Raw genomic sequence first — 56,194 nt, forward strand, 5'->3', positions numbered from 1 at the left:
GCATTGTCCAGAAGGCATTGCGGGCATGGCAGGAATTGCGCATCGTGGCGCCCGTGACAGGCCAGTCGGGGAAGGCATGACCAAGCGGATCCACCTGCATGCAGGCGCGCACCGGACGGGGTCGAGCTCGTTCCAGATGTGCCTATACGACAACCGGGCGGCGCTGGGTCGCCATGGCTATGACCTGGCCTATCCCGGCCGTGATGGCGTGCCGGACGGGCGGCTGCGGCTGCGCTTGCCGGGGCCGCGTCACGGGATCGGCCGGTTGGGGCGGTTTGCCGGATCGGTGCGCGACGCTGTCGCCCGGTTCAGCCCCGATCCCGCCCGCCAACTGGTCCTGTCAGAGGAAAACATCCCCGGACGCATGTTCCATTTCTACCAGGGCCAGTTCTTCCCGGCCGCGGCGAAACGGTTCCGGGCCTTTCGTGCAGGCATCGGCGCCGCCGATCTGCATGTCGTCTACGTGCTCCGGTCTTATGACGAGCTTTACGCGTCGGCCTATCGCAAGCGGGCCGAAGACAATGCCGTTGACCCCTTTGCAGGCCTGGTCCCGCATTTCCTGGCCATGGATCGCGGCTGGCCCGAGCTGGTCGCGGATATGCAGGCCGAGCTGAAACCGGCACAACTGACATTGGTTTCCTATGAAAACAGGGGGAAGAGCATCGACCTCCTGACAAGGTTGCTGCCGGATATGCCGCGCGAAGAGCTGGTGGAACCGCAGGCCGTGCTGAACCTGAGCGCCACCGATGCCGCGCTGGAGGCGTTGCAGGCAGGGTATCGCGCGGGCGAAACCCTGACCCGCACGCAATGGCAGGAGATTGTCAGGAGCCACGCCGACGACCGCGGCTCAAGAGGCTTTGCGCAATTCGATGCAGCCGCCCGGCAGGCCCTGCGTGACCGGTATCACGCCGACCTGGACCGCATCCGCGCCATGCCGGGCCTGCGGCTGGACTAGCGGGTCTTTTCCGCCGCCTTTACCTCGTCCCAGAGCGCATCCATCTCGGCCAGGTCGCTGCCGGACGGTGACCGGCCTCGTTCGGCCAGCCGCGCCTCGACGGCTTCGAACCGGCGGGTGAACTTGGCAATGGTCCGGCGCAGCGCGGCTTCGGGGTCAAGGCCCAGGTGCCGGCCGAGATTGACCATGACAAACAGCAGGTCGCCGAATTCGTCCTCCATCGCGTCGGGCCCCAGCGTGTCCCGCGCTTCGACCAGCTCGGCGGCCTCTTCGGTGATCTTGGCCAGCACGTCCGACGTGTCGGCCCAGTCGAACCCGACACGCGCCGCCCGCTTCTGCAGCTTGAGCGCGCGCAGCAACGCGGGCAGGTTCATCGCCACCCCGTCCAGCGCACCCTGCTGGGCCTTGCCCGCGCGTTCGGCGGCCTTGATCGTCTCCCAGTCGCGGGTCTGCTGTTCGGCCGACTTGTCGCGGCTTTCGTCGCCAAAGACATGGGGATGGCGGGCGACCATCTTGTCGGACACGCCGCGCACGACCGACTGGAATGAGAAATGCCCATCTTCTTCAGCCATTTGCGCGAAATAGACCGTCTGCAGCAGCAAATCGCCCAGCTCGCCTTCCAGCTCGTCCATCGCCCCGCGTTCGACGGCATCGGCCACTTCATAGGCCTCTTCGATCGTGTAGGGCGCGATGGTCGCGTAGGTCTGTTCGATATCCCAGGGGCAGCCGGTTTCCGGGTCGCGCAGGCGGCGCATGATTTCCAGCAGGCGGTCGATCCCGGCGTCACGGTCGTGGATCAGGGCGTCATCGGGCATTGCGGCTCTATCCGGTTCGGTGTCAGATGCGCCCATTCCTAGCGCCGCTCAGGGGAGAGTTACCATGCCTGTCGTCAACCGAATCGCCGATTTTGCCCCCGAGATGACGGCCTGGCGCCAGCATTTGCACCAGATCCCCGAGCTGGGCTTCGATTGCCCCAAGACCGCGGCCTTCATCGCAGACCGCCTGCGCGACTTCGGGGTCGACGAGATTCACGAAGGCATCGCCCAGACCGGTGTCGTGGCCATCATCAATGGCACCGGGGAGGGGCCGACGATCGGGCTGCGGGCCGATTTCGATGCCCTGCCGGTGGTCGAGGCGACGGGGGCGGCATATGCCTCGGGCCACGAGGGGCGGATGCATGCCTGCGGGCATGATGGCCACACGACGATGCTGCTGGGCGCGGCGCGCTACCTGGCCGAGACGCGGAATTTCTCGGGGCGGGTGGCGATGATCTTCCAGCCGGCCGAGGAACATGGCGCCGGGGCCGAGGTCATGGTGCGCGAAGGCATCATGGATCGGTTCGGCATCGCGCAGGTCTATGGGCTGCACAATGCGCCGGGCCTGCCCGAAGGCGCGTTCCACACCACGCCGGGGCCGTTCATGGCCGCGGTCGATACCTTTGACCTCTACCTGCGCGGGGTGGGCGGCCATGGCGCGCTGCCCCATGAAACCAAGGATCCGATCGTCGCCGCGCTGGCCATCGGCCAGGCACTGCAGACCATCGTCAGCCGCAACAACGCGGCGCGCGACGACCTGGTGATCTCGATCACGCAAATCCATGCGGGCAATGTCGACAACGTCATCCCCGACACGGTCTACATGAACGGCACGATCCGCACCTTCGATCCGCGCGTCCAGGACATGGTGCGCCGGCGGATGGAGGCCATCGTCGCGGGCCACGCGGCCAGTTTCGATGTCGAGGCCGAATTCGACTACCAGGTCGGCTATCCGGCAACGGTCAACCACCCGGACCGCACCGAATTTGCGGCCGACGTGGCGCGCGAAGTGTCGGGCGCAGGCAATGTCGAGGCCGAGGCCGGGCGCGAGATGGGCGCCGAGGATTTTGCCTATATGCTGCAGGCGCGGCCGGGGGCCTACCTGTTCATCGGCCAGGGGCCGGGGGCGGGGCTGCATCACCCGGAATACGATTTCAACGATGCGATTGCTCCGGTGGGCGCGTCGTTCTTCGCCCGGCTCGTCGAGCGGGCGCAGCCGGCGGGCTGAGACCCGGCCGGACCATCCCCAAAACCCCGGATTTCCCGACAGCCAGGAAGGCATAAGCAACATGAGCTTGGAAGATGCGAAGCATCAGGTGGATCAGGCCTTTACCCGCGACGACCCGCGTGGCCCCAGTTTCGAGAACACCTTCGGCGGGGCGACGTCCTTCCTGCGGCGGCGCTATTCCAAGGATCTGACCGGGGTGGATATCGCCGTGACCGGCGTGCCCTTTGACCAGGCGGTGACCAACCGGCCGGGCACGCGGCTGGGGCCGCGGGCGATCCGCGAGGCCTCGGCGCTGCAGGCGCCCGACGCGCCCTACGGCTGGGGCTATGACCCGCTGTCCGAGCTGACGATCGTGGATTATGGTGACCTGGCCTTTGACTACGCCAATGTCCCGGCCTTTCCTGACACTCTGACAAATCATGTCAGAACGATTTTGCAGGGCGGCGCGGCGCCGGTCACGCTGGGCGGCGACCATTACATCAGCTTCCCGATCCTGCGGGCGATGCACGAGAAATACGGCCCGCTGTCGCTGGTCCATGTCGATGCCCATTCCGACACCTGGCCCGATGACGACATGTCGCGGATCGATCACGGCACGATGTTCTACAAGGCCGTGAAATGCGGTTTCATCGACCCGGCCACCTCGGTCCAGATCGGCATCCGCACCACCAATCCCGACACGCTGGGCGTGACCACCTTTGACGCCCGTTCGGTGCACGAACGCGGCCCGGCCGAGATCGCCCGGGCCACGCGCGAGATCGTAGGCGACCGGCCGGTCTATCTCAGCTTTGACATCGACGGGCTGGACCCGGCCTTTGCCCCGGGCACCGGAACGCCGGTCTGGGGCGGGCTGAGCTCTGGCCAGGCGTCGATCCTGCTGCGCGACCTGGCGGGCATCAACATCAAGGGCGGCGACGTGGTCGAGGTGTCGCCGCCATTCGACACGACCGGAGCCACGGCCATCGCGGGCGCCCATGTGGCGGTCGAGATCATCTGCCTCCTGGGATGGAACCTGCGCGCATGACAACACCGAACCAACCGATTTCCGGCAATGACCTGGCCCGTTTCTCCGGGCCCAACACCTACATGCGCCTGCCCCAGGCCGGATCGCTCGACGGGCTCGACGTGGCCGTTCTGGGCATTCCGATGGATATCGGCACCTCGTGGCGTTCGGGCACCCGGTTCGGCCCCAAGCAGGTGCGCGCCGAAAGCGCGATGATCCGGCCCTACAACGTGCAGACCGGGGCGGCGCCCTTCGACAGCCTGAACGTGGCCGATATCGGAGACCTGGCGATCAATACCTTCTCGCTGGCCGACAGCCTGCGAATCATCAAGGACAGCTACAGCGTCATTCTGCAAAGCGGGGTGACGCCCATGGCCATCGGCGGCGATCATTCCCTGACGCTGCCCATCCTGCGGGCCGTGGCAGAACGTCACGGGCCAGTGGCGCTGGTCCATGTCGACGCCCATGCCGATGTCAACGACGAGATGTTCGGCGAGCGCGAAACCCATGGCACCGTCTTCCGCCGGGCCTATGAGGAAGGGCTGATAAACCCCCAGAAAACCTACCAGATCGGGCTGCGCGGCACGGGCTATGCGGCGACGGATTTCACCGAGGCCGCGGGCTGGGGCTTTCAGCAGTTCCTGGCGCCCGAGCTGTGGCACCGGTCGCTGTCGCCGCTGGGTGCGGAGATTCGCCGCGATATCGGTGAGGCGCCTGTTTACGTCTCATATGATATCGACAGCCTGGATCCGGCCTATGCGCCGGGCACCGGCACGCCCGAGATCGGGGGGCTGACAACGGCACAGGCGATGGAGCTGATCCGCGCGCTGCGGGGGCTGAACATCGTGGGCTGCGACCTGGTCGAGGTGTCGCCGCCCTATGATACCTCGGGCAATACCGCGCTGACCGGGGCCAACCTGCTGTTCGAATTGCTCTGCGTCCTGCCGGGCGTGACCTACAGGTAAGCGGCCGGCCGCCGGCGCCGGCGGCCACCTGCAAGCAAACGGGAAGGTCATCGGGATCGCCATGGCTCGTTACATCGTGGGACCTGTCGTGCTGGTCGCCTTGCTGGCCATCGTCATGGGCTTTGTGCGCCTGGCGCCCAGCGATCCGGCCGACTGGCACCACATGCCCGAGATCACGCCGGACATGGCCCGGGCCGACAAGCTGCGCGGGGTGCTGCGGCAGGCCGAGACCGGGCCCGACGGGCTGGCCCGGCTGGCCGCGGTGGCGTTGCAGACACCGCGCACGGTGCTGCTGGCCGGCTCGGTGGACGAGGGCATGATGACCTTTGTCACGCGCAGCCGGTTCTGGGGCTTTCCCGATTACACCACCGCCCGCCAGGACGGCGACCGGCTGGTGATCCATGCCCGCCAGCGGTTCGGCCGCTCAGATCTTGGTGTGAACCGCGCCCGGGTCGAGCGCTGGCTGGCCGCGCTCTAGGTTGCGCACGCTCAGGCAGCCGTCCTGGATCTTGCGCCACATCGGCACGTTCAGCGACATCTGGCATTGGGCGGTGAAGGTCATGCCATCGACATGCAGGCAGATCATCTCGCCCAACTCGATGCGCCCGCCGGTCTGGTCGGTGCAATAACAATCGATGGTCTTGCCGCCGGGGCCGGTGACATCGGCGGCGGCGGGCAGCGCGGCAAGCGCGCAGATCACAACGGCGCATGCATTCTTCATGACTTCACGCTACCATGGCCCGGCCCCGCGCCAAAGCCCCGCGTGCGGGGCTTTCTCTCCCCGGCAATGCCCCCCCGCAAAGCCCCAAGCAAAGCCTTGACCAATGCCCGGTGATGGCACAGACAACCGCAATGATCCCCGAAGACCGTCTTGAACAGATCTCGCAGCGTTTCCAGTATCTCGAAGCCGCCATGGCCGCCGGGTCGGGCGATATTGCCGAACTGGCCCGCGAATATTCCGAATTGCGCCCGGTGGTCGAACAGATCGGCCTGTGGCGCGGCGTGCGCGACGACATGGCCGAGGCCGAGGCGCTGCTTGACGATCCCGACATGAAGGCCCTGGCCGAGGAAGAGCTGCCGATCCTGCGGGCGCGCCTTCCAGAGGTGGAAAAGGCCCTGCAGATCGCGCTGTTGCCCAAGGATGCGGCGGATGTGCGCCCGGCCATGCTCGAGATCCGGCCGGGCACGGGCGGCGACGAGGCGGCGCTGTTCGCAGCCGACCTGCTGCGGATGTACCAGCGTTATGCCGATGCCCGGGGCTGGCGGTTCGACATCATCGACGAACAGGCGACCGAGCTGGGCGGGATCAAGGAAGTGACGGCCCATGTGCAGGGCGAGGGCGTCTTTGCCCGGCTGAAATACGAAAGCGGCGTGCACCGGGTGCAGCGGGTGCCGGCCACCGAAAGCGGCGGGCGCATCCATACCTCGGCGGCCACCGTGGCCGTTCTGCCCGAGGCGCAGGAGGTCGACATCGCCATCGCGCCGGGCGACATCCGCATCGACACGATGCGTTCCTCCGGGGCCGGGGGACAGCATGTGAACACCACCGATTCCGCCGTGCGCATCACCCACATGCCCTCGGGCATCGTGGTGACCAGCTCGGAGAAATCCCAGCACCGCAACCGCGAGCTGGCCATGCAGGTCCTGCGGACCCGGCTCTACGACCTCGAACGCCAGCGGCTGGCCAGCCAGCGCTCGGCCGACCGGGCGGCGCAGGTCGGCACGGGCGACCGGTCGGAACGCATCCGCACCTACAATTTCCCGCAGGGCCGCATGACCGACCATCGCATCAACCTGACGCTCTACAAGCTCGACCAGGTGATCGGCGGCGATCTCGACGAGGTGATCGATGCGCTGATCTCGGATGACCAGGCCCGGCGCATGGCGGAGATGGGCGCATGACCACCGCGGCCGAGGCCATGGCATCGGCCACCGCCCGCCTGCGGGCGGCCGGGGTGGCCGACCCGGCGCGCGATGCCCGGGTGCTGCTGGCCCATGCCGCGCGGATCGAGGCGGCGCGCGTGACGCTGATCGCGCCCGAGGACCTGGAACCCGAGATCGCCGAGCGCTACGACCGGCTGATCGCCCTGCGTGCGGTGCGCGTGCCGGTGTCGCACCTGGTGGGCGAACGGGCTTTCTATGGCCGCCAGTTCAAGGTCAGCCGCGACGTGCTCGACCCGCGCCCCGAGACCGAGATCCTGATCGAGGCGGCGCTGGCCGAACCCTTCGGCTCGGTGCTGGATCTCGGCGTGGGCTCGGGCTGCATCCTGGTGACCCTGCTGGCCGAGATGCCCACGGCCCGGGGCATGGGCGTGGACCTCAGCGAAGCGGCCTGTCTGCAGGCCAGCGCCAATGCCGTGCTGCACGGGGTGCAGGAACGGGCGCGGATCGTGGTGTCGGACTGGTTTTCCCATGTGGACACGGGGTTTGACCTGATCGTGTCCAACCCGCCCTACATCGCCCGGTCGGAAATGCCCGGGCTGGCCCCCGAGGTGCGCGACCACGAACCCGACATGGCCCTGACCGATGGCGGCGACGGGCTGGGCGCCTACCGGGCGATCTGCGCGGCGGCGCCCGGGCACCTGGCCGTGGGCGGCCGGCTGCTCTTTGAGATCGGGCCGACCCAGGGCGCGGCGGTGGCCCGGATCTGCGAAGGGGCCGGCTTCGGACAGGTCGAGGTGCTGCCCGATCTGGACGGCCGCGACCGGGTGGTGCGGGCCAGCGGGCTCTGCTGAGCGGGTCCGGCGACCCTTTCCCTGCGGTTAATAGGGCAAATTCATCAGGAAAATCCGCCTTTGTCGCCCACAGGGTCTTGTTTCATGCGCCCGGACATGCTTAGTCAGTACCGTTGCTGCGCTGGACGCTGTTACGCTCCCGCGCAACGCCAAGCCAACAAGTCGTCGACCTGGAACGATCAGAGCGCGCGAGGCGCGAAGCGGGTCGACACACGGTAGAAAAAAGCTGACAGCAAATAGATGAGATCGTCCAAATCACGTTCGCGGTCGAAGTCCAGCCGTAACCGCCCCTCCGGAGGGAACGTTGTCAACCGCGTGTTCGACAGCTCGGGACCGGAAGGCAAGGTGCGCGGGACCCCGCAACAGATCATAGACAAGTACAACCAGCTGGCCCGTGATGCGCAGCTGGCCAATGACCGCGTTGCAACCGAGAATTTCCAGCAGCATGCCGAACATTACCTGCGCATGCTCAGCGAGGCACAGCGAGAGCAGGACCAGCGCCGGGAAGAGCAGGAGCGGCAGAACCGCGAACGCCAGGCCGAACGTGACCGCGAGCGGGCCGAGCGCCAGGAGCGGGAATCCAACGGCCGGTCGACCGATCCGGCAGATGCGCCGCAGCCCGACGTGATCGACGTCATCGCCGACGATGCCGCCGACGAAGGCGACAGCGGCCTGGTGGAAACGCCCGAAAGCGCGCCCAAGAAGACCTCGACCCGGTCGAGCAGCTCTTCGAAGTCCGGCAGCTCGTCCAAGTCGACCAGCTCGCGCAGCACGACCACGCGCAAGAAGACGACGACCAAGAAGGACAAGCCGGCCGAGGATGCCGCGGCAGATGCCGAAGCGGCGCCCAAGAAGACCACGTCGCGCAAGTCCGCCGCGGAGAAATCCGCCGAGGGCACGTCCGACGACGGCGACACGCCACCCAGCCAGGCTGCGGCCGGCTGATCCCGGCGCAGGCGCCCCGCGGGGGCCCTGCGCGGGACAAGAAGGGAGCCAGCGCGCGGGGGTGAACCGCGCGGCGACGGCCCGGGGATATGTCCCTGTTCCCTTCGCAACCATGATCCAGTGATGCACGACACGCGGCTGATGCACGACATCCGGCCAAACCGGCGCGACCGGAGATGCAGGGCTGTCTGCAAGGGCGTCGGCCGCCGCAGGTGGCATTTGCGAGGCTGGCCGGTCTCAGGTGATGGAATGGTGCACAGGGCGCCGTTGCATTGGGCCCAGCCCGGGCCGCAGCCCCCTCCCGCTGATACGCCTACCCTTGTGCCATTTACCCTAGCTTGAGGCTGATGAGTTGCCTTTGGGGGGTAATAACCCCAGGGCACAAGACTTAACCCTAGGCCTCGTGGCTCAACCCTTGGGCCGGTGAGCCAACCCTAAAGCCAATGACCTAACCCTATAGCCGATCACCTAGTCCCAGGGCGCGTGACCTGGCCCATTGCCCGGACCTTTGATCCAGCCCTGACCTGGACCCAGCCCTGTCCAACCAGGATCTGGCCGCTGGTCTATCCCTGGGCCACTGCGCGGGCGAGGGCGCAGAAGCCCTCCAGCGGCACGGTCTCGGCCCGGTCGGTCGGTTTCAGACCGGCGGCGATCAGGCGATCCTCGATATCCGGCGCAACACCCTTGAGCGCGGCGCGCAGCATCTTGCGGCGCTGGTTGAAGGCCGCGGCCACGACGCGCGACAGCACCTGTGCATCGGCGGGATAGCGCGGCGCGGGCAGGGCGGACAGGTGGACCACGGCGCTCGACACCTTGGGCGGCGGGGTGAAGGCTTCGGGCGGCAGCGACAGGACGATGCGCGCCTCGGCCCGCCACTGGGCCAGGATGGCCAGCCGGCCATAGGCCTTGGAGCCGGGGGCCGCGACGATGCGTTCGGCGACTTCCCTCTGGAACATCAGCGTGAGGCTCTGCCAGAAGGGCGGCCATTCGGGGGGCGTCAGCCAGCGGACCAGCAATTCGGTGCCGACATTGTAGGGCAGGTTGGCGGCCACGCGGATCGGCGGCGCCAGGTGTTGCAGCGGGTCGAGTTCCAGCGCATCGCCCTGCAGGATCTCCAGCCGGCCGGGATAGGCCGCGGCGATCTCCTGCAGTGCGGGCAGGCAGCGGCTGTCCTTTTCGACGGCGACCACGCGGCGGGCGCCTTCGGACAGAAGGCCACGGGTCAGCCCGCCGGGGCCGGGGCCGATTTCCAGCACGTCGCAGCCGGCCAGGTCACCGGCCTGGCGGGCGATCTTGGCCGTGAGGTTGAGATCCAGCAGGAAATTCTGGCCCAGCGACTTGCGGGCCGAGAGGCCGTGGCTGGCGATGACTTCGCGCAGGGGCGGAAGGGAATCGATGGCGCTCATGTCCAAGGCTCCGTGCATCTGGCCGGGGGCAGGACCGGGATATTTTCAAAGAGAAAGAAGCAGGAGGTCATGCGTCGGCCAGCTGTCGCGCGAGCTTGAGGGCCTCGACCAGGCTGGTGGGATTGGCGATGCCCTGCCCGGCGATGTCATGGGCGGTGCCGTGGTCGGGCGAGGTGCGGATGAAGGGCAGGCCCAGGGTGACGTTGACGCCGCGGTCGAAATCCAGGGTCTTGATCGGGATCAGGGCCTGGTCGTGATACATGGCGATGGCCACGTCGTACCGGGCGCGGGCGGCGGCGTGGAACAGCGTGTCGGCCGGATGCGGGCCGGTCAGGTCATGGCCCTCGGCGCGCAGGGTGGCCACGAGGTCGGCGATCCAGTCGAGCTCTTCGCGGCCCATGGCACCGCCTTCGCCGGCATGGGGGTTGAGCCCGGCCAGGGCGATGCGCGGAGCGGGCAGGCCGAAGCGGTCGCGCAGGTCGCGGGCGGTGATCTCGATCGTTGCGCGCAGCAGGTCAGGGGTCAGCGCCGCGGGCACGTCGGCCAGGGCGATGTGGATCGTGGTGGGCACGACGCGCAGCGCCGGGCTGGCCAGCATCATGACCACGCGATCGACGCCGGCCCGGGCGGCGAGATATTCGGTATGGCCGGGATGGGCAAAGCCCGCGCCGTCGATCAGCACCTTCTTGTTGATCGGCGCCGTGCAAAGCGCGGCCGCCGCGCCCGAGCGCACAAGGTCGACCGCCCGGTCGAGCACGGCGATCACGCCCGGCGCATTGGCCGGGTCGAGCCGGCCGGGCACGGCCGGGGCGGGGAAGGGATGGGCCAGGACGGGCAGGGCATCGGCCGCCGCCCAGGCCGTGTCGCCCAGCCCGTCGAGCAGGGCCACCGGCGTGCCCGGCGGCAGATGCGCCGGGTCGCCGATCCAGGCAAAGGGCAGATCGCTGCCCAGCTGCTGCCAGGCCTTGACCGCGATTTCCGGCCCGATCCCGGCGGGATCGCCGCAGGACAGGACCAGGGGCGCGGTCGGGGCCGTGCTCATGGGGTGACGATCAGCGCGTTGGCTTCGAGCTGGTCGAGATAGCTGGCTGCGAAGGCTTCGAGCCGCTGGGCGGTCAGCGCATTGGCCACGTCCTCGCGCGAGGCGTCTTCGTTGCCGGCCGAGGTGCGGCCGCAGAGCATCAGCAGCATCAGCGACTGGCCGTTGTTGCGGGTCAGCGCCAGCGAGGTCTCGCCGGGATCGAGCTTGGCCAGTTCGACGGCCACGTCCGAGGGAATCTCGGAAGGCGGCAGCGACTGGCGTTGCAGCGTGCCCGGGGGCTGGTTCTTGGCAATGCCGTAGAGGTCGTCGCAGGTGTCGATGGAATCGATCAGCTTCTGGCCGGTCTCAAGCGTGTCGGCGGTACGCCCGCCGGCCAGGAAGAACATGGCATAGTCGATCGCCGCGTAGCTGGGCGCCTGGCCGACGATCTCGGCCAGGTCGCGCAGCTGGAACAGGGCGATGGCATTGGACAGCTGCAGCGGCGGGGTCACGTCGCCGGGCGACAGGGCCAGGATGGCCGGGCGCAGGGCGGGGGGCAGTTCGTTGAGCGGCACCCAGTCCATCCGGCCGCCCCGGTCGCGGGTATTCGTCGCCGAAACCTGGCGGGCCTCGGCGGAAAAGGCGTCGATGCTCTTGATCTGGGCGATTTCCTCGGCCTTGGCCATGACCGCCTGCTGGTTGGTCGGCGTCAGGGGCATGACGATTTCCGACAGCAGCACGCGCAGGCCGCCGCTGCCGCCCGAGCCGATGGCCCGGTCGATCTCGGCTTCGGAGGGCCGGGCCTGGGCCAGGAAGCGCGCGCGCACGACGTCGCGCCAGACCAGGCCGACCTCGACAAAGGCGCGGAAGCTTTCCTCGGACACGCCGGCGCCCGACAATTCGCCGATGAACTCGTCGGCGCTCATGTCGGCACGGGCGGCAAATTCCTCCATCCCGGCGCGCAGGTCCTCGGGCGAGACGGTCACGCCCATCTCGGCCGCGGCCTGGAATTTCAGCCGGTCCTCGACGAGCTGCTCAAAGGCCAGCTTGTCGGGATCCGAGGGCGCGCCCAGCAGGCGCAGGAATTGCGTGCGCTGGTCCAGCTCATAGCGGCTGACGACATCGCCGTTGATGGTGATGGCAGGGGAAAACAGGCTTTGCGCCTGCAGCGCGGCGGGCGACAGCGTGACGGCGAGCGTTGCGCCAAGGGCCAGCCCGCGCAGGGTCTTGATCACGAGTTCTTGCATGTGGATGCGTATCTTTCTGCTCCGTCCGCGGTTCCGAAGCCGCGTAGCGAGATGGTTAGCCCGACACTTGTCGAAGGATCAACCGTTGTCGACGACGTGTAGTCGCGTTCGACCGACAGGACGACCCTGACACATTCATTGGTATAGCCGAGGCCGATGCCGGCTTCGGTGGGCGTGGTATCGACGATGTCATAGCGCCAATAGGCCGAGGCGGTCCAGTACCGGTTCAGCTCGTAGGCGCCATCGAGGTAGATTTCATGGGCATCCTGGGTCCGGCCCTCGGCGCTGTCGGCGTCGAGCCACAGGTAGGTGCCGGCCAGCTCGCTGCGCCCGGTGGCCCAGGAGCCGATCATCTCGGCCTTCGAGAAATCGAAGCTTTCGTCAAATATCGTCCGGGCGGTCAGCGACAGGTTGTCGCCCCGGATCAGCTGGCCGGCGACCAGGAAATCCGAACTGGTGCCGGACAGGCCCGACGAGGCCGAGAAATCGGTGTTCTCGATGTCGCGCAGGATGTGGCCGAAGCTGGCATAGGCGCCCCATCCCTCGCCGCGCGGCGTGCGTTTCCAGTTCAGCCCATAGGCCAGCACCAGCCCTTCCTCGCGCCGGTCCTCGGCCGAAAAGCGCGACAGGGACAAGAGGTTGCCGGCATCAAACTCGACCAGGTTGCTTTCGTCGCGCGGCACGTCGCCGCCGCTGACATCCGACCAGGCCAGTTGCACCACCGGTTCGATCATGTGCGTGCCGCCGGCCGTCTGCTTGAGCATCGGGTAGGACAGGGCCAGGGCGGTCTGGGGCGTGACCACGGCCACGCTGTCGGGATAGGTGCTGTCCTGGCGGATGCCAAAGAGATCGCCGGCCATGCCCAGGCGGAAATCGGTGCGCAGGCCCGACGACAGGATGAAGCTTTGCAGGTACATCAGCTCGGCCGTGGTGCGAGTCATGTCGCGGCCCAGCATATCCAGGTCGGATTCGCGGGCATGGGAATGGCCGATCAGCGTGGTGCGGAACTCGCCGCCCAGGGCCGCCGGATAGCTGCGCCGCTGGTAGCGCACGTCGAGGATGTTGGTCGGCAGCAGGGCCTGGTCCTCGCTGTCGCGCAGCGAGGTGAAATTGACCGCCGTGGCGCCAAAGAAACTGTCGCGGTCGGTGCGGCTCAGCTCGATCTCGCGGCGCAGGCGGTCGGCGTCCGAGATGTCGTATTCCTTGAGATAGGCATCGTCCGAGGCGGCCGAGATGTCGAATTCCAGCCGGAACCGGTTGCCCAGGTCGAACCGGCCCTCGCCGAAGAGATAGCCGCGCCATTGGTCGGGCACCAGGGTGTCGCGCGATGCCGCGCCCTCGAATTCGATATTGCCGTTCCAGAAGGCCTGGCGATAGCGGAATTCCAGCGTGCGCGTGTTGGTCGACAGGTAGGGCGTCAGTGTGACATCGGCATGATCGCCGATGGGCACGAAATAGGGCAGCTTGAACCCCACGCCCAGGTCCGAGCTCTGCTTGAACTCGGGGATCAGGAAGCCCCGGGCGCGGGCCAGGGTCGGATCGGGCAGGCGCAGGCGGGGCAGGTAGAAGATGGGTACCGACAGCACGCGCAGCTGGGCGTCCTCGAAGTAGAGCTGGCGCTCTTGCTCGTCGTGGATGACCTTGCGCGCGCGGATCGACCACAGCGGCGGGCCGCCGTCGCCGCAGACATGGCACGAGGTCACGGCCGTCTTGAACAGCTGGTTGTAGCGCCCGCCGGCGCGGGTCATCTGGGTCGAGGCCAGCTGGACCTGTTCGTTGAAGACCAGCCGGGCGCCGGTCAGCAGCCCGTCCTGCAACTGGTCGTCCATCTCGGCGGCCGAGGCCAGGACGATCACGCCGCGGGCGTCCTCGATGCGGATCGGGCCGTCGATCGACAGCTGGCCGCTGTCCTGGTCATAGACGATGCGCGAGGCGGTCAGGCGGGTCTGGCCCTGGTAGGCCTCGACATTGCCCTGGGCAACCAGCTTGCGGTCGGGTGTGATGTGGACGTCATCGGCCACCAGGATCGCCGGCCCGTCGACCTGGGTGCGGGTGGTGGCCGGAGGTGTTGCGGTGGCCGTGGATTGGGCCCGGGCGGGATCGGCCTGCCAGGCGGCAAAGGCCAGGGCAAGGGCCAGCGACAGGCGCAACGGCCGGCGCAGTGACTGGCACGGCAGCGGGAACGACAGCGGGGCGGGGCGGCGCATCGGGGCGGCGGCGGGGCGTGTCATCCGTCCTCCGCGTGCAGGATCAGACCGAAGGCCAGCAGCACCGAGGCAACCGGCGCGGCCCAGGCGGCCATGGGCACCGGGATCTGGCCGTTCTCGCCCAGGATCTGCGCGAAATTGCGGATGAAATAAAGACCAAAGCCCAGCAGCACGGCGGTGAGCACGGCCACGCCGGTGCCCCCGAACCGCACGTGGCGCATGGTGAAGGCGGCGCCGATCAGCACCATGGCCACCAGGAAGATCGGCCGGGACAGCTCGGATTGATACCAGACCCGGTGGCGCAGGGTGGAAAAGCCCGCGGCGTCAAGCTGGCGGATCGTGCTCGGCAGGTCCCAGACCGAAATGTTCATCCGCCCGCCGATCGTCTCGCGGATGCGCTCGGGCGTCAGCGTCGAGGGCAGGCGGTATTCGGGCAGGATCTGCGCCGCTGCCTCGGGGTTGGTCTCGGTCGTCAGGTTCCAGATCTTCACGTCTTCCAGGGCCCATTCGTTGTCGTCCAGCGTCGCGGTGGCCGCCTCGATCCGCCGGGCGGGGCCGCCGCCGGGGGCATAGGTCAGAACGGTCACGCCGTAAATCCGCGAGTCCTCGGGCGCGTAGCCGGTGGCATGGATCACCGACTGGCCATCCGCGCCGCCCTGGCGCAGCCACAGGCCCTCGCCCGACAGCGAGGCCGCCGATGTCTCGCCCGCGCGATAGAGTTCGGACACCCTCTGGTACTGGTTCATCGTCGAGGCGACGATCGGGTTCAGCATGGCCACGGCCATCAGCCCCAGCACGAAGGACACGGTGACCGGCGCCAGAAGGGCACGGACGCCCGACCGGCCCGAGGCCCGGGTGACCACCAGCTCGGAGCTGCGCGCCAGGCCCAGGAACAGCGAGACCGTGGCCAGGATGGTGATCAGCGGCAGGATGGTCGACATGGCGGCCGGGACGTTGAGGCTGACCAGGTAGAGGATCTGCGTCAGCCGCACATCGCTGCCCCCGAAACGGCGCACCTGTTCGATCAGCTCGATCAGGAACATCAGCGTCAGGAAGACGACCATGATGATGGCCATCTGCACCAGGAACCGCCGGGCGAAGTAGCGATCCAGGATCATGCCGGCGCCTCGGCGGGCGGGGGGCGTCGTCGCAGGCGGATCGGCCGGCCCGAGATTCTGAGGAACAGCGCGGCCACGATCAGGCCCAGGATGGGCGGCACGTAGAGGATCGGCCAGAGCGCCGGGTTGGCCACCACCGGCGGCGAGACCATGCCGCGCAGGGTTTCCAGCAGGATCAGCAGCATGAAGGCCCCGACCATCTGCCGCCAGAGACCGAAGCGCGAGAACCCGCCCAGCAGCAGCGTGGAAAAGCCCAGCAACGCCACGGCCAGGCAGTTCAGCGGCCGGGTCATGCGCACGTGCAGCTCTTCGGTCAGGGTGCCCAGGTCATGGCCCTCGGTCTCGGCGATCTCCTGGCGCGAGGTGATCAGCTCGAGGGTGGGAATGGCCCGGTGACTGCGCTTGCCAACGCCGCGCGTGGGCATCAGGGCACTGATATCATATGAAAAGTCTTCGAAATAGGTCAGCGACAGCGCCTGTCGCCCGGTTTCCAGCCCCTGGGCCATGCCGTCCACCATGATCAGCCGTGCTCCGCCGTCCTCGCGCACGAGATAGGCGCGCGAGGCGGTATAGAGCATCGCCTGTTCGGGGTCACGCCGGTCGGACAGGAAAACGTCGTTCAGCGCGCCGTCCAGCCCGATTTCGCGGATGTAGAACGTCACCCCGTCGGTCGGATGCAGAAAGGTGCCCTCGGTCAGCAGCCGCGCGGCGATGTTCTGCGAGATCTCGGCCTCGCGGATGTTCAGCCGCCCGACGGAGGCCGGCAGCAGCAGGTTGGTCAGGATGGCCATCATCACCGCGATGACCAGCCCGAAGGCCGCGGCCGGGCGGGCCATCTGCCAGGGGCTGGCCCCGGTGGCCTGCATCACCGTCAGCTCGCTTTCGTTGCTCAGCCGGTTGGTGAAATAGATCACCGCCGCAAAGGTCGCCATCGGCAGCACCATTCGGATCAGCCGGGGCAGGGACAGCGCGGTGAATTCCAGGAAGATCAGCGCCGACTGCCCGTCGCCGATCAGCACGTCGAACAGGATCACAGCCTGGTTCAGCCAGAAGACAGCCACCAGAATCAACGAGAAGAACCCGAAGAACAGCAGGTACTGCGACAGCACGTAACGGTCGAATTTTGACAATGCGTATCCCTGTCTGCAGTCTCGGTGCCAAATCCTAGAGCAATTGGACTGAAGCGAAAACTGCTCTCTGGTCAAGAAGCCGGGCGCAGGCTAGGTCAGTTTTGTGACTTCTTGGAGGACGACATGAGCGCGCTTGCACCGATCCGATTTCTGGCCACCGACATCGACAGCATGGGGGCGGCGACCGGCCGGGTTGCCATCATCGTCACCCCGGAGGGCAAGCTTGATCCCGCCGGTCGTCGGGCCAACAAGCTGACCAGGGGCGCGGTGGCGCGGCTGATCGAAAGCGAGGGTTTTGCCAAGATCGGCTCGGGCAAGACCGTGACGCTGGCCTGGCCCACGGGCATGGCGGCCGAGGCGCTCGACATCCTGGTTCTGACCAAGCGGGTGACCCCGGTCGAAGCGCGGCGCGCGGGTGCGGCCCTGGGCAAGCTGAAAGGTGCGAAATCACTTCAACTCATGGCCGGAAGTCACCCCAAGGCAACGGAAATTGCCCTTGGCATCCAGCTGCGCGATTACAAGTTCGGCGTGCACAAGACGGCCGTAGATGCCGATGCCGCGCCGGCCGGCGCCGATGTGCACGTGGCAAATCCCGACGAGGCCGAAGCCGGCTTTGCCCCGCTGCAGGCGGTGGCCGAGGGCGCGTTCTTTACCCGCGATCTGACCAACGAACCTGCCAATGTCCTGACAACCACCGAATTCGCCAACCGGCTGGACGAGATGCGCGCCATCGGGCTCGAGGTCGAGGTGCTGGAAGAAGATCAGCTGGCCGAGCTGGGCATGCGCACGCTGCTCAGCGTCGGGCACGGGTCGGACAGCCCGTCCAAGGTCGTGGTCATGCAATGGAAGGGCGGCGCCGAGGATGCGGCCCCGCTGGCGCTGGTCGGCAAGGGCGTGGTCTTTGATACCGGCGGGATCTCGCTCAAGCCCGCGGCGGGCATGGAAGACATGACCATGGACATGGGCGGCGCCGGCGTGGTGGCCGGGGCGATGAAGACCCTGGCCCTGCGCAAGGCCAAGGCCAATGTCGTGGGCCTGGTGGGCCTGGTCGAGAATATGCCCTCGGCGCGGGCGACGCGCCCCGGCGACGTGGTCAAATCGATGAAGGGCGACACGGTCGAGATCATCAACACCGATGCCGAGGGGCGGTTGGTGCTGTGCGACGTGCTCTGGTACGCGCAGGAGCGGTTCGAACCGGCGGGCATCGTCGACCTGGCCACGCTGACCGGCGCGATCATCGTCGGGCTGGGCAATGAGAATGCGGGCGTGTTCTCGAACGATGATGCCTTCTGCAACAAGTTCCTCAAGGCCGCCGAGGCCGAGGGCGACGGGGCCTGGCGGATGCCGCTGGGCAAGGCCTATGACGACCTGCTGAAATCCTCTATCGCCGACATGAAGAACGTCGGCGGCCGGGCCGGCGGGTCGATCACCGCCGCGCAGTTCCTGCAGCGGTTCATCAAGGACGGCCAGCCCTGGATTCACCTCGACATCGCCGGGGTGGCCTCGGTCAAGTCGGACACCGATTTCGCGCCCAAGGGCGCCACGGGCTGGGGCGTCGCCGCGCTGAACCGTCTGGTTGCCGACGCGTTCGAGGCCGAGTAACCCCGGGGCGACAAGGGCCTGGTCCGATGCTGATCCCCGCCACCCGATACGCCGATTGCGAGACTGCGCTGGCGTTCCTCAAGAAGGTCATCGGGATGCAGGAGGTGGCCATCCACCGCAACGCGGCGGGCCAGGTCGTCCATGCCGAGATGCGGATGGGCGACAGCCTGTTCATGTTCGGACCCGAGGCGGACACGCCGTTCTCGCGCTACATGACCGCCCCCCGTGACACCGGGGGGCGCGAAACAACGGTGATGTACGTGGTTGTCGGTGATGTCGAAACCCACAATGCCAAGGCCATGGCGGCCGGGGCAACGATCATCATTCCGCTGGAAGAACAGGACCATGGCGGGCTCAGCTATTCGCTGCGCGACCCCGAGGGCCATGTCTGGACCATCGGCAGCTATGATCCGCGCGGGACGTGAAGCGAAGGAAGCGGCATGGGCGCTGTCTATTTCTACCACCTGACCCGCCGCCCGCTCGAGGCGGTGCTGCCGATGCTGCTGGACCGGGCCATGCAGGCCGGCTGGCGCATTGCCGTGCGGGGCACCGACGCCCGGAGGATGGCCTGGCTGGACGACAAGCTGTGGCTGGGCCCCGAGGAACATTTCCTGCCGCATGGGCTGGCCGGCGGGCCGCATGATGCGTTGCAACCGGTGCTCCTGACAGCTGAACGTCAGGATCTGGGCGATCGCGCCTGCCTTATGTCAGTAGACGGGGCCGAAGTGACAGCGGCCGAGGCGGAGGCGCTGGAGCGGGCCTGCATCCTGTTTGACGGCCGCGACGAGGCGGCGTTGCAGGTGGCCCGGGGCCAGTGGAAGCAGCTGACTGCCGCGGGCTGCAAGGCGCAATACTGGTCCGAGGAAAGCGGCCGCTGGGAGAAGAAGGCCGAGGCCTGAACCCTGTCAGGTGTCTGTCAGGAGTGGGGAGCGGCCGGGCCTAGCGGGTCAGCGTCAACTCGCCGCCACCCATCTCGATCCGGGTCCAGCGATCGAGGTAACGCATGCCCAGGAGCGAGGTTTCCATCGCCCCGTCATTGACGCTGGCCGTGACATTGCGATCGACGAAGGGCCCCAGGGACACGCTGTCCAGCGTCACCGGCGCGGTGCGCACCTCGCCATTGGCCGTCAGGGCCCGGCCGAAATATTGCAGGCTGTCGGGGTCGATCCCGGCGCGGTCGGCATCCGCCCGGGTCAGCACCATGTCGGTCGCCCCGGTATCGACCATGAAGCGGATATTGCGGTCATTGATCGCCAGGTTCAGGTAGAAATGCCCATCGGGGCTGCGCGGCACGACGATGCGGTTTTCCGAGGCAACGACGGTCTGGGTCGGGATCACCGTGCGCTGCACGTCCTCCCACAGGCCATAGCCGGCCAGAACGGCCAGAAAGATCAGCCCCCAGGTCAGCATCTGGCGCAGGGTCGCGCCGATGCCCTGGCGGTTGTTCACGATGAACATGGTGATCAGCGCCGCGCCAAGCAGCACGAAATAGATCAGGTTGCCGGTCTGGAATTCGTTCATGCCACTCTCCTGACAGCCGATATAGGCGGCACCGGGCGCCTGTGCCAGATGCGCGGGACGGGTGGGGCGTGTCGGGGGCGGTCAGGACGGGCCGGCGATGCCAAAGGCGGCGAGCCCGTCCATGACAAATTGCACCGACAGCGCGGCCAGCAGCATGCCCAGGATGCGCGTGACAACATTGGTGCCGGTCTGGCCCATGGCCCGTTCCAGCAGCGGGCTGGCCAGGAACAGCACGAAGACCAGCGCGATGACCGACACCATGACACCCAGTGTCACGAAAAGCCCTTCGATCCCCGGATGCTGGCCGGTCAGCAGGATCATCGAGGCAATTGCCCCGGGCCCCGCGATCAGCGGAATGGCCAGGGGAAAGACCGAAGGGTCATCGTCGGGATCGCTGTGACCCTTGTCGGCCTGGTCCTCGCGCCGCTTGGTGCGGCGTTCGAACAGCATGTCGAGCGCGGTCAGGAACAGCAGGATGCCCCCGGCCACGCGGAAGGCCGGCATGGAAATCCCCGCATAGCCCAGCACCTTGTCCCCGAAGACCGCAAAGAGCGTCAGCACGACCAGCGCCACGGCACAGGAGCGCAGGGCGATGTTGCGCCGGGCCTCGGCCGTCATGCCCTGGGTCAGGGCCACGAAAAGCGGGGTCATGCCCAGCGGGTCGATCACCACGAAAAGCGTCACGAACGCCGTCATGACAAATTGCACGTCCATGCCTGGACCCCCTGTCATTCACCGGTGCCGCGCCCGGCCGATCCTCATCCCGAATTCATCCGTCCTGACAGGCTGACATTTTCTGTCAGGCCGCCTGTTCCGCCGCTTCCAGCTTTTCGGCCGCGCTCATCCACAGGGTTTCGGCGCGCTCCAGCGCCTCCATCACCTCGGCATATTTCGCCTGCCAGACCTCGCGCTTGGCGGTGTTTTCCTCTTCATAGGCCGAAGGATCGCCCAGCCGGCGGGCCAGCTCTTCGCGCATCTCCTCCAGCTTGGCCATGCGCGTTTCGCATTTGCGCACCTCGGAGCGCAGCGCCGTCATCTCGTCCTTGGACGGCCGGCGCGGCCGGGCCTTGGGCGTGGCCTTTTCGGCCGGCTTGTCGCGGGCCAGCAGGAAATCGCGATAGGCTTCGAGATCGCCGTCGAAACTGCGCACCGTGCCGCCCGAGACCAGCCACAGGCGGTCGGCCACCAGCGACAGCAGGTGCATGTCGTGGCTGACCAGGATCACCGCGCCCGAGTAATCGGTCAGCGCCTCGACCAGCGCCTCGCGGCTTTCGATGTCCAGGTGGTTGGTCGGCTCGTCGAGGATCAGCATGTGCGGCGCGTCGATCGCCGCGATCAGCAGCGACAGCCGGGCCTTCTGACCGCCTGACAGCCGGCCGACCTCGGTTTCGGCCTGGGCCGGGCCCAGCCCGAACCCGGCCAGCCGCGACCGCCAGCGGGCCGGTGCCTCGGCCGGCCGCAGCCGGCGCAGGTGGTCCAGCGGGGTCTCGTCGACATGCAGCTCGTCGACCTGGTGCTGGGCAAAATAGCCGATGCGCAGCTTGGACGACCGGGTCATCTTGCCGGCCATCAGCGGCAACCGGTCCGACAGCAGCTTGGACAGGGTCGATTTGCCCTGGCCGTTCTTGCCCAGCAGCGCGATGCGGTCGTCCTGGTCGATGCGCAGGTTCAGCTTTTGCAGGATCGGCGTCTCGCCATAGCCCGTCACACCGCCTTCAAGATTGATGATCGGCGGTGACATTTCCTCGGGTTCGGGGAAGGTGAAGGCGCGCAGGGCGGCCTCTTGCGGCGACGAGATCGGCTGCATCCGGGCCAGCGCCTTGAGCCGCGACTGGGCCTGCTTGGCCTTGTCGGCCTTGTAGCGGAACCGGTCGACATAAGATTGCAGATGCGCCCGGCGGGCCTCTTGTTTCTTGGCCATGGCCTCGGCCAGGGCGATCTTTTCGGCGCGCTGGCGGGCGAACTGGTCATAGGGGCCCTGGTAGAAAGTCAGCTGCCGGTCCTCGAGATGCAGGATCGACCCCACGGCCCGGTTCAGCAGCCCGCGGTCGTGGCTGATGATGATGACCGTGTGGGGATAGCGGGCGAGGTAGGTTTCCAGCCAGAGCGCGCCTTCGAGGTCGAGATAGTTGGTCGGTTCGTCCAGCAGCAGCAGGTCGGGCTGGGCAAAGAGCACGGCGGCCAGGGCCACGCGCATCCGCCAGCCGCCCGAGAAATCGGAACAGGGGCGCAGCTGGTCGTCTTCGTCGAAGCCCAGCCCCTTGAGGATCGAGGCCGCGCGGCCTTCGGCCGACCAGGCGTCGATGTCCGCCAGCCGGGTCTGGATCTCGGCAATGCGGGCGGGGTCGGTGGCGGTCTCGGATTCGGCCATCAGTGCGGCACGTTCGGTATCGGCGGCCAGCACCGTATCGCGCAGCGAGACATCCGACGAGGGCGCTTCCTGCGACACCCCGCCGATGCGGGCGCGCGAGGGCAGCGAGATGGCCCCGCTTTCCAGCGAGAGCTCGCCCCGGATCAGGCGGAACAGCGTGGTCTTGCCGGTGCCGTTGCGCCCGACAAGGCCGACCTTGTGGCCATCGGGAATGACCGCCGAGGCGCTTTCGAACAGCGGGCGGCCTTCGACCGCGTAGGTGATGTTTTCGATCCTGAGCATGCAAGGCCCCTAGCAGAGCTGCGGGCGCGGGGCCAGAGGCCGCGGACGCCGGGCGGCGATGGGCGTGCCAAGGTGGGGCGGGACGGGCCGTCAGGCCCCGCGCGGGCGGCGCAGTCAGGCCTTCCCAAAGGCGCGGCCCCATGCTAGGCGGGCGCCGATTTGAACGCCGGGCCATTGGGGCCTGCGCAGGACAGGAGAGATCCCGTGGCTCTGGAACGCACCTTTTCGATCATCAAGCCCGACGCAACCCGCCGCAACCTGACCGGCAAGATCAACGCCAAGTTCGAGGATGCCGGCCTGCGCATCGTCGCACAAAAGCGGATCCACATGACCAAGGCACAGGCCGGCGCGTTCTACGCCGTGCATGCCGAGCGTCCGTTCTACGACGAGCTGTGCGACTTCATGTCGTCGGGCCCGGTCGTGGTGCAGGTTCTGGAAGGCGAAGGCGCCATTGCCAAGAACCGTGAAGTGATGGGCGCAACCAACCCGGCCGACGCGGCTCCGGGCACCGTGCGCGCGGAATTCGCGGAATCGATCGGCGAGAACTCGGTCCACGGCTCGGACGCGCCGGAAACCGCCGCGGTCGAGATCGCGTATTTCTTCGCTGGCTGCGAAATCGTCGGCTAAGCCGCGACGCGGCGCCCCGGGCCCCGTGGGCCTGGCAGGTCTGCCGGCGCGGCCATGACACGGCCATGAAAAGATCGGCGGGGGCCCTTGGCCCCCGTTGTCATGTCAGGACGGCAGCCGTCGTTCGATCACGCCGATTTCGTCCAGCGCCGCTTCGAAGGCGCTGCGATGGGGATCGAAGGCCCGGGCCTTGATGGCATCGAACCGGGCGCGCAGGGCGGTCTTTTCGGCGCCCTTGCAATCGTTCCAGGGCCGGCCCTGCAAGCCCATGACCAGCACGTAATAGCCGATGAAATGCGGCCGCGACCCGGTGGCCAGCAGGCGGGCATAGGCCGCGTCGGGCCCCAGCTCGCGCAGCTCTTCGGCCGACATGATCCCGGCGCGGTGCAGGCTGGCCTCGATCGCGGGGCCGAGGTTGCGGATGGTGGTGATCGGCGTCGACATGGCCCCAAGGCTACCCCCGGCGGACGGCGGCGTCACCCGCCAAGCGTGGATGCGGAAGAATATCCCGTTTCCGGGCCCCGCGTGTTGCGCGCCCGGCGATTGTCGCCGATACTTGCACAAGGGGCCGGCAGGGCCCTCATGGACCATCGATTGCTTCAAGGAATTTTCGCATGACGGCAGTGACCGAGACCGGCCAGTCGGGAGAGGTGTTCGACCCTTGGCTGTGGGACCAGAAATGGGACGTCCAGACCCTGACCTACAGCTTTCCGACCGATGGCAGCTATTACACCTACCAGCCCGATTTCCGGGTCACCGAGCTGACCGAATCGCAGAAGGATGCCGTGCGCCGGGCGCTGGACGACATCGCCAGCTTTACCGGGCTGGATTTCCAGGAAGTGACCGAGACCCAGTCGACCGAGGCCGACATGCGCTTTGCCCAGGAAAACAACCTGGGCGGGGCCTATGCCTATCTGCCGACGACGGCCAGCCAGGGCGGTGATGCCTTCTTTGGCTCGGGCACCGAGAACCCGGTGATCGGCAACGAGGCCTATGTCTATTTCATCCACGAGATCGGCCATGCCATGGGGCTGGAACACGGGCATGAATACCCGGAATTCGTGGCTTCGGGCTATGACAGCCAGGAATACACCGTGGTGACCTATACCGATTACGTGGGCGACACCGACACGTTTTCCTATGACAGCGGCCTGGTCGATTGGGCGCAGAGCTATCAGCAGCTGGACATCGCCGCGCTGCAATTCATGTACGGCGCGAATTTCTCGGCCACGGGCGAGGTCTGGTCGGGCGACACGGTCTACATGTTCGATCCCGACACCGGCGAGATGTCCATCAACGGGGTGGGCCAGGGCACGCCGGCGGGCAACCGGATCTTCCGCACGATCTGGGACGGCCATGGCGAGGACACCTATGACCTGAGCAACTACGACACCGACCTGGCGATTGACCTGCGCCCGGGCCAGTTCTCGACCTTTTCCGAGGCCCAGCTGGCCGACCTGGACCGCAATTCCGACGATCCGTCGCGGATCGCCGCGGGCAACGTGGCCAATGCGCGGCTCTACCAGGGCGACCTGCGCTCGCTGATCGAAAACGCCATCGGCGGCGACGGCGATGACAAGATGCTGGGCAATGACGGGGCCAACGCGCTGATCGGCGGGCGCGGGCATGACGGGCTGTTCGGCGGATTTGGCGATGATATCCTGTCGGGGGCCAATGGCAACGACACGCTGAAGGGCGCTGACGGCAACGACGTGCTGCGCGGCCAGAACGGGGCCGATTTCATGGTCGGCGGCGCGGGCGACGACATCCTGATCGGCGGCGAAGGCTATGACCGGATGTATGGCCAGGCCGGGGCGGATACCTTCCGGTTCTGGTCGGTCGACGACAGCCTCAACGGCACGCGACTGGACCGTGTGCAGGATTTCACCAGCGGTGACGACCTGATCGACCTGGCAAGGATCTCGGACGGCTCGCTGCAATTGTCCATCGGCGGCGGGTTCAGCGAGGGGCTGGCCATGGCCATCACCCGCGAGAATAAGGGCAACACGGCGGTGATGGTCGATGCCGATGGTGACGGGCAGGCCGAGATGAAGTTCTTCCTGATCGGCACGCTGGACGTGACCGAGAACGACTTCCTGCTCTGACATCCCTGGCCTGCCGACGGGGCGGGCCGGATCACTGACCGGATGCGCCCGTGTGGCGCATCCTCCTGATACGAAGGCAATTCTACATGGCCACCCTCGCCGCGTCGGGCACGTCGTCCGACGATTTCGGTGCCTGGATCTATCCCGTGAAATGGGCCGATCCCGTGCTGACATACGCGTTCCCTGACAATGTGACAGATTTTGACTATCTGTCAGGCGACCCGCTGTCCCAGCTGAGCGCCGCCCAGCAGGCCTCTGCCCGCCGGGCGCTGGCCCAGGTCGAGAGCTTTACCAACCTTGGCTTCCAGGAGAGCGCCGATCACGCTGCGGCCACCCTGCGCTTTGTGGCCAAGGCCGATGAACCCACGGCTTCGGCCTATTATCCCAATGCCTTCGACAGCGGCGGCGACGGGTTCTTCGGCCCCGAAACCCGGGATCCGACGCCCGGCAACTATGCCGAGTTCACCTTCATTCACGAACTGGGCCACATGCTGGGCCTGGAACATGCCCACGAGGCGGCCGGCTTTGGCGGCAGCGCGCTGGACAGCACCGAATTCACCGTCATGAGCTATGCGGCCTTCGTGGGCGACGCACATGACGGCTATCGCAACGAGACCGGGGGCTTTGCCCAGAGCTTCATGCAGCTGGACATCGCCGCGCTGCAATTCCTCTATGGCGCCGATCATTCTGCCAGTGGACGGATCTGGTCGGGCGATACGGTCTATACCTTCGATCCGGGGACCGGCGAGATGTCGATCAATGGCGAGGGTCAGGGCCGACCCGAGGCCAACCGGATCTTTCGCACGATCTGGGACGGCCATGGCGAAGACACCTATGACCTGGGCAATTACACCACGGCGCTGCAGCTGGACCTGCGGCCCGGGGCCTGGTCGACCTTTTCCCAGGCTCAGCTGGCCGATCTCGATTTCTCATCCGACAGCGCGGCGCGGATGGCGCGGGGCAACCTGGCCAATGCGCGGCTCTACCAGGGGGATCTGCGCGGGCTGATCGAGAACGCGATCGGGGGCACCAAGGCCGACGAGATCATCGGCAACCAGGGCGCCAACCGGCTGGAAGGCCGGGCCGGGCGCGATACGATCCTGGGCGAGGCGGGCGACGACACGATCCTCGGCGGCCAGCACGGCGACACCCTACGCGGCGGGGCCGGCGATGACCTGGTGCTGGGCGGCAACGGGGCGGACCTGCTCTGGGGCGATGACGGGGCCGACCGGCTCAAGGGCCTGAACGGAAACGACGATCTGCGCGGGGGCAAGGGCGCCGACGTGTTGATCGGCGGGGCCGGCCAGGACATCCTGCGCGGCCATGCCGGGGCGGATGTGTTCATGTTCATGAAGGTTTCCGACAGTGCCGAAGCGGCGGGCTATGACCGCATCCTGGATGCGGTTTCGGGGCGCGACGTGCTGGATTTCTCGTCCGTGGCGAACAACCTGACCCTGTCCATCGGCGGCGGCCTCGTGGCCGGCAGTCGTACGCTGGCCACGCGGGAACGGGACGGCAACACGATCATTTCCGTCGATATCGACCGCGACGGCGCGGCCGACATGAAGGTCCTGGCGCTGGATGTGACAGGGCTGACCGAGAGCGACTTCCTGATCTGACGGGTGTCGGGCAGGCGGCGGCGTCAGGGCCGCCTGTGGGGGAGAGGCGGGCAGAAACTGCTGGGCCTTCGCGGCGGAGCGGGAATTAAAAAAGCCCTCCAAGGCTTTCACCTTGAAGGGCTTTTTATGGCTCCGGCGGTAGGGACAGGTGCTTTCCAGTAAACCACGTTGAAATCAAAGGAAATTTTCCAGAGTTTCCGGATCGGTTCCGGCGATGTGCCTGCGAATGTGCCGTAACCTGTGCACCGGGTCAAGAAGTGCACAGGCCAAGCCCCCGTGTTCGGATTTCAACCAACGTCGGGGATAGCAGTTGCTCCCGGGTTCGATGGTCGACAACGGGGTGCTGTGGCGATGGCCGAGCAGTCGATGCCAGCCTCCTTGGACGTGCGTCCGATACGAGCAACTGGCAGGTGTGCCCGGACTAATGTCTTGCGCATATAATGATGCCTTCAGGCATCTTCCTGGCTGATTGCCATGGAGAACATCCTTTGGTTAAGTAGCCGTGAGCAGGAAATAATCGAGACGACCATGTCATTTTTTGTGCGGCCAATTCTTAACTCGCCTTATTTTGTGCCCCAGCAGCATTGGGAATTGGACGGCGATGGCCGGCCGACCGACACAGTAGTTTCGAGCAGGCGAAAGTCCGAACTTATTTCGGCGATGCCGAAGCCCAAGAGCGTCAAAGGTGGCCGCCAGAACGAGATGGAACTCAGTTCTGCGGGACTTGAGGGACAGGATGTCGCCTATAACGTGACCGAGTTCGTCAACGAAATGCGATTCCAGGTCGATGCATGGCGGGCGCTGCCGAACCCGAATGACTGGCAGGTGACACCTATTACGCAGCGGCTCCTCCAACATTGGCGTGCGATCCAGCGCGACGAGAGCCAGGCCATTCGGCCTTTTTTCTGTCAGCTCGAAGCCGTCGAGACAGCAATCTGGATGACCGAAGTCGCGCCGAAAATGGGCGAGCGCGGAAAGCGGGTTCGCAAGCGTCTGGAAACCGCGAACGCGGAGGCGAACCCGGATCTCTTTCGCGTCGCCATGAAGCTTGCAACAGGTGCAGGGAAAACGACAGTGATGGCCATGCTGATCGCATGGCAGACGCTGAATGCCGTTCGCTCCCCCAATTCGAAGACCTATTCCCGCGGATTTCTGATCGTCACCCCTGGTATTACGATCCGTGACCGCCTTCGGGTATTGTTGCCGAATGATGCGGAGAGCTATTATCAGCGCCTTAACTTGGTCCCCGGCGATCTGATGCAGGACATGCAACGGGCCAAGATCGTCCTGACGAACTACCACGCCTTCAAGCTGCGTGAGAAAATTCAGCTGGCGAAGGGCACCCGTTCTGCTCTGGAAGGACACGGCGATGCCCTGTCCACCCTGGAGAGCGAAGGACAGATGCTGCAACGTGTTATGCCCGAACTCATGGGTCTCGGACGCATCAACGTAATCAATGATGAAGCCCACCATTGCTATCGCGAGCGACCTGGCGGCATCGTCGCCAAGTTGACGGGTGACGAGAAAAAAGAGGCTGACGAAAACGCAGAAGCCGCGCGCCTCTGGATCTCGGGTATCGAAGCCGCCAAGAAAAAGCTGGGCGTCCATACCGTCTATGATCTCTCCGCGACACCGTTCTTTCTCTCCGGCTCAGGCTGGATCGAAGGCACCCTGTTCCCTTGGGTGATCTCGGACTTTTCTCTCATGGATGCCATCGAGTGCGGGATCGTGAAGCTCCCGCGCGTCCCTGTAGCCGACAATCTCCCGGGTCAGCCCGAGCCCCTCTACCTGAAGCTCTGGGATTCCATCGGGAAGAAGATGCCGAAGAAGACCAAGGGCGCCAAGCCGGATCCGCAGAGCCTGCCGATCCCCCTGAAGACCGCCATCGACGCGCTCTATGGGCACTACGAGAAGACCTACAAGCTGTGGGAGGCGGAGGGTGTCGGCATTCCCCCGGTCTTTATCGTCGTCTGCAACAACACAACAAACTCGGAGCTGCTGCGCGATTATATGGCCGGTTACGAGCGGGAGGACGCGAACGGCGTCATCGAGACTGTGAAAGGAAAGTGCGAACTTTTCTCCAATTTCTCGACAGATGGCGACCGCTTGCCTCGACCCAGGACGATTCTCATTGATAGCGCCACGCTCGAAGCAGGCGGTGATGTCGACAAGTCGTTCCGGGACGCCCATGCCGAAGAAATCGAGGCCTTCCGCCGGGAACAGGCTGAGCGGGGTGGCAACCAAGACCTCACCGATGCCGACATCCTGCGCGAGGTGATGAACACCGTCGGGAAGAAGGGGCGCCTGGGAGAGCAGGTCCGTTGCGTTGTCTCCGTGTCGATGCTGACCGAGGGCTGGGATGCGAACAACGTGACGCACATCTTGGGCCTTCGCGCCTTCGGCACCCAGCTGATCTGCGAGCAGGTCATCGGCCGGGCCCTCCGACGTCTGTCTTACGATGCGGATCCGGAGACAGGGCTGTTCCGCACCGAATACGCGGACATCATGGGGATCGACGGTCTGAATTTCTCGGCTCAGCCAAGAATTGCACCGCCGCAACAGCCGCGCGACGTGGTGAATGTCCGGGCCGTCTCACCTGACCGCGACCAACTCGAAATTACCTTCCCGCGGGTGATCGGCTACGTCGCAGACCTGCCCTCGGATCGGCTCGACGTCGATTTCTCGGGTATGGAGCGCTACGTCCTGACAACCGAAAAAACCTCGGCCGCTGAGGTCACCATGCAGGGGATCGTCGGCGAGAGCGAGAAGCTCACGCTCGAATACCTTCGCACCACCCGGCAGTCGACGATCGCCTACCATGTCGCAAAGCACATGGTGTTCGAGAAGCTCCGCGATGCCCATCAGAAGCCCCGGATGCACCTCATCCCGGCAGCGAAGCGGATCGTCAACCAGTGGCTCTCCGAAGGGCACCTGCATTGCACCGGGGGCACCGTTCCAGCCCAGCTTCTCTACCGCGAGATCGCTGACGAGGTCTGTGACCTGATTTTTGGCGCCTTGATCGATAAACCAGGCGGCGACAGCGTCCTGCGCGCCGTCCTCGATCCCTACAATCCGACAGGATCCACACTGGGGGTCAACTTCAACACGACGAAGGCCACGCGCTACCAGCCGCGTCCCGACAAGTCGCACCTGAACTGGATCATCACTGACAGCGACTGGGAGGATAAGCTGGCCGCCCGGATCGAGGACCATCCGGCAGTGCTTTCCTACGCCAAGAACCACAACCTCGGCCTCGACGTGCCCTATCTGATGGAAGGCGAGTCCAGGGTCTACCGACCTGACTTCCTGGTCCGCCTTGATGCGCCGGAGCCGACGACTCTCATCATCGAGGTCAAGGGATACCGGGGCCATGATGCCATGCTGAAGGCCGAAACTATGCGCGCGAAATGGATCCCGGCAGTGAACCGTCTCGGGACCTACGGCAAGTGGGGATTCGCAGAGCTGCGGGACATCAACGACTTCGGACCCGCACTGGACGAGGTGATCGAGAAGATGCTCGGGACGGTGCCCGCATGACCGACATCCAGTTCGGGCGGCTCGTCGACCTTCCCCTTCGTGATGCCTGGAAACACGAGGCTCTCCAGTTCACACCTTGGTTGGCAGCGAATATCGACCATCTGTCTGATGCCATCGGGGTCCCCCTGGAACTGACCGGGACCGAGGTAGCGGTCGAGACATTTTCGGCTGATATCCTTGCGCGCAATCCGATGGATGACACGGTCGTTCTGATCGAGAACCAGCTTGAAACGACAGACCACACTCATCTCGGTCAGATTATGACGTATCTGGCCGGTCTGGAAGCGCAGACAGTGGTCTGGATAGCGCCTGCATTCCGCGAGCCGCACCTGTCAGCCATCAGGTGGCTGAACCAGCACACGGCGGATGGATTTTCCTTCTTTGCCGTGAAAGCCCGGGTGGTCCGCATCGGCGATAGCCCGTATGCGCCGATTTTCGAGGTGGTCGAGAAGCCGGATGTGTGGAACCGGAAGCTGAAGGTGGAACCTCAGGGCGGTGACCTCAGGAATTTGCGTGCGGCTTACTTCGATCAGATCCGGGCGCGATTGCCGGAGTTCGCATCCGAGCAGCGGAAGCGTCGGTTGTGTTTCCCGCTACCAAGCCATCCGAACCTCAGTATCGCGATCGAGGTCCATCGGTATAGGGCGATGATTTTCGTGTTGTCTGAAACAGCGACTGACTATGGCGATCTTGGAAAAGAGATCATCACCGCAATACCAAATATCGAAGAGACTTTGGGCGACATTCGAGAAGCGAAATGGGGTGGTGCTTTGTTCGCCTCCACGCGCTGCACGCTCGATCAGACACAAACATGGAACGTGACGCTCGACTGGCATGTCGACCGCGTGAGGACATATGCGGCCGCCTTGATGGCCGAAGAAGGACAAGCCTGATGCCGCAGGACAAGACCAAGATCGACCCCATCACCCATGAAGACGAGCGTGTGAACATCCCCACGCCCGAGCTTGCCCCGATGATGGATCCCGACGACGCCCGGCCGATCAAGGCGGCCTATGCCTTGCGCAACCCCGATCTCGATCCCCAGCTGATCTGGCGCGGCAAGGATATCGACCAGGCCGCCGTCACCGCCGACGCGCCGCCGATCTACCTGCAGGAACAGGTGCATCCCAAGGCGATCATCGAGGACCTGCGCGCCGGCAACAAGCGCAACGGAGAGGGCGGGGGCGTCGACCTCTTCGATCATTTCGGCCTGAGTGACGAGGATCAGGAGGCCGAGATCGAATTCTACCGCCACCACCGCAAATGGTCGAACCGGATGATCCTGGGCGACGGGCTGCAGGTCATGGCGTCGCTGGCCGAACGCGAGGGGCTCAAGGGCCAGGTCCAGGCGATCTACATGGACCCGCCCTATGGCATCAAATTCAACTCCAACTTCCAGTGGTCCACTACCAACACAGCGGTGAAAGACGGCAAGCTGGAGCATCTGACCCGCGAGCCCGAGCAGGTGAAGGCCTTCCGAGACACCTGGCGCGACGGCATACACTCTTACCTGCAATACCTTCGCGACCGGCTGGTGGTGGCGCGGGAACTCCTGACCGAGAGCGGGTCTTGCTTTGTCCAGATCGGGGACGAGAACGTTCACCGTGTGCGGGCGCTCATGGATGAGGTGTTCGGAGAAGAGAATTTCTGTGCTTTGATTTCGTATAGGAAGACAACCGGAGCTGGTAGCCCTGCCATCGGCACGGAGGTTTTGGCTGGAGTAAAGGACTACATCGTTTGGTTCGCGAAGAGCCGCCCGAAACTCAAATACCGGCAGCCCTACAGAGGGAAGGAAGCTGGCGCCGAGGGTGCTGCAAGCTACAATCGAGTTCAGAGTCCCGATGGGATGACTGTAAAAGGCCTTCGTGCCGCCGAGGACTTCGAACGTGATTACGAACCCGAAGGTTGGCGGCTGGTTGCTTCAGACAATCTGACTTCACAGACCGGCGTGGCCACGACGCAGATTCCAAGAAATCATTTCGGTGAAACGTATCGGCCTACTAAGGGAGGATGGAAGACAAACGATTTGGGCTTGTCGCGACTGGCTATGGCTTCCAGGCTCACAAAGGGGGGAATTGCACTTCGCTACGTTCGCAACTTGCTCGATTTCGCGGCGATCCCAATCAATGTTGATTGGCAAGATACCAGCACTGGAAGTTTCACCGAGGATAAAGTGTATGTGGTCCAGAGTGGCACAAAAGCCGTAGCTCGCTGCCTCCTCATGACCACCGACCCCGGCGACCTCGTGCTCGATCCCACCTGCGGCTCCGGCACCACCGCCTATGTGGCCGAGCAATGGGGCCGGCGCTGGATCACCATCGACACCTCGCGCGTGGCGCTCGCGCTCGCCCGGGCCCGGATCATGGGCGCGCGCTACCCTTGGTATCTGCTTGCCGATAGCCCCGAGGGGCAGAAGAAGGAGGCCGAGGTCACCCGCTCCGCCCCCGCCACCGCCGCGACCTATGGCGACATCCGCCATGGCTTCGTCTACGACCGCGTGCCCCACATCACGCTCAAGTCCATCGCCAACAACACCGAGATCGACACGATCTGGGACACCCTGCAACCGGCCGTCGAGGAGGCCCGCGCTGCCCTCAATGCCGCCCTCGCAAGCCACCCCGCGCCCTTCACCGTCGAATCCGGCGGTCGGAAGGACAAGAAGATCGACTTCACCGCCACGGGCGAGGTCGAACTGCCAAGCGGAGAGATGGCCCCGGCGAACGGCTTCATGGAATGGGAAATCCCTCGCGAACCGGGGACACCATGGCCCGCCAGCCTGATCAAACTGCATGGTCCCGCCAAGGACGGGAATGCCTCCGCCTTGGCAGAGATCAACCGAACCCTGGGGGGGTCGTGGACCGAGGACACCCTGCCGCCCGGTCCTGTCACACCCTGGCCAGAGGCCGCGGTGAAGTCTCATGAAGCGTTCTGGAAGGCCCGCATCGCCCGGCAGACCGAGATCGACAAGTCCATCGCTGCCAAGGCCGATTTCGAATACCTCTACGACAAGCCCTTCGAGGACAGGAAGCGCGTCCGCGTCGCCGGACCCTTCACTGTCGAAAGCCTCTCGCCGCACCGCACCCAGGCGGTGAACGAACACGGCGAACTGATTGAGGAGCATGACGCAGCCCAAGGCAAGCGCAGCGGGCGCGAACTGGAGGCCGAGAACTACCGCACGGCCATCCTCGACAACCTCGCCAAGGCCGGGGTCCAGCAGTCCGACAAGGAGGACCGGATCACCTTCACCTCCCTCCAGGCGACCGGAGGCGAATGGCTGGCCGCCGTCGGGCTCTACATGGAGGGCGAGACGGAGCGGAAGGCCGGCATCTTCCTCGGCCCCGAATACGGCACCCTGCAACGCGCCGACCTGATCGCCGCCGCGCGCGAGGCCGTCGACATGGGCTTCGACATCCTGATCACCTGCGCCTTCAACTACGACGCCCACACGGCCGAGACCCGCAAGTTGGGTCGCCTGCCGATCCTCCAAGCCCGCATGAACCCGGACCTGCATATGGCGGGCGATCTGAAGTCCGGCGGCGGCAACCTCTTCGTCGTCTTCGGCGAGCCGGACATTGTTGTGAAAGAGGAGGGTGACAAGATCAGGATCGAGCTTCTGGGCGTCGATATCTTCAAGCCCGCAACCGGAGAAGTCGTGTCCTCAGAGCCCGATGACATCGCCTGCTGGTTCATCGATACCGACTACAACGAAGAGAGCTTTTTCGTTCGTCACGCATATTTCCCCGGGGCGGACATCCCCTACAAGCAGCTCAAAACCACGCTGAAGGGAGAGATCGACGAGGAGGCCTGGGAAAGCCTGAAACGGACGGTGTCACGTCCGTTTGCGCGGCCGAAGTCGGGCAGGGTGGCTGTGAAGGTCATCAACCACCTCGGGGACGAGGTCATGAAGGTGCTGGGGGTGTAAGTGGATGGATAAGTTTTTCCTGTTGATAGAAAAAGCTCATGCAGTAGCGTCCAAAACAGTAGGTGGTTTCGTCGTCCACGCGGGTTCTACGGCCATGGTAGACGGCTCGCCTTTCGTGAAGCGTGACCGACCGCTGCGCGACAAGCTCGTGAGAGACGGAGTGCTGGTCCCTCATCGGGATTTACAGCTTCTGCGGTTTTCCCGCGATTACGTGTTCGATAGTCCGAGCGCCGCGGCTGGAGTTGTCAAAGACGGGAACTCGAGTGGGACAAATGACTGGAGAGACACAGTAACCGGCAAGAAAATGTCGGAGATTTGAGCGAGTGACCCACCGCATCGCCGACACTTTCTACGACGCACTGGCCAAGCTGACGCCGCAGGAGCAGAAAGCTGTCAAGCAATCCGCCTTCGACTTCCAGATGGATCCGAGCCTCCCCGGCTTCCAAATGCACCGTGTCGATCGGGCGAAGGATCCGAACTTCTGGACCGCTCGGGTCACGCGGGACATCCGGATGGTCATCCACAAGACCGACGGCGATACGCTGCTGGCATGGGTTGGCCACCATGATGCCGCCTATCGTTGGGCCGAGACCCGGCGAATCGAGGCACACCCGAAGACCGGCGCAATCCAGATCGTCGAGGCGCGCGAAACCGTCGAGGATATTGTCGTCCAACGGTTCGTCGAAGAGGCCGTTCTCCTGCCACGGCTGTTCGAGGCTGAGTCCAACGAAACTCTTCTTTCCTGGGGCGTCCCGGAGGACTGGATCGGCACCGTTCGGGAAGCCACGGACGAAACCGTTCTGGATATTGCAGGCTATCTGCCGTCCGAGGCTGCCGACGCCATCCTCGCCGCGGCTACCGGGGAACGGCCGACACCCTCCATTGCTTTCGCGACCGCACAGGACCCGTGGTCTCACCCGGATGCGCTGCGGCGGTTCCGTGTTGTGGAGGACGTCGAAGAACTCCGTGCGGCGCTGGATGCTCCTTGGGAGAAATGGACCGTTTTCCTCCATCCGGCACAGCGGGAATACGTGGATCGCGACTTCAACGGCCCGGCGCGGGTGATCGGCTCTGCTGGCACTGGAAAGACCGTGGTCGCTCTCCACCGTGCTGTGCGCCTCGCCGCCGATCCGTCTGCTCACGTCCTGCTGACCACTTTCAACCGGCGTCTGGCCGACCTTCTTCGTCGAAAGTTGCCGCTGGTGGCGCCGCCTTTGGTCATGGATCGGATCACCGTCGAAAGCTTGGGGTCCGTGATCCACAGGCTTCATGCCGAGCGGTTCGGCGGAGTCGACATCGTCGACGAAATGACCTTGCGACGTTTCCTGGAAGAGGCTGCGGTAGGAGCGTCACTCACTTTCGATCCGGAGTTTCTTTTCGATGAATGGTCCCTTATCATCGATGCGTGGAACGTTCGGGATGCCGAGACGTATCGCGATCTGCCGCGGCTCGGTCGGAAGCAGCGCATGGCGGCCTCACGGCGCGAGGCCCTATGGGCTGTCTTTAACGCCACGAGGTCGCGGCTTGAGGTGCAAGGCCTTACCACGGAGGCATCGAGTGCGCATGACCTGCGCGGCCACGGCAAATTCCCATGGACACATGTCGTCGTCGACGAGGCGCAGGACATTTCGGTGCCGGAGCTTCTTTTGCTGGCCGACGCTCTCGGTGCGAGTCCCAACGGTCTCTTCTTCGCCGGCGACATCGGCCAGAGGATTTTCCGTGCTCCATTTCCATGGGCCGCTGCTGGCATCGACATACGTGGACGCTCGCGCAGCCTGAAGGTGAATTACAGGACGTCCCATCAGATCCGGAGGCGCAGCGACACGTTGCTGCCTGAAACCCTCGTAGAAGCCGATGGCAGCGAAGAAAGCCGCCTGGGTGTGACCTCGGTTTTCGACGGACCAGCACCGGCTATTCGGATCTTCGATGATCCTCATCGGGAACACGATGAACTTGGACAATGGATTGATGACCTTCGGAGTCGTGGTGTCGAGGCGGACGAAATTGCCGTTCTGGTCCGCTCGGCGGTTCAGGTGAGACAGTTTGAAGGCCTGAAGGCCCAAGTCATGCTGATGCATGATGCGAAGGGTGCCGAGTTCAGGGCCGTTGCGGTCGCGGGATTGAACCATGATGTTCTCCCGGACAATGCGCGGCTGCTTGTTGCTCTGGATGAGGCGCAACTTGACGAGGTCATGGCGACTGAACGCCATCTGCTCTACGTCGCCGCTACACGTGCCAGAGATTTCCTATGGCTCTCCGGCACCGAGCCGGTTTCAGAGTTCCTGGCAGACCTTGCAGCCCTTGAAACGGGCCCCTCTGATGGGCCCGGGCAGTAGCTCCAGGTTGTGGCGAAACCGAATGTCGCCGGTTCACTGTTTGGCCTGCTGCCGGTTTCGTGGACGACAACTTAAGCTTTCATAGCTCGCTCCTCGAATGTGATAGGGCTTAGATAGCCTATGGTCGAGTGGCGGCGCTTCGAGTTGTAGAAGCATTCGATGTAATCGAAGACATCTGCACGCGCCTGCTTTCTGGTTCGGTAGGTTTTGCGTTTGATCCGTTCTGTCTTCAGCGAAGAGAAGAAGCTTTCCATCGCAGCATTGTCCCAGACATTTCCGGACCGGCCGATCGAACAGGTGATGCCGTGGTCGTCCATCAGCCTTTGGAATGGTTCGCTGGTATACTGGCTGCCCTGGTCGGAATGATGCAGTAGCTCCTTTGGTCGACCTCTGCGCCAGATCGCCATAATCAAGGCGTCCGTGACCATCTGCGACGTCATCTGATCGCTCATTGGCCATCCGACGACACGCCGCGAGAAGAGATCAATGACGGCGGCGACATAGAGCCAGCCTTCCACTGTCCAGATGTAGGTGAAGTCCGCTACCCACTTCTGGTTCGGACCATCCGCATCGAACTCACGTTCAAGCACATTGGCAGCTTTGATCGATCTCGTGCCCTCGTCTTTCGGTGGTTGCCGACGCTTTGGACGAGCTCTGAAGGCCGCCTGCCGCATCAGTCGCTCAAAGCAATGCAACCCGCAGGAATAGCCCTCTTCAAGAAGATCGTGCCAGACCCGCCGTGCGCCATAGGTCCTGTCTGAACGCAGAAAGCTCGCGCGGATCGCCAGCGACAGCTCTTCATCGCGGATCGACCGGTTGCTGCGTGGTCGCGTCAGCCAGGCATGGAAGCCGCTCCGTGACACACCGAGCGCGTCACACATCCAACTGACTGGCCACACCCCTCGGTGTTTCGCCACAAACCAAAACATCACAGCCGGTCCTTGGCGAAGTAGGCTGCGGCCTTTTTTAGGATGTCCCGCTCCGCCTTCAGTTTCGAAACCTCGCGCCGCAGGCTTCTGAGCTCTTCTTGTTCCGGGGTTAGCTTGCCGTGTCCGGGGAACGCAGCCGACCCGTCTATCTCAGATGCCCGCACCCACCGGCGAAGTACAGTCGCGTGTATTCCAAGATCTCTTGAAGCCTGCGCCGTACTGACGCCACGCTTCGTTATCAGCTCCACCGCTTCCTGTTTCAACTCGCGGCTGAATGCTCTTCTCGTCATGTGAATTCTCCAGTTTCATGAACACCTTATCTCGGTGCCCACAAAACCGGCAGCAGGCCAGATTCGCGCTGCCTCGCAACCGCTGGCGTCATGTCTTCCGACCGCACGGCTCGACAGAAGACATGGGCGATGTCCGGGGACCAAGTGGCGGAATCGGCGGCCAGGGCAGCATCCTTACAAGCCGCGAAATGATCGGCGAGGGTTGCCATGGTCTTGCAGACGGATTTCGGGGCCGGACGTGCAATGTCGGCTGCGGGTTGCGCAGGACAGTTTGCAGCCTGCGCGGGACCGGATGGCCTTGATGGTTGGGCCTCGGGATCCTCGCGAGGGACTTCGGGTCCTGTGGGTTCCAAGGGTTCGGCGGTTTTCAGGTGCGGTGACGGTTCGGCGTCCTTGGGAATGTCGATGACGATGTCGCGCACGGTTGGACTAAGATCGCGGTGCTGCACCTCATTGCGGAGGGAAGCAAAGTTTGTCGGCGCGGTGCCGTCGCGCAACTGTCCAGTATGCTCGGCGCTGGTGAGGTCCGGCACCCTGATGTCCGGAAGGATCTGTTGAATCCGGCGCGTTTCTTCCGGGGACTGGATGCGGCGGGCTTCCACCGAATACAGGTGCATCGCGATACCCAGGGTCTCCGGCGACCATGCATGGTCGACCCGCTGCAGCGGGAGGCTGTCGCGGATGCCATCCTCCAGAAGGCTCTGCAGGATCACCGGCATCTCACCGGCATCAAATAGAGCAAATAGAGGCGGGTTTCATCATCTGCACCGAACCTGCCGCTCATCCGGGCCATGCGCACCTGGCGGCGTAGGGAGAACAGGCTGTCCTCAAGGCAATGACGGAAATACCGCCCTACAAGCTCTTCGGGCAGTGGCGGCGCCATGAAAACGAAACTGTCGAACATCCGATCGGACTCCTGGGTCAGGTGTCTTACCCAATTATGCGCAAGATTTTGGTCTGTCGTCCCCAAGGGCAAAGGAACTGCAGGAACGGATGCAAAAAAAATCGGGGAGCCGACGGCGGAAGTGAAAGCGGTCGCCCTTGCGGTGCAGATATCGAAAGGTTGCCATGCTGGCCTCGACGGTTAATCCGTCGCGGAACCAAGGGAGACACAGTATGTGAGCCACTTGTGCCCCTCATGTGTGCGGCCTGTGTGCCAGGATCGCACCTAAGGGAGAATGTGAACGGAGCTACTTTCCGTTTTCTTTCAGTACCAACTGGTTAGGTTGATTATGGCTCCGGCGGTAGGGTCCGGAGGGGCGGCCTCAAGGCATTGAAAACGAAGCAGTTTTATGGAGCGACTCCCGTCCGACTCCGCAGTGTGTAAACATATGTGCCGTAACCTGTGCCATCTGGCAAGTGCGGGAAGAAAACCGGCGTCAAGCGCGGATGATCGGGACTTGATGCCCCGCGCAGGAGTGCTTCGAGCGCAAGCGCCGCCGTCAGGCCAACGCCGAGCCTGCGCATCGCGGTCCGGAGGGCGCGAGGTTCGATATGTCTGTCGCGGAGAGCTTGGCTTGCCGCAAGGGCGATAGTGCCCCAGCGCGTGATGTAGGAAGCTGCCGTTGGAGCCTTAGGCGACGCTGGCGGTCACCGTCGATCTTCGGAGAAGGTTTGGGTTGCGACACCTGAACCCTGAGACGGAGATGACGATGACCGACGACAGTATGGCTCTGATCGAGCTGGTTGAGAAGCAGGCCGATGGCGACCTCGTGCGTGAGATGCTGGCCTTTGCAGCCGAGCGTATCATGGAAGCCGAGATCGAGGCGCGGACAGGTGCGGCCCAGGGCGTTCGCTCGCCGGTGAGGAAGGCCCAGCGGAACGGATACCGCGACCGGGACTGGGGTATGCGCGCCGATCGGATCGCGCTGGAGATCCCCAAGCTGCGCATGGGCAGCTACCTCCCCAGCCCCCTGGAGCCGCGCCGGACGGCAGAGAAAGCGCTCATCGCTGTGATCCAGGAGGCCTACGTCCACGGCATTATAGTGTTCAGTCGTCATTCTGGTGCGTCTGGTTGTCAGTGCTCGGGCGGCCACCATCGAACTGGCTCAGCTCCGAGCCGCTCCAATGCGTGGTTCACACGGCGCATGGGATTTCCACAGGCAAAATAAGGCCTGCCGCCTTGATATGCTGGATGGTCGCAATACACGGTTGAAAGACGCGTCGACCCATCTATAGCATCGCTCCGGAATGAAGTCGCCACGGTAACTCGAAAGAGAGTTCGAGCATCAGCACCCAGCAGCAGGAATACAATCGGGACGTCACCATCTCGCCATGTCAGTTTCCGGAGCAGTTGCTTCATGACAGGCTTCCACATCCGGAGATGGGCACGCTTCATTGCATCGTTGGTGCCCGTAAAAGTCCAGGCCGCATTGACCGACAGGACGTCTTCTACGGCCAGATGATCGAAGTATGCTGGCGTTGCAGGGGAAGGGATTGCCCCCCTTCGAATTGCATCACAGATGCTGTCCCAATCATCTTCTGCTTCAGATATTGCAAGGCCTGGATGCTCGCAGGCTGCCGCCGACTGGAGAAGACGCCGCAAACTGTTGGCTACGGCCATTGGGATTTCTGCGTTCCAAAGTCCATCCTCGAACGCACGCCCGGTAGCGCGTTGCGGTCTGGGATAGGGGTCCTGTCCAAGGATTACGACACGGACCTGGTCCGGGGTGAGGCCGTCGAAGGCCCGGCTCATGTGCGCGATTTCAGGTTGCCCTCCGGCCTCCCGCGGCAGTTCGTGGACGCGACGAGGTGGGGATACTTCAGGCACCTCCCAATCAGGAAGGCCATCCAGATCCGGCTCGACATCTGCAAAAAAATCCCGCCATTCGGCTGGCATTTCTGCCCGCCAGTCGCGATCCAAATAGTCTCGCATCAATTGGTTCAGGGGAGCCATGGTCTCGGTCCAATCTTTTAGTGGTCGGAAAAAGCAATATCGGTCATTTGGCAATTTCGAGAATATTACGCTTTGGCGGAAGGCGGCGCTGGAAAGAGTCCGATCATGATCTGTCACCAGTCCAAGGGCTGCGCCCAAAGAATTGCCCCGTAGGGGTAGGCCGCCTGAAACGTTTTGGAAACCGCTTGGTCAGGATCAGAAGACGTGAGCGGCGCCGCTGTGATCTTTGACCAGAAAGGGGCCGATTGGCTCTATTTTTGCATGAACTGACACATTCGGCACGAACGAAGATATTCCTATGCGTCTATGCCGAGAAGAGTTTCCCGCGCAATTCGTTCAATCTCGTCGGCATGTATCTCACCGTCCGGCCCATCCCGGGATGTTATGACACGGTCTGCGTATCCGTTTCTCTGATACCAAGCCTGTTTCTCTTTCCAGCTGGCAGCATATTTAGGAATATGGAGCATGCCCAGATGCTCCCAATACCATGTGTCTCCTTCATGGCTTATCGTGAAATCGGGGAGGCGAAAATCATTGGCATTTCCATTGGTGGCGTAGAGTGGAACTTCGTATTCCGGGCTCAACCCAAGCTTTTCGAGAACGTAGGCTACGATCACTTCACTTTTCGAGCGCACTTTGACGCCTTCCCCGGTGCGGTGCTTCAGCCGATCGGCATAAATTGGCGTTCGAGGATCTTCTTTAGGCAGGATCGCTCCGGGAATATGCGGTGCGAACAACCGAGAGCACCGCCGCCGCGCATCGGAGGCATTCGCCGCGCGTAGCCGCAGAAGCGGCGTGATGTCGCGCTCTACCAGGATAACGAGTTGCTTTCTGAAACGGGTCAGAGCCGTATAGAGAAGCTCCCGAGAAAGGGTGCGCGCCTCCTGCGGCAGAACCAAGAATACAAGATCAAAGTCACTGCCCTGTGCTTTGTGGACCGTCAGGGCGTATGCCAGCTCCAGCCGTTCCTCAATTTCGCCGCGCTTGAAGAAATACACCGTCTGGTCTTGGGAAGAGAAACCGATACAAAGCCTGTCAACGCCACCCTTGTTGTAGGCGCTGCTAGCCATCCCGATCTCACCGTTGGCGAGGTAACTCAGTCCTTTCTCTGCTGGGCTGCAATAGGCACGGTCATTGATGACGTTGATAACCTTGTCGCCGCGGACGATTTCCTCCTGACCGAACGGCCGTGGCATTCTCTTCCATGGGTTGCGGGCATATTTTTGCATGGCGCCGCGAAACTCGCCCTGGATCTGTCGATTGAGTTCCGTCGTTCCGAAGGCGTCCTGGCGAGTCGGGGTGAGGATCTGCCAGTTCTCGGCATCTTTCCAGTGCTCGGTGTCGAAGCCCAGCGAGCGGTTGAACGATTCGTAATCTCCGGCACCGATATTCAGATGGGCTTTGAGCTTCTCTTTGATCAGATCGCGGAGAGCGTCACGGTCCTTCCATACGGCGATCTCTACGTCACCCAGGGCCTCGCCTGAGGCCAGTTGCGACAAGATTGCATCGTCGTCCGGAGCAGCCTCGTTGCGATAGGTCGCCGCGAGTTCGAGCCCGGGACTTACCATGGTGGCGCCATCTACTTCCAAGATGCGCATGCAGGTATACAGCTCACCGATGGCGTCGGGTCGCGCACGGCGTAATTCTTCGATCAGTTCGGCAAAGGGGCGTCCTGGACCGATCGGTGGCAACTGGAATGGATCACCGACGAATATCAGCCGTTTGATTGCATTCACATCCACGGCCTTGAGCAGGCTTGCCAACAGATCGACCGACGGCATGGATGCCTCATCAACGATCACGGTGGTAGCCTTCTGTGGCGGTTCATTGGTTCGCGTCAAAAGGGAGAATCCAGGCCCGATCAGCTTCTGCTTGCTGAGAACCTGGTGGATCGTCTGCGCACGACGCTTGGTATTCTCGGCCAGTCTAACCCGCGCTTTGCCCGTGGGCGCGAGCAGCAGAATCGGGCGCATGGGTTCGATCTCGTTCAACGCGTCCACGAAAATCTTTAGCGCCCTCGTCTTCCCGGTTCCGGCGCCGCCGGTCAGCACCGAGATGCGATTTCGATAAAGTCGCTCAAGTGCGACCGTTTTTTCGTTGAGCGCGTCGCTCTGACGCTGCGTTTCTGGCTCACCGAGATCTTTCAGTAGACGCGCCGCCCAATCGATTTTCGGCGCGTCATCATATGATTTTCGTATCATTGTCTGAAAGACAGACGACACATCGCTCTCACGCTGCCGCAATGAACTCAAAGCCACTACAGGCACTTCCTCGATTTCGTCGAAAGTGAGGACAGATTCGTAAAATTCTTCTTGCCCCAGCACAACCTCTTCATCTGGGCGGCAGACCCGTCGCTCGGGAAAAAATCCCCGAACCCTTTCAATCATGCTCGCCATCGGCAGAAAGCTATGACCTTCCGCCGCAGCCTGGTTCAGCACGGCATTGGCAACGGCACGGACCCGTCTCTTATCGTCTTGCGCCATCTCCCACGGATCACCAAACGCACGCGCAGCTCCCTCGGGGCGGACACCCTGGTCGATAACCTCTATCGCTATGGCCGCCGAAAAGTTGGTGCCGCAGTCCTGTTCACAAAGCAGGTAAGGATTCTCGATAATTTCGGACATCGTCGCACTGATGCCGCGGCCCACTCGGTCAAGTTCTGAGATCAGGTCGATAAACTGGTCTTCCGTCAGTTCGAAGCGAACCAGTGCATCGAGAAGAGTGTGACGGGTCTTCAGCGCGCGCCATTTCTCGCGCGCACTCGCGAGACCCTTTTGGTATGACCCCGACGGATGTCCCCCGTCAGCGCCCCTGGGACATCTGAGTTGACTTTGTAACGGAGGGTTTCTGGCTCATCGTAACCACCAAGGAGTGGAGATGAGACAGAAACCCGGAACAGCGAAGCCGACGGCGGAGTCGATGGTGAAGGACATCCGCCGGCGCGCGCGGAAGCACCATTCCGCCGAAGAGAAGATCCGCATCGTCCTTGAAGGGCTGCGCGGGGAGGACAGCATTGCCGAACTGTGCCGGCGTGAGGGGATCGCCACGAGCCTCTACTATAGCTGGTCAAAAGAGTTCCTCGAGGCCGGCAAGAAGCGGCTCGCGGGCGATACCGCGCGCCAGGCCACCAGCCCCGAGGTCAAAGATCTGCGGCAGGAAGCGTCGGCGCTGAAAGAGGCGGTGGCCGATCTCACCTTGGAGAACCGCCTGCTCAAAAAAAGCATGCTCGGGGATGGGGGCGACGAGGAATGAGATATCCCGCCTCCGAGAAGCTCGAGATCATCCGGCAGGTGGAGCAATCGCACCTGCCGGCGAAGCGGACGCTGGACATGTTGGGCATCCCGCGCACGACCTTCTACCGCTGGTATGACCGCTATTTGTCGCTTGGCGCCGCCGGGCTCGCAGACCGGCCCTCGCGCCCTGCGCGGGTCTGGAACCGGATCCCAGACAAGGTGCGCAAGCAGGTCGTCGATCTGGCCCTCGAGCAGCCCGAGCTGTCACCCCGGGAGCTCGCCGCCCGCTTCACCGACACTCAGCGTTACTTCGTGTCGGAAGCCAGCGTCTACAGGGTTCTGAAGGCGCATGGCCTGGTCACCAGTCCGGCCTTCGTGATCATCAAGGCAGCAGAGGAGTTCCACGAGAAGACGACCCGACCGAACCAGCTCTGGCAAACCGACTTCACCTACCTGAAGGTCATCGGCTGGGGCTGGTTCTACCTCTCTACCATCCTCGATGATTACAGCCGCTACGTCATCGCCTGGCGGCTCTGCACGACGATGAAGGCGTCGGACGTGACCGCGACGCTGGAAGATGCTCTGGTCGCCTCGGGCTGTGATCGGGCCACAGTCGCCCACCGGCCTCGGCTGCTGAGCGACAATGGCAGCAGTTACATCTCCGGGGAACTGGCCGACTGGCTTGCTGACGAGGGCATGGATCACGTCCGGGGCGCTCCTCGCCACCCTCAGACCCAGGGCAAGATCGAGCGCTGGCACCAGACCCTCAAGAACCGCATCTTGCTCGAGAACTATTACCTGCCCGGCGCTCTGGAACAGGCGATCGGCGACTTCATCGACCACTACAACCATCACCGCTACCACGAGAGCCTGGGCAACCTCGCGCCCGCCGACGTCTATCTCGGCAGGGCCGAAGCTATTCTGAAAACACGAAAGGAGATCAAAGCCAAAACCATCGAGAAGCGCCGCTTGCTGCATCGCCAGACCGCGGCATAGACTGAAACCACAACGAGCCAGGCCCTCCGTTCTCGATCAGGCCCTCGTGTCCCAAATCATCTGACGACGGACAAGCAGGGTGCTGGAATCGGACGCGCGTGTGGAGCGAAAGAACGGGCTTGGCTCGTCGAAAATACCGGCGTTTCGACGCATGTTCTCTTCCGCGGCGTCGAGCATGACACGGAGGGCGTGGTAGGCCCGGCGCGGCCAGTCCGTGTCGGTTTCATCGAGCGCGAGGCCGAGCCGTTGGGCGACGTCCCGAAGCGGCTGGCGTGCCTTCTCCCTGTCCCGTAGGGACAGGGTGCGACGCAGCGCGTCGATGGCGGCCTGGGAGCAGGCAGCCTCGTAGGCGGCGGCCTCGGCGGTGAGTTGCGGTGCGACCTCGCGCGCGGCGTGAGCCGACTCCACGAGGAAGCGCCCGAGCCCCTCAAGATAGCTTGCCATGATCTGCGGCTCGATCGCCATCGTCATCTCCGTCCTGCGGGCGAAGGCGATGTCGGTCAGAAAGGTCAATCTCTGGGCCAACACCTTCGCTTCGGACGGGAGATGCGTTCGAAGCGGAAACAGGAGTGGCGATTTCCTCAAGGGGTTTGCCAGCTGGTCGGAGCACAAGCGTTGGGGCCAGCGCCGACGCCAGTGAAAGCCGGTGGGGCGGTATTCGAGATGGGGTTGATTGGACTGGTGGATGCGCAGCGCTCCGACTCCTTGTGCCAGCAAATGTGCCAAGCAAAGAGACAGGAGTCGTGCCAACTAGGTCTGAGCTTCGACTCCTCTGGAGAAGTCGTTGCTTTTCAGCCACTTGAGGTTTATGGCTCCGGCGGTAGGGATCGAACCTACGACCAATTGATTAACAGTCAACTGCTCTACCGCTGAGCTACGCCGGAACGGTCTGCGCCGTATAGCAATGGCCATTGGGGGCGTCCAGAGGATTTTGGCGCCCCTTCGCAAAATTTTTGGCCGACGTCGGGGCAACCTGGCAGGAGCCGGAAATGGCCCCGCAATCAGCGCCGCAAACCTCGGGCAAGGCGCGGGCCGGGGGCTGTCAGAGCCGCCGGAAAACGGCGGTTTCCGACAGCGGCCCGTCATGGGTGATCAGCTGTCTCTGCTTGAGATCCACGAGATGGGCGAAGACATTGCGCGTGGCCATGCCCAGCATGCGCCGGGGCGTTTCGGTGTAGATCCGGGCGGCCAGGACCTGGGGCGTGGCGGCGCTGAAGGCCAGGGCGCCGAGGATCGCGGATTCGCGTTTGCGCCGGTGGTCCATCAGCCAGTCGAGCCGCCCGGCCGGATCGGTCACCGGCGCGCCGTGGCCTGGGTAGAACACCCGCCAGTCGCGGGACTTGAGCCGCGTGCAGGAGGCCATGAAATCGCCGACATCGCCATCGGGAGGCGAGACGATGGAACTGGCCCAGCCCATGACATGATCGCCCGTCAGGCAGGCATCGCCCAGGGCCAGCGAGATGTGGTTGCCCAGGTGGCCCGGCGTGTGGATGACCTCGAGCGTCCAGCCGGCGCCTTCGATCAGCGCGCCGTCGGCCAGGGTCACGTCGGGTACGAAACCCGCATCCAGGCCTTCGCCACCGCCGCCAAGGCCCGAGGCGGCCAGGTCCGCCATGATGGCGCTGCGCCCGGCGGTGGCATCACCAAAGGCCAGGACAGGTGCGCCGGTGGCCCGGGCCAGGGGGACGGCCAGGGTGGAATGATCGCGGTGGGAATGGGTGATCACGATGTGGCTGATGCGCTGGCCGGGGCCGACGGCGGCCAGGATGGCATCGAGATGGCCGGGCGCGTCGGGGCCCGGGTCGATCACGGCCAGGTCGCTGTTGCCCAGCAGGTAGGTGTTGGTGCCCCGGTAGGTCATGGGCGAGGGGTTGTCGGCCAGGATCCGGCGCAGGCCGGGCTGCAGCTCCTGGGCGGTGCCGACCGGCGGGTTGAAATCATCGGGCCATTTCAGGGCGGATGTGTCGCTGGACAAGGTCGTTGGGCCTTTCTTACGTCTTCGCGGGCGGATAGGCTCTGGCCATGACCGCCCTGCGCCTCAAACATTACATGCCCCGAGGGCTTTACGGACGGGCGGCGCTGATCCTCGTCCTGCCGGTCGTGCTGTTGCAGCTGGTCGTCTCGGTGATCTTTATCCAGCGTCACTTCGAAGATGTCACGACGCAGATGACCCACACGGTCATTCGTGAACTGCAGCTGATCATCGGGCAGGCATCGGCGGCCGACAGCTCGGCCATGGCCCTGGTGCGCATGGGGCCGACGGCCGAGGTGCTGGATTTCGACCTGCGCTTCGTCGGGCCCGACGAGATCCCGGCCACGGACAGCCGGTACTGGTACGATTTCTCGGGCATCGTCATGCGCAACACGGTGCGCGAGGCGCTGCCCCAGGCCGGGCCGATCCTGCTGGCCCAGCCGCGGGTTGTGACGGTGTTCTATCCCACGCCCAACGGGCCGCTGGAAATCACCTTTGACCGCAACCGGGTGTCGGCCTCGGCGCCGCACCAGCTGCTGGTCAACATGGTGTTCTTCGGCGCGCTGATGACGGCCGTGGCGTTTTTGTACCTGCGCAACCAGCTGCGGCCCATCGCCCGGCTGGCCCGGGCGGCCACGGCCTTTGGTCGCGGCCAGCATGTCGATTACCACCCCGGCGGGTCGATCGAGGTGCGGGCGGCCGGGCGGGCCTTTGTCGACATGCGCCACCGGATCGAACGGCATATCGAACAGCGCACGCTGATGCTGTCGGGGGTCAGCCATGACCTGCGCACGCCGCTGACCCGGCTGAAGCTGGGCCTGTCGATGATGGAGGACGAGGAGGCCGAGCAGCTGCTGGGCGACGTGCGCGAGATGGAGGCGCTGATCGATGCCTTCCTCGATTTCGCCAAAGGTGCCCAGGAAAGCGAGCCCGAGATGCTGGACCCCCATGCGCTGATCGGGCGCATCGTCGAGGACGCCCGGCGGGCCGGCAGCCCGGTCACGCTGTGCGCGCCGGAAGGCGAGGGGCGGGTCATGCTGCGGCCGGTGGCGATCCGGCGGGCGGTGGAGAACCTGATCGGCAATGCCGTGCGCTACGGCGATCATGCCGAGGTGTCGGTGCGGCTGCTGGCCGGCTCGCTGCGCATCCGGGTCGAGGACGACGGGCCGGGCATCCCGCCGGCGGCGCGGGACGAGGCGGTCAAGGCCTTTTCGCGGCTCGATCCGGCGCGCAACCAGAACCGCGGCTCGGGGGTCGGGCTGGGGCTGGCCATCGCGATGGATATCGCCCGGGCCCATGGCGGGGCGCTGCGGCTGGACGAAAGCCCGCGCCTGGGCGGGCTGCTGGCCGAGATCGTCATCGCGAGGTAGGGCCGGGCCATGGCGGTCTATGTCGACGACATGCATCTGAGCGAGATGGGCCGGTTCGGGCCGTACCGGATGTGCCACATGCTGGCCGACAGCACCGAAGAGCTGCTGGCCATGGCCGACCGGATCGGGATGGACCACAAATGGATCCAGAAGCCCGGCACGATCCACGAGCATTTCGACATTCCCGTCCATCGCCGGCGGATGGCCGTGCTGTTCGGCGCGGTCGAGATCACGATGGCCCAGGCCGGGCGGATCGTGCATGCCCGACGCCGGGCGCGGGGCGGTTGAGGACGGGGTGGGCGGGCGGGGCAGTGGCGGACAGACCGGCCGATGGCGAGGACCCGTAGGGTGGGCATGTGCTCACCGGCGACGGCGATTCCTCGGCCGAACGGGCGCTTTTGGTGGGTATTGCGCCAGACGCTGCGCCAAATGGCGGACGGGGCAGGGCTGCATGGGGGGCGCGCGATGCAATCGGCCCGGGCAATGCGGCGGCATCCGTTAGAGGCAGCCGTGAGACAATCGTTTGTTTTCAGCTGAATAGGCGGTTTTCTGGTAGGCCCGGCAGGACTTGAACCCGCAACCAAAGCGTTATGAGCGCTCTGCTCTAACCAATTGAGCTACAGGCCCGCCTAAGGCCAATCTGCCTATCATGATCGGGGCCGGGGTCAAGCCTTGGCATTGCATGCGCGCGGCCAATCGACTAGGCCGCGCGGAAGATCTGACAACCCAGGGGCCAGGGGCCGGGAGAGCCGCGATGAGCGAAGGCAAGGACGAGCGCAAGAACGGAATGACCTATGCCGAGGCCGGCGTCGATATCGATGCGGGCAATGCGCTGGTGGACCGGATCAAACCGGCGGCCGCCTCGACCGACCGGGCGGGCGTGATGTCTGGCCTGGGCGGGTTCGGCGCGCTCTTCGATCTGAAGGCCGCCGGCTATGACGACCCGATCCTCGTGGCCGCGACCGACGGGGTGGGCACCAAGCTGCGCATCGCCATCGATACCGGCGAGGTCGATGGCGTGGGCATCGACCTGGTGGCCATGTGCGTCAACGACCTGGTCTGCCAGGGCGCCGAGCCGCTGTTCTTCCTGGATTACTTCGCGACCGGCAAGCTCGAGACCGAGAGCGCGGCGCGCATCGTCGAGGGCATTGCCGAGGGCTGCCGCCAGGCCGGCGCGGCGCTGATCGGGGGCGAGACGGCCGAAATGCCGGGCATGTACCCGGCCGGCGATTTCGACCTGGCGGGCTTTGCCGTGGGCGCGATGGAACGCGGACAGGCGCTGCCGGCCGGCGTGGCGGCGGGCGACGTGCTGCTGGGGCTGGCCAGCGACGGGGTGCATTCCAACGGCTATTCGCTGGTCCGGCGCATCGTCGAGGCCGAGGGGCTGGACTGGGCCGCCGATTGCCCGTTCGGCGAGGGCGCCCTGGGCGCGGCGCTGCTGGCGCCGACGCGGGTCTACGTGCGGCCATGCCTCGACGCGATCCGCCTGGGCGGGGTGCACGGGCTGGCGCATATCACCGGCGGCGGGCTGACCGAGAACCTGCCGCGCATCCTGCCCGAGGGGCTGGGCGCGTCGATCGAGCTGGGCAGCTGGACGCTGCCGCCGGTCTTTGGCTGGATGCAGCGCGCCGGGGGCATTGCCGAGGGCGAGATGCTCAAGACGTTCAATTGCGGCATCGGCATGGTGCTGGTGGTGGCGGCAGACCGGGCCGAGGCCCTGGCCCAGGCGCTGGACGCCGCGGGCGAGCGGGTGTTCCGCATCGGCCAGGTCGAGGACGGGGCGGGCATCCGCTACAGCGGCGCGCTGGCATGAGCCACAAGCGCGTTGCCATCCTGCTGTCGGGCAGCGGGTCGAACATGGCCGCGCTGGTCGACAGCATGACCGGCGACCATCCGGCCCGGCCCGTGCTGGTCGTGTCCAACCGGCCCGGCGCCGGCGGGCTGGACAAGGCCCAGGCCCGGGGCGTGCCCACGGCGGTGGTCGATCACCGGCCCTTCGCCGGCGACCGGGCGGCCTTTGAAACCGCGCTGACGGCGGTTCTGGAAGAAGCCCGGCCCGACATCATCTGCCTGGCCGGATTCATGCGCGTGTTGACCGAAGGCTTCGTGACCCGCTGGGACGGCCGGGTGCTGAACGTGCATCCCTCGCTGCTGCCGCGTCACCGTGGCCTGGACACCTATGCCCGGGCGCTGGCGGCGGGTGATACCGAGTTCGGCGCGACGGTCCACGTGGTGACGGCCGCGCTGGACGACGGGCCGATCCTGGGGCAGGTGCACCTGCCGATCCATCCCGGCGACACGGCCGAGGATCTGGCCGGTCGTCTGCACCTGTGGGAACACCGGCTCTACACCGATGTGCTGCGCCGTTTCGCCGGCGGCGACACGACGCCTGTGCGCCTGCCCTAGGGGCAGGGCGCCCGCCCGGGGCGCGGCGACGCAGGGTCGGGCGGCGATCGCGGGCGGCACGGCGGGGCGGACGCTTTTCAAAGGGCCGGGAATGTCCTATGACTATCGGCGGTTGGGGACAGTCCTGTCCGGGAGGCCGACCGGGCAAAGAACAAGAACCGGGCCCAGAACAAGAACAAAGAAGACCCATCGCGAATGAAGACAATCACGAAGCCTGACGAGCTGGCGGCATTCTGCGCGGCGGCTGCCGAACATCCCTACGTTACCGTCGACACGGAATTCCTGCGGGAACGCACCTATTATTCCAAGCTCTGCCTGATCCAGCTGGCCCATCCGGGCGGCGGCGAGGACAGCGCCGTGCTGGTCGATCCGCTGGTCGAGGGCATGGACCTGGAACCGCTCTACACGCTGTTCCGCGATACCTCGGTGGTCAAGGTGTTCCACGCCGCGCGCCAGGATCTTGAGATCTTCTGGGTGGCGGCCGGGCTCTTTCCGACGCCGCTCTTCGATACCCAGGTCGCGGCGATGGTCTGCGGCTTTGGCGAACAGGTGGGCTATGAAACCCTGGTGCGCAAGATCTGCCGGCAGCCGCTGGACAAGACCTCGCGCTTTACCGACTGGTCGCGCCGGCCGCTGAGCGATGCCCAGAAGACCTATGCCCTGGCCGATGTCACCCATCTGCGCCAGATCTACGAATTCCTGCAGGCTGAACTGGTCCGCTCGAAACGCACCGTCTGGGTCGAGGAAGAGCTGCAGATCCTGACCAATCCCGAGACCTACGAGGTCGATCCGGCCACGGCCTGGCAGCGGATCAAGACGCGGACCAATTCGCCGCGTTTCCTGGGCATCGTGCGCGAACTGGCCGCTTTCCGCGAGGGCTATGCCCAGTCGAACGACGTGCCGCGCAGCCGGGTCTACAAGGATGACGCGCTGATCGAGCTGGCCTCGACCAAGCCCCGGACGATGCAGGACCTGGGCCGGTCGCGTCTGTTGCTGCGTGAGGCGCGCAAGGGCGCCATTGCCGATGGCATCCTGGCGGCGGTCGAACGCGGCGTGTCGATGGACCAGGGCGATTTGCCCGTGCCCGACCGCAGCCGGGAAAAGCTTCAGGTCAACCCGGCGCTGGCCGACCTGCTGCGCGTACTGCTCAAGGCCAAGAGCGAGGATTCGAACGTGGCGCCCCGGCTGATCGCCCCGGCGGCCGAGCTGGACGCCATCGCGGCCGGCCAGCGCGACGTGCCGTCGCTGCGCGGCTGGCGGCGGGACGTGTTTGGCGCCGATGCGCTGCGGCTGTGCCAGGGGGAAATCGCCCTGGCCGCGCGGGGCGAGGCGGTGGATATCGTCGAATTGTCGCGCTGATCCCGGGTCGGATGGCCGGGCGGATAAGCAATCATCCCGGGCCAGACCACGGGGCAGAAATGCAAAAGGGGGCCGCGGCCCCCTTTTTTCGTGTCCCTGGTGGGCCGGCTCAGCGCCGCCGCGATTCGCGGGCGTTCTGGGTGCCGGTCACGCGGATGACCCGGGCGGCATCGAGATGCTGCGAGGTCACGCTGCGCGCGACGGAAATGGTGCGCGTGGCCTCGGTGCCCCGGGGCGTGCCTTCGACCGGGTACTTGACCACGAAACGATAGGCCAGGACGCCGTCTTCGGGTTCTTCGTCGATCGTGTCGGGGATCAGCCGGGCGTCATAGGCGCCCTCGCGGGTGGCCAGCCCGGCCACGCGGATGATCGCCCCTTCGATGGTGCGTTCGATTTCCAGCGAGACGATCTGGTCGATGGTCACGCCTTCGACGGCCTTCTGGTTGCCGGCGATGAAATCGGCCGCGCTTTCGGGCAGCAACGGGTTCACATCGGTGGCCACGGCCTCGGGGCTGACCTCGGCGGCGCGCGACCGGCCAAACCAGTTCGACGGGTTCGCCCCGCTGTCGCGCCAGCCCGAACAAGCGCCAAGCCCCATTGTGGCCACAAGGAGCCCAAGCGTGATCATCCGCGCGGCCGGTCGTGTCATGTCAGGTCCTCTGCTCGTTGCGTTTTCGGACCTAGCGCATCCGCCGGGCGTTGAAAAGCGTCAAGACGGCGCGTGGGGCGGCGGGGCCGGGCAGGCAAAGGTGAGGGGGCAGGGGCTGGACAGCCGGGCAGGCCGGGCTTAGGGGTCGGGCAGGCCCATGACAGAAGGGGAACGGGATATGGCGGCGCAAGCCTTTGAAGCGATTGTCGAAGATTTCGAGTTCCTCGAAGACTGGGAAGACCGCTATCGCCATGTCATCGAACAGGGCAAGGCGATGGACCCGCTGGACGAGGCGCTGAAGGTGCCGGCGACCAAGGTCGACGGCTGCGCCAGCCAGGTCTGGCTGCACCCGGTGATCGAAGACGGGATCTTTCGCTTCGACGGGGACAGCGACGCGATGATCGTGCGCGGTCTGATCGCCGTTCTGCGCGCGCTCTACAACGGGCTGCCGGTGGCCGAGGTCGGCCAGGTCGATGCCAGGGCCGAACTGGCCCGGCTGGAACTCGACGAGAACCTGTCCTCGCAACGGTCGAACGGGCTGCGCGCGATGATCGAACGGATCCGCAGCGTGGCGGCCGCCGCCTGAGGGGGCGCTGCCCCCGTCCTCGTAAACGAGGACTCCCCCGGGAATACTTTCAAAGAGAAAGAAGCAGGACGTGGCGCGCAACCTGCAGCTTCTTCTTGGTCCAAATACCCGGCTCTGATCGCGCCGTGGAGCCTGCCGATCGGCAAGGGCGCGGTCAGAGCCGGGCCAGGGCCGGGGCCAGATCACCATATCCGGTAAAGCGATGTTCGAAGGCCAGGCCAAGCCGGGCGGCGCAATCGGCGGCGCGGGCGGCTAGGGCGGGATCGTCGGTCTGGGCCTGGTAGACCAGCTTGGTGTAATGGCCGAAATACATGTCGCGCAGCTCGGGATGGCGATCCAGCCCGAGAGGGCGCCAGACAAAGGCATCGAACTGGCGGACAAGGAAATCGGTCAGGTAGAAGGCGGTGAACTCGTCCTGGGCGCGTTCGGCAAAGCGGGCATTGCCTTCGAAGAAGCTGTAGCAATGGGGGCCTTCGACCATGTCGAGCCCGAGCCGGTCGCAGAGCGCACGCAGCTGGCCGCCCGTGCCGCAATCGGCATAGACGACAAAGATCCTGTCATAGGCCGCGCTGTGGTGGGCCACGGCCTCTTCGACGGCGGCGGGGATGCGATCGGGGTGGTTGTGCAGGATGGCCGGCAGACAGGCCAGGTCGAGATGCGTCCAGCCATTCAGCGCGATGAGGTCAAGGATCTCGCGCGCCAGCGCGCCGCAGGCCAGCAGCAGGATGCGACCCCGGTGTGTCGGGTCCATGCCATCCGTGGTCAGGGCATCGGGGCCGGGCAGGGCGATGTCACTGGGGCGGGCCGGGGCTGACACAATTCTGACCTCTGCGTGCGGCGGATGTTGCAATGCTTGCGTGGCGCGGTGGCGGGCCCAGATCGCTGTCAGACCCGCAGACATGCCAGGAGTGTTGCACATGTCCGATACCGCCGCCACGTCGTCGCGCCGCCTGCCACCCGCCAATGGCGCCACCCTCGGAGCGATGTTTGTCGCCGGGGCGGTGGCAACCATGGCTTTTGATCTCTGGGGCCAGATCCTGAGCCCCGGGCTGGGCTGGGCCACGCTGTCGCCCCATGGGCTGGCCCGCAGCCTGCTGGGCAGGTTCGGCCTGCCCAACGGAGATTTCGCAGGGTATTTCGTGCATTTCTACCTGGTCGGCCTGCTGGGCTATCCGCTGGGCTGGTTGCTGGTTTTCCGCCCGGCCTGGCGCGCGGTGATCGGGGCGGGCGGGCCCTGGATCCTGCCGGCCGCGCTCTATGGCCTGGCGCTTTGGGTCTTTGCCATCGGCGGCATCACGGCCATTGCCGGTCTGCCCTTCTTCCTCGATTTCACCGGCATCACCTGGGTCGCGCTGATCGGCCATGTGCTCTACGGCATTGTCCTGGTCGCCGTCCTGCGCCGGTTCCGCCTGGGGTGAGCGCCGGAGCAGGGCGGCGGGCCGCCCTGCGTCGTCAGCTTGCGGCCATCTGGTTGTGCTTGCGGGCGATGAAGTCCTTGGCCGTTTCCACCGCCACGGCGGCGTCGCGGCAATAGGCATCCGCCCCGATCGCCCGGCCGAATTCCTCGTTCAGGGGCGCGCCGCCGACCAGCACGATGTAATCGTCGCGGATGCCCTGTTCCTTCATCGTGTCGATCACGACCTTCATGTAGGGCATCGTTGTCGTCAGCAGGGCGGACATGCCCAGGATGTCGGGCTCTTCGGTGGCAATCGCTTCGAGATAGGCCTCGACGGCATTGTTGATGCCCAGGTCGACAACCTCGAAACCCGCGCCTTCCATCATCATCGACACCAGGTTCTTGCCGATGTCGTGGATGTCGCCCTTGACCGTGCCGATCACCATCTTGCCCATGCGCGGCGCGCCGGTCTCGGCCAGCAGCGGCTTGAGGATGGCCATGCCGCCCTTCATCGCGTTGGCCGCCAGCAGCACTTCGGGCACGAAGAGGATGCCATCGCGGAAATCGTGGCCCACGATCGTCATCCCGCCGACCAATGCCTCGGTCAGCACGCGATAGGGCGCCCAGCCGCGGTCAAGCAGGATGTTCACCCCTTCCTCGATCTCGTCCTTGAGACCGTCATAGAGATCGTCGAACATCTGCTGGACGAGTTCCTCGTCATCGAGTTCGGAGAGGATGATGTCGTCTTCTTCGTCGGACATGGGCCTGATCCTGCAGGGGTGGTCATGGGATGGGTCGAAAAGGCCGGACACCCGGACCGGCCTCATCTTTCGTTTTCCGCGCTCGGGCGGCCAGCGACTAGGCAATTAGCGACATCGCCGGTCCGTCTTGCGACCTGAGTGGCCGAAAATGATGAAGATGACGTAAGTTTTGGCACCGCCAACCGGCCACACCTTGCAATTGTTCTCATTTTGTTCCAGATGGTGGCCATGGACCAGCCCGCCACCATAGACCCCGACCGGCGCCGCGCCCGGGGCGCCACGACCAACCTGGCCGGCCGCTACGACCTGGCCCGGACCGAGGATCACGACGGGTGGGACATCCCCGAGGCGCGCCCTGCCTTCGACACCCGGGTCACCGAGGAACAGCCGCGGAGCCTGATCACCTACAACCGCTCGCCCGATCTGCCTTTCGACCGGTCGATCAACCCCTACCGGGGCTGCGAACATGGCTGCATCTATTGTTTCGCCCGGCCGACCCATGCCTATCTCGGCCTGTCGCCGGGGCTGGATTTCGAAACCCGGCTGATCGCCCGGCCCGGGGCGCCCGACGTCCTGCGCCGCGAGCTGGGTGCCCGGGGCTACAAGGTGGCCACGCTGGCCATCGGCACGAACACCGATCCCTACCAGCCGATC

At 64.8% G+C, this 56,194-nt stretch carries 50 protein-coding genes, 2 tRNA genes and 1 pseudogene (1 of these 53 running past the window's edge); 29 read left to right on the forward strand and 24 right to left on the reverse strand.

Annotated elements, in window-relative coordinates:
- Positions 1 to 76: 76 nt before the first annotated feature.
- Positions 77 to 955: a hypothetical protein gene (locus ACK3BB_RS10990; RefSeq protein WP_428924692.1), complete on the forward strand. Its 879-nt coding sequence runs from the start codon at positions 77 to 79 to the stop codon at positions 953 to 955.
- On the opposite strand, the gene mazG is transcribed toward ACK3BB_RS10990, so the two are convergent.
- Entirely contained in the window at positions 952 to 1,770 is an 819-nt protein-coding gene (gene mazG / locus ACK3BB_RS10995) for a nucleoside triphosphate pyrophosphohydrolase (RefSeq protein ID WP_428924693.1), read from the reverse strand. The two genes, ACK3BB_RS10990 and mazG, sit on opposite strands and share 4 nt — an antisense overlap.
- A gap of 64 nt (positions 1,771 to 1,834) precedes the next feature.
- On the opposite strand from mazG, the gene ACK3BB_RS11000 reads away from it, so the two are divergent.
- The 4 genes from ACK3BB_RS11000 to ACK3BB_RS11015 all read left to right on the forward strand — a co-directional run bounded on the left by ACK3BB_RS11000 (position 1,835) and on the right by ACK3BB_RS11015 (position 5,444).
- Entirely contained in the window at positions 1,835 to 2,998 is a 1,164-nt protein-coding gene (locus tag ACK3BB_RS11000) for a M20 aminoacylase family protein (RefSeq protein ID WP_428924694.1), read from the forward strand.
- A gap of 61 nt (positions 2,999 to 3,059) precedes the next feature.
- Positions 3,060 to 4,022, forward strand: coding sequence for an agmatinase (speB, locus tag ACK3BB_RS11005; RefSeq protein ID WP_428924695.1), 963 nt, complete (start codon positions 3,060 to 3,062; stop codon positions 4,020 to 4,022).
- The gene (speB, locus tag ACK3BB_RS11010; protein WP_428924696.1) at positions 4,019 to 4,966 is read left to right on the forward strand and encodes an agmatinase; all 948 of its coding nucleotides are present in this window, start codon (positions 4,019 to 4,021) and stop codon (positions 4,964 to 4,966) included. Before speB (ACK3BB_RS11005) ends, speB (ACK3BB_RS11010) begins: the two co-directional genes overlap by 4 nt.
- Positions 4,967 to 5,027: 61 nt before the next feature.
- Entirely contained in the window at positions 5,028 to 5,444 is a 417-nt protein-coding gene (locus ACK3BB_RS11015) for a DUF1499 domain-containing protein (RefSeq protein ID WP_428924697.1), read from the forward strand.
- On the opposite strand, the gene ACK3BB_RS11020 is transcribed toward ACK3BB_RS11015, so the two are convergent.
- Positions 5,391 to 5,687, reverse strand: a complete 297-nt coding sequence (locus ACK3BB_RS11020) for a hypothetical protein (protein ID WP_428924698.1) — start codon at positions 5,685 to 5,687, stop codon at positions 5,391 to 5,393. The two genes, ACK3BB_RS11015 and ACK3BB_RS11020, sit on opposite strands and share 54 nt — an antisense overlap.
- A gap of 131 nt (positions 5,688 to 5,818) precedes the next feature.
- Here ACK3BB_RS11020 and prfA point away from each other — a divergent pair, with 131 nt between their 5' ends.
- From prfA to ACK3BB_RS11035, 3 genes are all read left to right on the forward strand, one after another.
- Positions 5,819 to 6,868 (forward strand): peptide chain release factor 1, encoded by a 1,050-nt coding sequence (gene prfA, locus ACK3BB_RS11025; RefSeq protein WP_428924699.1) that lies wholly within the window; start codon positions 5,819 to 5,821, stop codon positions 6,866 to 6,868.
- Complete coding sequence (gene prmC / locus ACK3BB_RS11030) at positions 6,865 to 7,701, forward strand: peptide chain release factor N(5)-glutamine methyltransferase (protein WP_428924700.1); 837 nt, start codon at positions 6,865 to 6,867, stop codon at positions 7,699 to 7,701. Before prfA ends, prmC begins: the two co-directional genes overlap by 4 nt.
- 240 nt (positions 7,702 to 7,941) lie before the next feature.
- Positions 7,942 to 8,646 carry a DUF4167 domain-containing protein gene (locus tag ACK3BB_RS11035; protein WP_428924701.1) on the forward strand — a complete coding sequence of 235 codons (705 nt, stop codon included), beginning with the start codon at positions 7,942 to 7,944 and terminating at the stop codon, positions 8,644 to 8,646.
- A 563-nt stretch (positions 8,647 to 9,209) separates the two neighbouring features.
- On the opposite strand, the gene rsmA is transcribed toward ACK3BB_RS11035, so the two are convergent.
- The 6 genes from rsmA to lptF all read right to left on the reverse strand — a co-directional run bounded on the left by rsmA (position 9,210) and on the right by lptF (position 16,775).
- The gene (rsmA, locus tag ACK3BB_RS11040) at positions 9,210 to 10,052 is read right to left on the reverse strand and encodes a 16S rRNA (adenine(1518)-N(6)/adenine(1519)-N(6))-dimethyltransferase RsmA (RefSeq protein ID WP_428924702.1); all 843 of its coding nucleotides are present in this window, start codon (positions 10,050 to 10,052) and stop codon (positions 9,210 to 9,212) included.
- Between the two features lie 67 nt (positions 10,053 to 10,119).
- Positions 10,120 to 11,094, reverse strand: a complete 975-nt coding sequence (gene pdxA / locus ACK3BB_RS11045) for a 4-hydroxythreonine-4-phosphate dehydrogenase PdxA (protein WP_428924703.1) — start codon at positions 11,092 to 11,094, stop codon at positions 10,120 to 10,122.
- Complete coding sequence (locus ACK3BB_RS11050) at positions 11,091 to 12,320, reverse strand: peptidylprolyl isomerase (RefSeq protein ID WP_428924704.1); 1,230 nt, start codon at positions 12,318 to 12,320, stop codon at positions 11,091 to 11,093. Before ACK3BB_RS11050 ends, pdxA begins: the two co-directional genes overlap by 4 nt.
- Complete coding sequence (locus tag ACK3BB_RS11055; RefSeq protein ID WP_428924705.1) at positions 12,305 to 14,551, reverse strand: LPS-assembly protein LptD; 2,247 nt, start codon at positions 14,549 to 14,551, stop codon at positions 12,305 to 12,307. Before ACK3BB_RS11055 ends, ACK3BB_RS11050 begins: the two co-directional genes overlap by 16 nt.
- Positions 14,548 to 15,645 carry an LPS export ABC transporter permease LptG gene (gene lptG, locus ACK3BB_RS11060; RefSeq protein ID WP_428924706.1) on the reverse strand — a complete coding sequence of 366 codons (1,098 nt, stop codon included), beginning with the start codon at positions 15,643 to 15,645 and terminating at the stop codon, positions 14,548 to 14,550. Before lptG ends, ACK3BB_RS11055 begins: the two co-directional genes overlap by 4 nt.
- Positions 15,642 to 16,775, reverse strand: a complete 1,134-nt coding sequence (gene lptF, locus ACK3BB_RS11065; protein ID WP_428924707.1) for an LPS export ABC transporter permease LptF — start codon at positions 16,773 to 16,775, stop codon at positions 15,642 to 15,644. Before lptF ends, lptG begins: the two co-directional genes overlap by 4 nt.
- A 123-nt stretch (positions 16,776 to 16,898) precedes the next feature.
- Here lptF and ACK3BB_RS11070 point away from each other — a divergent pair, with 123 nt between their 5' ends.
- Genes ACK3BB_RS11070 through ACK3BB_RS11080 form a run of 3 tightly spaced genes read left to right on the forward strand, consistent with a single transcriptional unit; the run spans position 16,899 to position 19,276 of the window.
- Positions 16,899 to 18,377: a leucyl aminopeptidase gene (locus tag ACK3BB_RS11070; protein WP_428924708.1), complete on the forward strand. Its 1,479-nt coding sequence runs from the start codon at positions 16,899 to 16,901 to the stop codon at positions 18,375 to 18,377.
- 26 nt (positions 18,378 to 18,403) lie between these two features.
- Entirely contained in the window at positions 18,404 to 18,802 is a 399-nt protein-coding gene (locus tag ACK3BB_RS11075; protein ID WP_428924709.1) for a VOC family protein, read from the forward strand.
- 15 nt (positions 18,803 to 18,817) lie between these two features.
- Positions 18,818 to 19,276 (forward strand): DNA polymerase III subunit chi, encoded by a 459-nt coding sequence (locus ACK3BB_RS11080; protein ID WP_428924710.1) that lies wholly within the window; start codon positions 18,818 to 18,820, stop codon positions 19,274 to 19,276.
- A 40-nt stretch (positions 19,277 to 19,316) separates the two neighbouring features.
- Here ACK3BB_RS11080 and ACK3BB_RS11085 read toward each other — a convergent pair whose 3' ends face one another.
- The 3 genes from ACK3BB_RS11085 to ACK3BB_RS11095 form a co-directional block, all read right to left on the reverse strand.
- On the reverse strand, positions 19,317 to 19,898 hold the full coding sequence (locus ACK3BB_RS11085; protein ID WP_428924711.1) for a retropepsin-like aspartic protease family protein: 582 nt from the start codon (positions 19,896 to 19,898) through the stop codon (positions 19,317 to 19,319).
- Between the two features lie 81 nt (positions 19,899 to 19,979).
- The gene (locus ACK3BB_RS11090; RefSeq protein WP_428924712.1) at positions 19,980 to 20,612 is read right to left on the reverse strand and encodes a MarC family protein; all 633 of its coding nucleotides are present in this window, start codon (positions 20,610 to 20,612) and stop codon (positions 19,980 to 19,982) included.
- A gap of 85 nt (positions 20,613 to 20,697) precedes the next feature.
- On the reverse strand, positions 20,698 to 22,551 hold the full coding sequence (locus ACK3BB_RS11095; protein ID WP_428924713.1) for an ABC-F family ATP-binding cassette domain-containing protein: 1,854 nt from the start codon (positions 22,549 to 22,551) through the stop codon (positions 20,698 to 20,700).
- A gap of 204 nt (positions 22,552 to 22,755) precedes the next feature.
- Here ACK3BB_RS11095 and ndk point away from each other — a divergent pair, with 204 nt between their 5' ends.
- The gene (ndk, locus tag ACK3BB_RS11100; protein WP_428924714.1) at positions 22,756 to 23,178 is read left to right on the forward strand and encodes a nucleoside-diphosphate kinase; all 423 of its coding nucleotides are present in this window, start codon (positions 22,756 to 22,758) and stop codon (positions 23,176 to 23,178) included.
- A gap of 105 nt (positions 23,179 to 23,283) precedes the next feature.
- On the opposite strand, the gene ACK3BB_RS11105 is transcribed toward ndk, so the two are convergent.
- Complete coding sequence (locus ACK3BB_RS11105) at positions 23,284 to 23,622, reverse strand: TfoX/Sxy family protein (protein WP_428924715.1); 339 nt, start codon at positions 23,620 to 23,622, stop codon at positions 23,284 to 23,286.
- Between the two features lie 170 nt (positions 23,623 to 23,792).
- Here ACK3BB_RS11105 and ACK3BB_RS11110 point away from each other — a divergent pair, with 170 nt between their 5' ends.
- The 7 genes from ACK3BB_RS11110 to ACK3BB_RS11140 all read left to right on the forward strand — a co-directional run bounded on the left by ACK3BB_RS11110 (position 23,793) and on the right by ACK3BB_RS11140 (position 36,697).
- Complete coding sequence (locus ACK3BB_RS11110; protein ID WP_428924716.1) at positions 23,793 to 25,283, forward strand: M10 family metallopeptidase C-terminal domain-containing protein; 1,491 nt, start codon at positions 23,793 to 23,795, stop codon at positions 25,281 to 25,283.
- A gap of 86 nt (positions 25,284 to 25,369) precedes the next feature.
- Positions 25,370 to 26,902, forward strand: a complete 1,533-nt coding sequence (locus ACK3BB_RS11115) for a M10 family metallopeptidase (protein WP_428924717.1) — start codon at positions 25,370 to 25,372, stop codon at positions 26,900 to 26,902.
- A gap of 528 nt (positions 26,903 to 27,430) precedes the next feature.
- Complete coding sequence (locus ACK3BB_RS11120) at positions 27,431 to 30,439, forward strand: BPTD_3080 family restriction endonuclease (protein ID WP_428928724.1); 3,009 nt, start codon at positions 27,431 to 27,433, stop codon at positions 30,437 to 30,439.
- The gene (locus tag ACK3BB_RS11125) at positions 30,436 to 31,332 is read left to right on the forward strand and encodes a hypothetical protein (protein WP_428924718.1); all 897 of its coding nucleotides are present in this window, start codon (positions 30,436 to 30,438) and stop codon (positions 31,330 to 31,332) included. Before ACK3BB_RS11120 ends, ACK3BB_RS11125 begins: the two co-directional genes overlap by 4 nt.
- Complete coding sequence (locus tag ACK3BB_RS11130) at positions 31,332 to 34,361, forward strand: site-specific DNA-methyltransferase (protein ID WP_428924719.1); 3,030 nt, start codon at positions 31,332 to 31,334, stop codon at positions 34,359 to 34,361. The genes ACK3BB_RS11125 and ACK3BB_RS11130 overlap by 1 nt, the downstream gene beginning before the upstream one ends.
- Positions 34,362 to 34,365: 4 nt before the next feature.
- Positions 34,366 to 34,680: a DUF4357 domain-containing protein gene (locus tag ACK3BB_RS11135; RefSeq protein ID WP_428924720.1), complete on the forward strand. Its 315-nt coding sequence runs from the start codon at positions 34,366 to 34,368 to the stop codon at positions 34,678 to 34,680.
- A 4-nt stretch (positions 34,681 to 34,684) separates the two neighbouring features.
- The gene (locus ACK3BB_RS11140; RefSeq protein WP_428924721.1) at positions 34,685 to 36,697 is read left to right on the forward strand and encodes a 3'-5' exonuclease; all 2,013 of its coding nucleotides are present in this window, start codon (positions 34,685 to 34,687) and stop codon (positions 36,695 to 36,697) included.
- Positions 36,698 to 36,768: 71 nt separating this feature from the next.
- Here the strand turns inward: ACK3BB_RS11140 and ACK3BB_RS11145 are convergent.
- From ACK3BB_RS11145 to ACK3BB_RS11155, 3 genes are all read right to left on the reverse strand, one after another.
- Positions 36,769 to 37,916, reverse strand: a protein-coding gene (locus ACK3BB_RS11145; protein ID WP_428924722.1) for an IS3 family transposase whose coding sequence is annotated in 2 segments (ribosomal slippage) — positions 36,769 to 37,667 and positions 37,667 to 37,916 — 1,149 coding nt in all. Because the reading frame shifts where the segments join, the coding sequence is not laid out codon by codon here.
- Positions 37,917 to 37,942: 26 nt separating this feature from the next.
- Positions 37,943 to 38,629 (reverse strand): hypothetical protein, encoded by a 687-nt coding sequence (locus ACK3BB_RS11150; protein ID WP_428924723.1) that lies wholly within the window; start codon positions 38,627 to 38,629, stop codon positions 37,943 to 37,945.
- Complete coding sequence (locus ACK3BB_RS11155; RefSeq protein ID WP_428924724.1) at positions 38,626 to 38,820, reverse strand: hypothetical protein; 195 nt, start codon at positions 38,818 to 38,820, stop codon at positions 38,626 to 38,628. The genes ACK3BB_RS11150 and ACK3BB_RS11155 overlap by 4 nt, the downstream gene beginning before the upstream one ends.
- A 748-nt stretch (positions 38,821 to 39,568) precedes the next feature.
- Between ACK3BB_RS11155 and ACK3BB_RS11160 the strand changes: the two are divergent.
- Positions 39,569 to 39,898 (forward strand): annotated as a pseudogene (locus ACK3BB_RS11160) (transposase); the annotation flags it as partial.
- Positions 39,899 to 39,933: 35 nt separating this feature from the next.
- Here the strand turns inward: ACK3BB_RS11160 and ACK3BB_RS11165 are convergent.
- Both ACK3BB_RS11165 and ACK3BB_RS11170 read right to left on the reverse strand, forming a co-directional pair.
- Complete coding sequence (locus ACK3BB_RS11165) at positions 39,934 to 40,812, reverse strand: uracil-DNA glycosylase family protein (RefSeq protein ID WP_428924725.1); 879 nt, start codon at positions 40,810 to 40,812, stop codon at positions 39,934 to 39,936.
- A gap of 296 nt (positions 40,813 to 41,108) precedes the next feature.
- Positions 41,109 to 43,460 (reverse strand): AAA family ATPase, encoded by a 2,352-nt coding sequence (locus tag ACK3BB_RS11170; protein ID WP_428924726.1) that lies wholly within the window; start codon positions 43,458 to 43,460, stop codon positions 41,109 to 41,111.
- A 229-nt stretch (positions 43,461 to 43,689) separates the two neighbouring features.
- Here ACK3BB_RS11170 and ACK3BB_RS11175 point away from each other — a divergent pair.
- Positions 43,690 to 45,041, forward strand: a protein-coding gene (locus ACK3BB_RS11175) for an IS3 family transposase (RefSeq protein ID WP_428924727.1) whose coding sequence is annotated in 2 segments (ribosomal slippage) — positions 43,690 to 44,026 and positions 44,026 to 45,041 — 1,353 coding nt in all. Because the reading frame shifts where the segments join, the coding sequence is not laid out codon by codon here.
- A 36-nt stretch (positions 45,042 to 45,077) separates the two neighbouring features.
- Here the strand turns inward: ACK3BB_RS11175 and ACK3BB_RS11180 are convergent.
- From ACK3BB_RS11180 to ACK3BB_RS11190, 3 genes are all read right to left on the reverse strand, one after another.
- Positions 45,078 to 45,554 (reverse strand): hypothetical protein, encoded by a 477-nt coding sequence (locus tag ACK3BB_RS11180; RefSeq protein WP_428924728.1) that lies wholly within the window; start codon positions 45,552 to 45,554, stop codon positions 45,078 to 45,080.
- Between the two features lie 296 nt (positions 45,555 to 45,850).
- A tRNA-Asn gene (locus ACK3BB_RS11185) sits at positions 45,851 to 45,925 on the reverse strand.
- A gap of 158 nt (positions 45,926 to 46,083) precedes the next feature.
- The gene (locus tag ACK3BB_RS11190) at positions 46,084 to 46,995 is read right to left on the reverse strand and encodes an MBL fold metallo-hydrolase (RefSeq protein WP_428928725.1); all 912 of its coding nucleotides are present in this window, start codon (positions 46,993 to 46,995) and stop codon (positions 46,084 to 46,086) included.
- Positions 46,996 to 47,063: 68 nt separating this feature from the next.
- On the opposite strand from ACK3BB_RS11190, the gene ACK3BB_RS11195 reads away from it, so the two are divergent.
- Positions 47,064 to 48,383, forward strand: coding sequence for an ATP-binding protein (locus ACK3BB_RS11195; protein ID WP_428924729.1), 1,320 nt, complete (start codon positions 47,064 to 47,066; stop codon positions 48,381 to 48,383).
- Positions 48,384 to 48,392: 9 nt separating this feature from the next.
- Positions 48,393 to 48,671: a DUF4031 domain-containing protein gene (locus ACK3BB_RS11200; protein WP_428924730.1), complete on the forward strand. Its 279-nt coding sequence runs from the start codon at positions 48,393 to 48,395 to the stop codon at positions 48,669 to 48,671.
- A 262-nt stretch (positions 48,672 to 48,933) separates the two neighbouring features.
- On the opposite strand, the gene ACK3BB_RS11205 is transcribed toward ACK3BB_RS11200, so the two are convergent.
- Positions 48,934 to 49,010, reverse strand: a tRNA-Ile gene (locus tag ACK3BB_RS11205).
- A gap of 127 nt (positions 49,011 to 49,137) precedes the next feature.
- Here ACK3BB_RS11205 and purM point away from each other — a divergent pair.
- From purM to rnd, 3 genes are all read left to right on the forward strand, one after another.
- A complete protein-coding gene (purM, locus tag ACK3BB_RS11210; RefSeq protein WP_428924731.1) occupies positions 49,138 to 50,196 on the forward strand; it encodes a phosphoribosylformylglycinamidine cyclo-ligase in 1,059 nt (352 codons plus the stop codon).
- Positions 50,193 to 50,789, forward strand: coding sequence for a phosphoribosylglycinamide formyltransferase (gene purN / locus ACK3BB_RS11215; protein WP_428924732.1), 597 nt, complete (start codon positions 50,193 to 50,195; stop codon positions 50,787 to 50,789). The genes purM and purN overlap by 4 nt, the downstream gene beginning before the upstream one ends.
- Positions 50,790 to 50,984: 195 nt before the next feature.
- A complete protein-coding gene (gene rnd, locus ACK3BB_RS11220; RefSeq protein ID WP_428924733.1) occupies positions 50,985 to 52,148 on the forward strand; it encodes a ribonuclease D in 1,164 nt (387 codons plus the stop codon).
- Between the two features lie 109 nt (positions 52,149 to 52,257).
- Here rnd and ACK3BB_RS11225 read toward each other — a convergent pair whose 3' ends face one another.
- Entirely contained in the window at positions 52,258 to 52,797 is a 540-nt protein-coding gene (locus ACK3BB_RS11225; RefSeq protein WP_428924734.1) for a hypothetical protein, read from the reverse strand.
- A gap of 178 nt (positions 52,798 to 52,975) precedes the next feature.
- Here ACK3BB_RS11225 and ACK3BB_RS11230 point away from each other — a divergent pair, with 178 nt between their 5' ends.
- Positions 52,976 to 53,383, forward strand: a complete 408-nt coding sequence (locus ACK3BB_RS11230; RefSeq protein ID WP_428924735.1) for a SufE family protein — start codon at positions 52,976 to 52,978, stop codon at positions 53,381 to 53,383.
- Between the two features lie 154 nt (positions 53,384 to 53,537).
- On the opposite strand, the gene ACK3BB_RS11235 is transcribed toward ACK3BB_RS11230, so the two are convergent.
- Positions 53,538 to 54,134 (reverse strand): DUF1638 domain-containing protein, encoded by a 597-nt coding sequence (locus tag ACK3BB_RS11235; protein ID WP_428928726.1) that lies wholly within the window; start codon positions 54,132 to 54,134, stop codon positions 53,538 to 53,540.
- Between the two features lie 166 nt (positions 54,135 to 54,300).
- On the opposite strand from ACK3BB_RS11235, the gene ACK3BB_RS11240 reads away from it, so the two are divergent.
- On the forward strand, positions 54,301 to 54,801 hold the full coding sequence (locus tag ACK3BB_RS11240; protein ID WP_428924736.1) for a hypothetical protein: 501 nt from the start codon (positions 54,301 to 54,303) through the stop codon (positions 54,799 to 54,801).
- 34 nt (positions 54,802 to 54,835) lie between these two features.
- Here the strand turns inward: ACK3BB_RS11240 and ACK3BB_RS11245 are convergent, their stop codons facing one another.
- Entirely contained in the window at positions 54,836 to 55,540 is a 705-nt protein-coding gene (locus ACK3BB_RS11245) for a corrinoid protein (RefSeq protein WP_428924737.1), read from the reverse strand.
- Positions 55,541 to 55,768: 228 nt separating this feature from the next.
- On the opposite strand from ACK3BB_RS11245, the gene ACK3BB_RS11250 reads away from it, so the two are divergent.
- On the forward strand, positions 55,769 to 56,194 hold the 5' portion of the coding sequence (locus ACK3BB_RS11250; protein ID WP_428924738.1) for a PA0069 family radical SAM protein. It continues 654 nt past the right edge of the window; only the first 426 of its 1,080 coding nucleotides appear in the window; the start codon lies at positions 55,769 to 55,771; its stop codon lies beyond the right edge, outside the window.

The organism is Marinibacterium sp. SX1 (assembly GCF_050389775.1).
GTDB lineage: Bacteria > Pseudomonadota > Alphaproteobacteria > Rhodobacterales > Rhodobacteraceae > Marinibacterium.

What these genes read in the sequence shown, in the direction of transcription:
- ACK3BB_RS10990 (WP_428924692.1), top strand. Translation starts at nt 77, where the DNA reads ATGACCAAGCGGATCCACCTGCATGCAGGCGCGCACCGGACGGGGTCG.
- mazG (WP_428924693.1), bottom strand. Translation starts at nt 1,770, where the DNA reads ATGCCCGATGACGCCCTGATCCACGACCGTGACGCCGGGATCGACCGC.
- ACK3BB_RS11000 (WP_428924694.1), top strand. Translation starts at nt 1,835, where the DNA reads ATGCCTGTCGTCAACCGAATCGCCGATTTTGCCCCCGAGATGACGGCC.
- speB (WP_428924695.1), top strand. Translation starts at nt 3,060, where the DNA reads ATGAGCTTGGAAGATGCGAAGCATCAGGTGGATCAGGCCTTTACCCGC.
- speB (WP_428924696.1), top strand. Translation starts at nt 4,019, where the DNA reads ATGACAACACCGAACCAACCGATTTCCGGCAATGACCTGGCCCGTTTC.
- ACK3BB_RS11015 (WP_428924697.1), top strand. Translation starts at nt 5,028, where the DNA reads ATGGCTCGTTACATCGTGGGACCTGTCGTGCTGGTCGCCTTGCTGGCC.
- ACK3BB_RS11020 (WP_428924698.1), bottom strand. Translation starts at nt 5,687, where the DNA reads ATGAAGAATGCATGCGCCGTTGTGATCTGCGCGCTTGCCGCGCTGCCC.
- prfA (WP_428924699.1), top strand. Translation starts at nt 5,819, where the DNA reads ATGATCCCCGAAGACCGTCTTGAACAGATCTCGCAGCGTTTCCAGTAT.
- prmC (WP_428924700.1), top strand. Translation starts at nt 6,865, where the DNA reads ATGACCACCGCGGCCGAGGCCATGGCATCGGCCACCGCCCGCCTGCGG.
- ACK3BB_RS11035 (WP_428924701.1), top strand. Translation starts at nt 7,942, where the DNA reads ATGAGATCGTCCAAATCACGTTCGCGGTCGAAGTCCAGCCGTAACCGC.
- rsmA (WP_428924702.1), bottom strand. Translation starts at nt 10,052, where the DNA reads ATGAGCGCCATCGATTCCCTTCCGCCCCTGCGCGAAGTCATCGCCAGC.
- pdxA (WP_428924703.1), bottom strand. Translation starts at nt 11,094, where the DNA reads ATGAGCACGGCCCCGACCGCGCCCCTGGTCCTGTCCTGCGGCGATCCC.
- ACK3BB_RS11050 (WP_428924704.1), bottom strand. Translation starts at nt 12,320, where the DNA reads ATGCAAGAACTCGTGATCAAGACCCTGCGCGGGCTGGCCCTTGGCGCA.
- ACK3BB_RS11055 (WP_428924705.1), bottom strand. Translation starts at nt 14,551, where the DNA reads ATGACACGCCCCGCCGCCGCCCCGATGCGCCGCCCCGCCCCGCTGTCG.
- lptG (WP_428924706.1), bottom strand. Translation starts at nt 15,645, where the DNA reads ATGATCCTGGATCGCTACTTCGCCCGGCGGTTCCTGGTGCAGATGGCC.
- ACK3BB_RS11070 (WP_428924708.1), top strand. Translation starts at nt 16,899, where the DNA reads ATGAGCGCGCTTGCACCGATCCGATTTCTGGCCACCGACATCGACAGC.
- ACK3BB_RS11075 (WP_428924709.1), top strand. Translation starts at nt 18,404, where the DNA reads ATGCTGATCCCCGCCACCCGATACGCCGATTGCGAGACTGCGCTGGCG.
- ACK3BB_RS11080 (WP_428924710.1), top strand. Translation starts at nt 18,818, where the DNA reads ATGGGCGCTGTCTATTTCTACCACCTGACCCGCCGCCCGCTCGAGGCG.
- ACK3BB_RS11085 (WP_428924711.1), bottom strand. Translation starts at nt 19,898, where the DNA reads ATGAACGAATTCCAGACCGGCAACCTGATCTATTTCGTGCTGCTTGGC.
- ACK3BB_RS11090 (WP_428924712.1), bottom strand. Translation starts at nt 20,612, where the DNA reads ATGGACGTGCAATTTGTCATGACGGCGTTCGTGACGCTTTTCGTGGTG.
- ACK3BB_RS11095 (WP_428924713.1), bottom strand. Translation starts at nt 22,551, where the DNA reads ATGCTCAGGATCGAAAACATCACCTACGCGGTCGAAGGCCGCCCGCTG.
- ACK3BB_RS11105 (WP_428924715.1), bottom strand. Translation starts at nt 23,622, where the DNA reads ATGTCGACGCCGATCACCACCATCCGCAACCTCGGCCCCGCGATCGAG.
- ACK3BB_RS11110 (WP_428924716.1), top strand. Translation starts at nt 23,793, where the DNA reads ATGACGGCAGTGACCGAGACCGGCCAGTCGGGAGAGGTGTTCGACCCT.
- ACK3BB_RS11115 (WP_428924717.1), top strand. Translation starts at nt 25,370, where the DNA reads ATGGCCACCCTCGCCGCGTCGGGCACGTCGTCCGACGATTTCGGTGCC.
- ACK3BB_RS11120 (WP_428928724.1), top strand. Translation starts at nt 27,431, where the DNA reads ATGTCATTTTTTGTGCGGCCAATTCTTAACTCGCCTTATTTTGTGCCC.
- ACK3BB_RS11125 (WP_428924718.1), top strand. Translation starts at nt 30,436, where the DNA reads ATGACCGACATCCAGTTCGGGCGGCTCGTCGACCTTCCCCTTCGTGAT.
- ACK3BB_RS11130 (WP_428924719.1), top strand. Translation starts at nt 31,332, where the DNA reads ATGCCGCAGGACAAGACCAAGATCGACCCCATCACCCATGAAGACGAG.
- ACK3BB_RS11135 (WP_428924720.1), top strand. Translation starts at nt 34,366, where the DNA reads ATGGATAAGTTTTTCCTGTTGATAGAAAAAGCTCATGCAGTAGCGTCC.
- ACK3BB_RS11155 (WP_428924724.1), bottom strand. Translation starts at nt 38,820, where the DNA reads ATGTTCGACAGTTTCGTTTTCATGGCGCCGCCACTGCCCGAAGAGCTT.
- ACK3BB_RS11165 (WP_428924725.1), bottom strand. Translation starts at nt 40,812, where the DNA reads ATGGCTCCCCTGAACCAATTGATGCGAGACTATTTGGATCGCGACTGG.
- ACK3BB_RS11195 (WP_428924729.1), top strand. Translation starts at nt 47,064, where the DNA reads ATGACCGCCCTGCGCCTCAAACATTACATGCCCCGAGGGCTTTACGGA.
- ACK3BB_RS11200 (WP_428924730.1), top strand. Translation starts at nt 48,393, where the DNA reads ATGGCGGTCTATGTCGACGACATGCATCTGAGCGAGATGGGCCGGTTC.
- purM (WP_428924731.1), top strand. Translation starts at nt 49,138, where the DNA reads ATGAGCGAAGGCAAGGACGAGCGCAAGAACGGAATGACCTATGCCGAG.
- purN (WP_428924732.1), top strand. Translation starts at nt 50,193, where the DNA reads ATGAGCCACAAGCGCGTTGCCATCCTGCTGTCGGGCAGCGGGTCGAAC.
- rnd (WP_428924733.1), top strand. Translation starts at nt 50,985, where the DNA reads ATGAAGACAATCACGAAGCCTGACGAGCTGGCGGCATTCTGCGCGGCG.
- ACK3BB_RS11225 (WP_428924734.1), bottom strand. Translation starts at nt 52,797, where the DNA reads ATGACACGACCGGCCGCGCGGATGATCACGCTTGGGCTCCTTGTGGCC.
- ACK3BB_RS11230 (WP_428924735.1), top strand. Translation starts at nt 52,976, where the DNA reads ATGGCGGCGCAAGCCTTTGAAGCGATTGTCGAAGATTTCGAGTTCCTC.
- ACK3BB_RS11235 (WP_428928726.1), bottom strand. Translation starts at nt 54,134, where the DNA reads ATGGACCCGACACACCGGGGTCGCATCCTGCTGCTGGCCTGCGGCGCG.
- ACK3BB_RS11240 (WP_428924736.1), top strand. Translation starts at nt 54,301, where the DNA reads ATGTCCGATACCGCCGCCACGTCGTCGCGCCGCCTGCCACCCGCCAAT.
- ACK3BB_RS11245 (WP_428924737.1), bottom strand. Translation starts at nt 55,540, where the DNA reads ATGTCCGACGAAGAAGACGACATCATCCTCTCCGAACTCGATGACGAG.